General features: G+C 73.4%; 53 protein-coding genes (1 of these 53 only partly in view). 28 read left to right on the forward strand and 25 right to left on the reverse strand.

The window, feature by feature from the left end:
* Positions 1–118: 118 nt before the first annotated feature.
* Both ACGFMM_RS11700 and ACGFMM_RS11705 read right to left on the reverse strand, forming a co-directional pair.
* Positions 119–553 (reverse strand): hypothetical protein, encoded by a 435-nt coding sequence (locus tag ACGFMM_RS11700; RefSeq protein WP_393645541.1) that lies wholly within the window; start codon positions 551–553, stop codon positions 119–121.
* 205 nt (positions 554–758) lie between these two features.
* The gene (locus ACGFMM_RS11705) at positions 759–998 is read right to left on the reverse strand and encodes a chaplin (RefSeq protein ID WP_393646275.1); all 240 of its coding nucleotides are present in this window, start codon (positions 996–998) and stop codon (positions 759–761) included.
* Between the two features lie 314 nt (positions 999–1,312).
* Between ACGFMM_RS11705 and ACGFMM_RS11710 the strand changes: the two genes are divergently transcribed.
* The 8 genes from ACGFMM_RS11710 to ACGFMM_RS11745 are packed head-to-tail and all read left to right on the forward strand — an operon-like array spanning position 1,313 to position 10,648.
* A complete protein-coding gene (locus ACGFMM_RS11710) occupies positions 1,313–2,485 on the forward strand; it encodes a glycosyltransferase (RefSeq protein ID WP_393645543.1) in 1,173 nt (390 codons plus the stop codon).
* Complete coding sequence (locus ACGFMM_RS11715; protein WP_393645544.1) at positions 2,482–3,927, forward strand: exopolysaccharide biosynthesis polyprenyl glycosylphosphotransferase; 1,446 nt, start codon at positions 2,482–2,484, stop codon at positions 3,925–3,927. The genes ACGFMM_RS11710 and ACGFMM_RS11715 overlap by 4 nt, the downstream gene beginning before the upstream one ends.
* A gap of 2 nt (positions 3,928–3,929) precedes the next feature.
* On the forward strand, positions 3,930–5,219 hold the full coding sequence (locus ACGFMM_RS11720; RefSeq protein WP_393645546.1) for an O-antigen ligase family protein: 1,290 nt from the start codon (positions 3,930–3,932) through the stop codon (positions 5,217–5,219).
* Positions 5,212–6,993: a lipid II flippase MurJ gene (locus ACGFMM_RS11725; protein ID WP_393645548.1), complete on the forward strand. Its 1,782-nt coding sequence runs from the start codon at positions 5,212–5,214 to the stop codon at positions 6,991–6,993. Before ACGFMM_RS11720 ends, ACGFMM_RS11725 begins: the two co-directional genes overlap by 8 nt.
* Positions 6,884–7,687, forward strand: coding sequence for a polysaccharide deacetylase family protein (locus ACGFMM_RS11730; RefSeq protein WP_393645550.1), 804 nt, complete (start codon positions 6,884–6,886; stop codon positions 7,685–7,687). Before ACGFMM_RS11725 ends, ACGFMM_RS11730 begins: the two co-directional genes overlap by 110 nt.
* The gene (locus ACGFMM_RS11735) at positions 7,684–8,823 is read left to right on the forward strand and encodes a glycosyltransferase (RefSeq protein ID WP_393645552.1); all 1,140 of its coding nucleotides are present in this window, start codon (positions 7,684–7,686) and stop codon (positions 8,821–8,823) included. Before ACGFMM_RS11730 ends, ACGFMM_RS11735 begins: the two co-directional genes overlap by 4 nt.
* Positions 8,824–8,840: 17 nt before the next feature.
* Positions 8,841–9,503 (forward strand): lipopolysaccharide biosynthesis protein, encoded by a 663-nt coding sequence (locus ACGFMM_RS11740; RefSeq protein WP_393645553.1) that lies wholly within the window; start codon positions 8,841–8,843, stop codon positions 9,501–9,503.
* A complete protein-coding gene (locus ACGFMM_RS11745) occupies positions 9,500–10,648 on the forward strand; it encodes a GNAT family N-acetyltransferase (protein WP_393645555.1) in 1,149 nt (382 codons plus the stop codon). The genes ACGFMM_RS11740 and ACGFMM_RS11745 overlap by 4 nt, the downstream gene beginning before the upstream one ends.
* Before the next feature lie 15 nt (positions 10,649–10,663).
* Here the strand turns inward: ACGFMM_RS11745 and ACGFMM_RS11750 are convergent, their stop codons facing one another.
* The 6 genes from ACGFMM_RS11750 to ACGFMM_RS11775 all read right to left on the reverse strand — a co-directional run bounded on the left by ACGFMM_RS11750 (position 10,664) and on the right by ACGFMM_RS11775 (position 16,568).
* Positions 10,664–12,313: a glycoside hydrolase family 26 protein gene (locus tag ACGFMM_RS11750; RefSeq protein WP_393645557.1), complete on the reverse strand. Its 1,650-nt coding sequence runs from the start codon at positions 12,311–12,313 to the stop codon at positions 10,664–10,666.
* A gap of 200 nt (positions 12,314–12,513) precedes the next feature.
* Positions 12,514–12,747, reverse strand: coding sequence for a chaplin (locus ACGFMM_RS11755; protein WP_393645558.1), 234 nt, complete (start codon positions 12,745–12,747; stop codon positions 12,514–12,516).
* A gap of 214 nt (positions 12,748–12,961) precedes the next feature.
* On the reverse strand, positions 12,962–14,986 hold the full coding sequence (locus tag ACGFMM_RS11760) for a thioredoxin domain-containing protein (protein WP_393645560.1): 2,025 nt from the start codon (positions 14,984–14,986) through the stop codon (positions 12,962–12,964).
* Between the two features lie 130 nt (positions 14,987–15,116).
* Positions 15,117–15,620, reverse strand: coding sequence for a nucleoside deaminase (locus ACGFMM_RS11765; RefSeq protein WP_393645561.1), 504 nt, complete (start codon positions 15,618–15,620; stop codon positions 15,117–15,119).
* A gap of 80 nt (positions 15,621–15,700) precedes the next feature.
* Positions 15,701–15,889 carry a hypothetical protein gene (locus tag ACGFMM_RS11770; protein ID WP_393645563.1) on the reverse strand — a complete coding sequence of 63 codons (189 nt, stop codon included), beginning with the start codon at positions 15,887–15,889 and terminating at the stop codon, positions 15,701–15,703.
* Positions 15,890–16,175: 286 nt separating this feature from the next.
* The gene (locus ACGFMM_RS11775; protein WP_393645565.1) at positions 16,176–16,568 is read right to left on the reverse strand and encodes a rodlin; all 393 of its coding nucleotides are present in this window, start codon (positions 16,566–16,568) and stop codon (positions 16,176–16,178) included.
* A gap of 296 nt (positions 16,569–16,864) precedes the next feature.
* Between ACGFMM_RS11775 and ACGFMM_RS11780 the strand changes: the two genes are divergently transcribed.
* A complete protein-coding gene (locus ACGFMM_RS11780; RefSeq protein WP_393645566.1) occupies positions 16,865–20,083 on the forward strand; it encodes a tetratricopeptide repeat protein in 3,219 nt (1,072 codons plus the stop codon).
* Positions 20,084–20,124: 41 nt separating this feature from the next.
* Here the strand turns inward: ACGFMM_RS11780 and ACGFMM_RS11785 are convergent, their stop codons facing one another.
* Positions 20,125–20,346, reverse strand: a complete 222-nt coding sequence (locus ACGFMM_RS11785; protein WP_393645568.1) for a hypothetical protein — start codon at positions 20,344–20,346, stop codon at positions 20,125–20,127.
* 1 nt (position 20,347) lies between these two features.
* Positions 20,348–21,229 (reverse strand): mycothiol conjugate amidase Mca, encoded by an 882-nt coding sequence (gene mca / locus ACGFMM_RS11790; RefSeq protein WP_393645570.1) that lies wholly within the window; start codon positions 21,227–21,229, stop codon positions 20,348–20,350.
* Between the two features lie 98 nt (positions 21,230–21,327).
* Between mca and ACGFMM_RS11795 the strand changes: the two genes are divergently transcribed.
* The 4 genes from ACGFMM_RS11795 to ACGFMM_RS11810 all read left to right on the forward strand — a co-directional run bounded on the left by ACGFMM_RS11795 (position 21,328) and on the right by ACGFMM_RS11810 (position 27,249).
* On the forward strand, positions 21,328–21,729 hold the full coding sequence (locus ACGFMM_RS11795; protein ID WP_393645572.1) for a DUF4307 domain-containing protein: 402 nt from the start codon (positions 21,328–21,330) through the stop codon (positions 21,727–21,729).
* Between the two features lie 176 nt (positions 21,730–21,905).
* A complete protein-coding gene (gene greA, locus ACGFMM_RS11800) occupies positions 21,906–22,403 on the forward strand; it encodes a transcription elongation factor GreA (RefSeq protein WP_393645574.1) in 498 nt (165 codons plus the stop codon).
* A gap of 118 nt (positions 22,404–22,521) precedes the next feature.
* Positions 22,522–24,894, forward strand: coding sequence for a protein kinase (locus ACGFMM_RS11805; protein WP_393645576.1), 2,373 nt, complete (start codon positions 22,522–22,524; stop codon positions 24,892–24,894).
* A gap of 21 nt (positions 24,895–24,915) precedes the next feature.
* Entirely contained in the window at positions 24,916–27,249 is a 2,334-nt protein-coding gene (locus ACGFMM_RS11810) for a protein kinase (protein ID WP_393645577.1), read from the forward strand.
* Positions 27,250–27,262: 13 nt separating this feature from the next.
* Here the strand turns inward: ACGFMM_RS11810 and ACGFMM_RS11815 are convergent, their stop codons facing one another.
* The 3 genes from ACGFMM_RS11815 to ilvA all read right to left on the reverse strand — a co-directional run bounded on the left by ACGFMM_RS11815 (position 27,263) and on the right by ilvA (position 30,558).
* The gene (locus tag ACGFMM_RS11815; protein WP_393645579.1) at positions 27,263–28,114 is read right to left on the reverse strand and encodes an ABC transporter permease; all 852 of its coding nucleotides are present in this window, start codon (positions 28,112–28,114) and stop codon (positions 27,263–27,265) included.
* Positions 28,111–29,145 (reverse strand): ATP-binding cassette domain-containing protein, encoded by a 1,035-nt coding sequence (locus tag ACGFMM_RS11820; protein WP_393645581.1) that lies wholly within the window; start codon positions 29,143–29,145, stop codon positions 28,111–28,113. The genes ACGFMM_RS11815 and ACGFMM_RS11820 overlap by 4 nt, the downstream gene beginning before the upstream one ends.
* Before the next feature lie 180 nt (positions 29,146–29,325).
* Positions 29,326–30,558 (reverse strand): threonine ammonia-lyase, encoded by a 1,233-nt coding sequence (gene ilvA, locus ACGFMM_RS11825; RefSeq protein WP_393645583.1) that lies wholly within the window; start codon positions 30,556–30,558, stop codon positions 29,326–29,328.
* A 147-nt stretch (positions 30,559–30,705) separates the two neighbouring features.
* Here ilvA and ACGFMM_RS11830 point away from each other — a divergent pair, with 147 nt between their 5' ends.
* The 3 genes from ACGFMM_RS11830 to ACGFMM_RS11840 all read left to right on the forward strand — a co-directional run bounded on the left by ACGFMM_RS11830 (position 30,706) and on the right by ACGFMM_RS11840 (position 32,045).
* A complete protein-coding gene (locus ACGFMM_RS11830) occupies positions 30,706–31,230 on the forward strand; it encodes a MarR family winged helix-turn-helix transcriptional regulator (RefSeq protein ID WP_393645585.1) in 525 nt (174 codons plus the stop codon).
* Between the two features lie 67 nt (positions 31,231–31,297).
* On the forward strand, positions 31,298–31,765 hold the full coding sequence (locus ACGFMM_RS11835) for a sigma factor-like helix-turn-helix DNA-binding protein (protein ID WP_393645587.1): 468 nt from the start codon (positions 31,298–31,300) through the stop codon (positions 31,763–31,765).
* Between the two features lie 25 nt (positions 31,766–31,790).
* Entirely contained in the window at positions 31,791–32,045 is a 255-nt protein-coding gene (locus tag ACGFMM_RS11840) for a hypothetical protein (protein WP_393645589.1), read from the forward strand.
* Between the two features lie 61 nt (positions 32,046–32,106).
* Here ACGFMM_RS11840 and ACGFMM_RS11845 read toward each other — a convergent pair whose 3' ends face one another.
* Positions 32,107–33,261 (reverse strand): cystathionine gamma-synthase, encoded by a 1,155-nt coding sequence (locus tag ACGFMM_RS11845; protein ID WP_393645591.1) that lies wholly within the window; start codon positions 33,259–33,261, stop codon positions 32,107–32,109.
* 106 nt (positions 33,262–33,367) lie between these two features.
* On the opposite strand from ACGFMM_RS11845, the gene ACGFMM_RS11850 reads away from it, so the two are divergent.
* Positions 33,368–34,471: a hypothetical protein gene (locus ACGFMM_RS11850; RefSeq protein ID WP_393645593.1), complete on the forward strand. Its 1,104-nt coding sequence runs from the start codon at positions 33,368–33,370 to the stop codon at positions 34,469–34,471.
* Positions 34,472–34,542: 71 nt separating this feature from the next.
* Here the strand turns inward: ACGFMM_RS11850 and ACGFMM_RS11855 are convergent, their stop codons facing one another.
* Positions 34,543–35,751 carry an FG-GAP-like repeat-containing protein gene (locus ACGFMM_RS11855; protein WP_393645595.1) on the reverse strand — a complete coding sequence of 403 codons (1,209 nt, stop codon included), beginning with the start codon at positions 35,749–35,751 and terminating at the stop codon, positions 34,543–34,545.
* Positions 35,752–35,895: 144 nt separating this feature from the next.
* On the opposite strand from ACGFMM_RS11855, the gene msrA reads away from it, so the two are divergent.
* The 4 genes from msrA (at position 35,896) to ACGFMM_RS11875 (ending at position 39,362) form a co-directional block, all read left to right on the forward strand.
* Positions 35,896–36,558: a peptide-methionine (S)-S-oxide reductase MsrA gene (gene msrA, locus ACGFMM_RS11860; protein WP_393645597.1), complete on the forward strand. Its 663-nt coding sequence runs from the start codon at positions 35,896–35,898 to the stop codon at positions 36,556–36,558.
* Positions 36,555–37,154 (forward strand): hypothetical protein, encoded by a 600-nt coding sequence (locus tag ACGFMM_RS11865; RefSeq protein ID WP_393645599.1) that lies wholly within the window; start codon positions 36,555–36,557, stop codon positions 37,152–37,154. The genes msrA and ACGFMM_RS11865 overlap by 4 nt, the downstream gene beginning before the upstream one ends.
* Positions 37,155–37,245: 91 nt before the next feature.
* Positions 37,246–38,427: an NAD(P)/FAD-dependent oxidoreductase gene (locus ACGFMM_RS11870; RefSeq protein ID WP_393645600.1), complete on the forward strand. Its 1,182-nt coding sequence runs from the start codon at positions 37,246–37,248 to the stop codon at positions 38,425–38,427.
* Positions 38,424–39,362: an RNA polymerase sigma-70 factor gene (locus ACGFMM_RS11875; RefSeq protein ID WP_393645602.1), complete on the forward strand. Its 939-nt coding sequence runs from the start codon at positions 38,424–38,426 to the stop codon at positions 39,360–39,362. Before ACGFMM_RS11870 ends, ACGFMM_RS11875 begins: the two co-directional genes overlap by 4 nt.
* Before the next feature lie 25 nt (positions 39,363–39,387).
* Here ACGFMM_RS11875 and ACGFMM_RS11880 read toward each other — a convergent pair whose 3' ends face one another.
* The 3 genes from ACGFMM_RS11880 to ACGFMM_RS11890 form a co-directional block, all read right to left on the reverse strand.
* Positions 39,388–40,638: a hypothetical protein gene (locus ACGFMM_RS11880; protein WP_393645604.1), complete on the reverse strand. Its 1,251-nt coding sequence runs from the start codon at positions 40,636–40,638 to the stop codon at positions 39,388–39,390.
* A 1-nt stretch (position 40,639) separates the two neighbouring features.
* Complete coding sequence (locus ACGFMM_RS11885; protein WP_393645606.1) at positions 40,640–41,539, reverse strand: C39 family peptidase; 900 nt, start codon at positions 41,537–41,539, stop codon at positions 40,640–40,642.
* Between the two features lie 209 nt (positions 41,540–41,748).
* On the reverse strand, positions 41,749–43,095 hold the full coding sequence (locus ACGFMM_RS11890) for a BTAD domain-containing putative transcriptional regulator (RefSeq protein ID WP_393646277.1): 1,347 nt from the start codon (positions 43,093–43,095) through the stop codon (positions 41,749–41,751).
* Positions 43,096–43,265: 170 nt separating this feature from the next.
* On the opposite strand from ACGFMM_RS11890, the gene ACGFMM_RS11895 reads away from it, so the two are divergent.
* Positions 43,266–43,778 carry a hypothetical protein gene (locus ACGFMM_RS11895; protein WP_393645608.1) on the forward strand — a complete coding sequence of 171 codons (513 nt, stop codon included), beginning with the start codon at positions 43,266–43,268 and terminating at the stop codon, positions 43,776–43,778.
* A gap of 79 nt (positions 43,779–43,857) precedes the next feature.
* Here ACGFMM_RS11895 and ACGFMM_RS11900 read toward each other — a convergent pair whose 3' ends face one another.
* A complete protein-coding gene (locus tag ACGFMM_RS11900; protein ID WP_393645610.1) occupies positions 43,858–45,126 on the reverse strand; it encodes an Ig-like domain-containing protein in 1,269 nt (422 codons plus the stop codon).
* 188 nt (positions 45,127–45,314) lie between these two features.
* Positions 45,315–45,671, reverse strand: coding sequence for a hypothetical protein (locus ACGFMM_RS11905; RefSeq protein WP_393645612.1), 357 nt, complete (start codon positions 45,669–45,671; stop codon positions 45,315–45,317).
* 110 nt (positions 45,672–45,781) lie between these two features.
* Here ACGFMM_RS11905 and ACGFMM_RS11910 point away from each other — a divergent pair, with 110 nt between their 5' ends.
* Positions 45,782–46,057: a hypothetical protein gene (locus tag ACGFMM_RS11910; protein ID WP_393645614.1), complete on the forward strand. Its 276-nt coding sequence runs from the start codon at positions 45,782–45,784 to the stop codon at positions 46,055–46,057.
* Between the two features lie 63 nt (positions 46,058–46,120).
* Here the strand turns inward: ACGFMM_RS11910 and hutH are convergent, their stop codons facing one another.
* From hutH to ACGFMM_RS11935, 5 genes are all read right to left on the reverse strand, one after another.
* Positions 46,121–47,662 carry a histidine ammonia-lyase gene (gene hutH, locus ACGFMM_RS11915; RefSeq protein ID WP_393646279.1) on the reverse strand — a complete coding sequence of 514 codons (1,542 nt, stop codon included), beginning with the start codon at positions 47,660–47,662 and terminating at the stop codon, positions 46,121–46,123.
* A 177-nt stretch (positions 47,663–47,839) separates the two neighbouring features.
* Positions 47,840–48,958, reverse strand: coding sequence for a GGDEF domain-containing protein (locus ACGFMM_RS11920; RefSeq protein WP_393645616.1), 1,119 nt, complete (start codon positions 48,956–48,958; stop codon positions 47,840–47,842).
* A 104-nt stretch (positions 48,959–49,062) separates the two neighbouring features.
* The gene (locus ACGFMM_RS11925; RefSeq protein ID WP_393645618.1) at positions 49,063–49,890 is read right to left on the reverse strand and encodes an enoyl-CoA hydratase/isomerase family protein; all 828 of its coding nucleotides are present in this window, start codon (positions 49,888–49,890) and stop codon (positions 49,063–49,065) included.
* Between the two features lie 114 nt (positions 49,891–50,004).
* The gene (locus tag ACGFMM_RS11930) at positions 50,005–51,132 is read right to left on the reverse strand and encodes an adenylate/guanylate cyclase domain-containing protein (RefSeq protein ID WP_393645620.1); all 1,128 of its coding nucleotides are present in this window, start codon (positions 51,130–51,132) and stop codon (positions 50,005–50,007) included.
* Positions 51,133–51,305: 173 nt separating this feature from the next.
* Positions 51,306–52,181 carry a biotin--[acetyl-CoA-carboxylase] ligase gene (locus ACGFMM_RS11935; RefSeq protein WP_393645622.1) on the reverse strand — a complete coding sequence of 292 codons (876 nt, stop codon included), beginning with the start codon at positions 52,179–52,181 and terminating at the stop codon, positions 51,306–51,308.
* A 134-nt stretch (positions 52,182–52,315) separates the two neighbouring features.
* Here ACGFMM_RS11935 and ACGFMM_RS11940 point away from each other — a divergent pair, with 134 nt between their 5' ends.
* The 5 genes from ACGFMM_RS11940 to ACGFMM_RS11960 all read left to right on the forward strand — a co-directional run.
* The gene (locus ACGFMM_RS11940) at positions 52,316–53,920 is read left to right on the forward strand and encodes an acyl-CoA carboxylase subunit beta (protein WP_393645623.1); all 1,605 of its coding nucleotides are present in this window, start codon (positions 52,316–52,318) and stop codon (positions 53,918–53,920) included.
* Between the two features lie 19 nt (positions 53,921–53,939).
* The gene (locus ACGFMM_RS11945) at positions 53,940–54,149 is read left to right on the forward strand and encodes an acyl-CoA carboxylase epsilon subunit (RefSeq protein WP_393645625.1); all 210 of its coding nucleotides are present in this window, start codon (positions 53,940–53,942) and stop codon (positions 54,147–54,149) included.
* Positions 54,150–54,279: 130 nt separating this feature from the next.
* Positions 54,280–54,408, forward strand: coding sequence for a morphogenic membrane protein MmpB (gene mmpB / locus ACGFMM_RS11950; RefSeq protein ID WP_393645626.1), 129 nt, complete (start codon positions 54,280–54,282; stop codon positions 54,406–54,408).
* 58 nt (positions 54,409–54,466) lie between these two features.
* A complete protein-coding gene (locus ACGFMM_RS11955; protein ID WP_393645628.1) occupies positions 54,467–55,072 on the forward strand; it encodes a nucleoside triphosphate pyrophosphatase in 606 nt (201 codons plus the stop codon).
* Positions 55,073–55,130: 58 nt separating this feature from the next.
* Positions 55,131–55,956, forward strand: the 5' portion of a protein-coding gene (locus ACGFMM_RS11960) for an antibiotic ABC transporter ATP-binding protein (RefSeq protein ID WP_393645629.1). 38 nt of this gene lie beyond the right edge of the window; only the first 826 of its 864 coding nucleotides appear in the window; it begins with the start codon at positions 55,131–55,133; the stop codon falls past the right edge of the window.

Raw genomic sequence — 55,956 nt, forward strand, 5'->3', positions numbered from 1 at the left:
TTCCCCGGGCCGTCCCCCGCTCGGGGGCCCCCCGGGGGGTTTGGCGGCACCCCAAACCCACCGGCCCGGGGCGGCCCGGCCCGCCGGGCCCCCCACGGCGGAGACGCGAGAGGGCGGGCTAACCGACCGGCAGCGTCGTAACAGGATCGGCGGGAAGCTCCGCCGGCGGGTCGACCGGAAGGGTCGACACGTCGGGCAGTTCCAGCTCGGGCAGCTCGGGGACCGGCACCTCGACGCCGAGCACCGCGTCGAGCACCTCGCTGATCAGCGAGGTCACGGTCGTGGTGAGTTGCGGGACGAGGCTGAGCGGATCGCCGGTGAGGGAGTCGAGCAGGTCGGCGACGGTCTGCTGGACGGTCTCGAGGACGTCGTCCGTCAGATCCGCCGGGGCGGCCGGCGCGGATCCGGGGGCTGCGGGGGTGACGGGGGACACCGCGGCGGTCTCCGCGCGGAAGGCCGGGGCGGATTCGGCGAAGGCGGGTCCCGCCGCGCCGAGGGTGAGAGCGGCGCATATCGCGATGACGGAGGCGCGGCTGGATACCAGGGGACGCATGTGTGTTCCTTTTCCTATGCGTCGGACAACTTCCCTTCCAACCTGACCTGCATCGACTCCGCTCCGCAACCGCTCGGCCACGTTCCGCGCCCGAACGTGTTCCGGGGCGGCGAAAAGGCCGGTGCGCCGCGCCCCCTCGAAGGGAGCCGCGGCGCACCGGCCCGGGCGGCTGCACGGGCGCCGGGCCCGTGCGTTCGCGCTGGGGTCAGTAGTTGAGGCAGGTGTTGCCGAACGTCGGGTTCAGGGCGCCGATCACGGAGATGGTGTTGCCGCACAGGTTGATCGGGATGTGCAGCGGAACCTGGATCAGGTTGCCGGAGATGACGCCCGGGGAGTGCACCGCGGCACCCTGCGCGCCGGAGTTCGCGGAGGCGGCGCCGGCGGTGCCCGCGACGGAGGCGGCGGCGACGGCGGACAGGGCAACGGCCTTGGCGATACGGGACATGGAGTAGTGCTCCTCGATTGTGCTGACGGTGCGGACGGTTTCGCCCGGCTCCATCAACAACGCAGTCCTATTTCATCGGTTGCTCTCCCGAACGGGTGACGTTCAGCAGATCTTTGGGCCGATAGAGGGGCACGTTCTGCATTCGGCCGGGGAAAGGCGCAACCGGTTCAACGAGCAAACTGCCGAAAGGATACGGAAGTTAGCGTTTAAGGGCATCTAATGCTTACTATCGCCCGGCGTTGGGGTAATACCTGCCATCCTCCGGACCCTTCTCGACGGTTCCGGACCCTTACTCGCCAAAGCGGAGAACCAATATGAGTGGTGCAGCGGTTCTTCCCCCGACCGTCCTTCACCTGGCCCAGCCCGGTGACGGCGGCGTCGCCCGCGTCGTGGCGGACCTGGTCGCCGACCAGGCGGCCCGCGGGCTGCGGGTCGCCGTCGCCTGCCCGCCCGGCACCCCGCTGGCCGCCGCCGTACGGGACCGCGGCGCGGAACTCCACCCCTGGCGGGCCGGACGCCCGCTCGGCACCCAACTCGTCCGCGAGACGCGCGACTTGGCCCGGATCGTACACGCCGTGGCGCCCGGGCTCGTGCACGCGCACAGCGCCAAGGCCGGGATGTGCGGGCGGCTCGCCGTCCGCGGCCGGATCCCCACCGTGTACCAGCCGCACGCCTGGTCGTTCGAGGCGGTCGAGGGCATGACCGCCGCGCTCGCCCGGTGTTGGGAGCGGTACGGCGCCCGCTGGGCGCACCGCGTCGTCTGCGTCAGCGAGGCCGAGCGCCGTACCGGTGAGCAGGCCGGCGTACGGGCCGCCTGGGCCGTGGTCCGCAACGGCGTCGACATCGCGCGGTTCGCCGCGCCGGACGCGGACGACAGCCTCGCGCCGGACACGGACGACGCCCTCGCACCGGACCTCGGCGGCCGGGCGCCGACCGTCGTCTGCGTCGGCCGGCTCTGCCACCAGAAGGGGCAGGACGTGCTGCTGCGCGCCTGGCCCGCGATCCTCGACCGGACGCCCGGCGCCCGGCTCGTCCTCGTCGGCGACGGCCCCGACGAGCAGCGGCTGCGCGCCGCCGCGCCCGACTCCGTACGGTTCACCGGCGCGGTCGCCGACACCGCCCCCTGGTACCGGGCGGCCGACCTCGTCGTCCTGCCGTCCCGCTGGGAGGGCATGGCGCTGGCGCCGCTCGAGGCCATGGCGGCGGGCCGGCCGGTCGTCGTCACCGACGTGGACGGGGCACGCGAGAGCCTGCCGCCCGGCCACGCGACCCACTGCCTGGTCCCGCCCGAGGACCCGGCCGCGCTCGCCGCCGCCGTCGGCCGCCTGCTCGGCGGTCCGGAACCCCGGCGCACCCTGGGCCGCCAGGCCCGCGAGCACGTCCTCAGCACGTTCGATGTGCGGCGCACCGGTGCGGCCGTCGCGGAGCTCTACCGCGAACTGGCCCCCGTGCGGGGCACCCGGCACGAAGAGCGGATCTTCCAGTGAACACGGAAAGCACCAGCGTCCCTCCTCCGCCCGGCCCCCTGTCCACCGCGGGCCGCCCCTCCGTCGCGCCGCCGCGCGGCTCCTCGGACCGGCTCGCGCTGCCGCCGCGGCGGCGCGCCGCACCCGCCCGGGGCGCCGCCGCGCCGCTGATCGCCGTGGACTGCCTGGCCGTCCTCGGCGCGGTGGCCCTGCTGCCTGCCGTCCACCTCGGGCCGCTGCTGCTCGTGCCGCTCGTCGCCGGCGTGCTGCTGCTCGACGCGCGCGCCGGGCAGCACCGGCCGGGCGGCACGCTGGGCTCCGTCCTCGACGAACTGCCCGCGCTCGCCGGCCGGGCTGCCGTCGCCTGGTGCGCCACGGCCGCCGCCGTCGCCGCGGCCGACCCGGCGCGGGCGTTCGGGCCGGCCGCGCTGGCCGCCGCGTACGCCGTGCACCTGGCGGTCGCCGCGGTCGGCCGGGTCGTGGTGCACGCGCGGATCCGCCGGCTCGCCGCGGCCCGGCCGCGGTCCGCGCTGGTCGTCGGCCCGAGCGGCGAGGCGCAGCGGTTCGCGGCCTCGCTCGGCGGCCGTCCCGCGTACGGCATCCGGCCGGTCGGGGTGGTCGGGCTGCGGCAGGACGGCGTGCCGCCGGACGCGGGCCTGCCCGCGCTGCCGGTGCTCGGCACCGCCGAGGAGATCCACCGGGCGGTCATCCAGAACAGCGTCCGCGAGGCGGTGTTCCTCGCCGACGACCCGGCGCTGGTCACGCTGTTCCAGCACTATGGCTGCGCCACCTGGCGGGTCGACGACGCGGGGACCCTGGACACGCCGATGGGCGCGCATCTGTGGGGGCACGCCTGCCGCCGGATGACGCCGCTCGGCGAGCGGCGCGGGAGGATCGCGAAGCGGCTCCTCGACCTGGCGGTGACGGCGCCGGCGCTGCTGGCCGCCGCGCCGGTGCTGCTGGCCTGCGCGCTGGCGGTGCGGCTGTCGGACGGGCCCGGGGTGCTGTTCCGCCAGGAGCGGGTCGGGCAGCACAACCAGCCGTTCACACTGCTGAAGTTCCGTACGCTGCGGCCCGCCGACGAGACCGAGGCGGCGACCAAGTGGAGCGTCGCGAACGACTCACGGATGAGCGCGGTGGGCAACTTCCTGCGCCGTAGCTCGTTGGACGAGCTGCCGCAGCTGTGGAACGTGCTGCGCGGCGACATGAGCCTCGTCGGGCCGCGGCCCGAACGGCCGTACTTCGTCGCGCAGTTCAGCCGGATCCACGCGGGCTACGCGGCACGGCACCGGATGCCGGTCGGGCTGACCGGCCTCGCCCAGGTGCACGGGCTGCGCGGCGACACCTCGATCGAGGACCGCTGCCGGTTCGACAACCACTACATCGACCACTGGTCGCTCTGGCAGGACGTCTGCATTCTGCTGCGGACCGCCGCCGGCCTGGTCCGTCCGACGGGGAGCTGACGATGACGGGGGCGGGACGGCGGCTGCATCTGGCGCCGGTGATCGTGGTCGTCGCCCTGCTGACCGTGCCGGGCGGGGGCGGGGCCGAGGGCGGCACCGGCGGCACGGGGACGCTCGCGGACGCGGCGTCCGGGCTGCTGGTGCTGTACTGCCTGGCCCTGGTGGTCCGCAGCGGGGCACGCCCGCTGACCCGGACCGCGGCGGTCGTCCTCGGCCTTCCGGTGCTGGGCGTCTGCGCGGCCGCGATCACCTCCCACGACCCGGCCGCGAGCCTGCCCGGAGTGGCGCGGTACGTGCAGATCTTCGTCCTCGTCCCGGCGGCGGTGCTGCTGCTGGTGCGGGACCGGGGCGACTTCGCGGTGCTGGCGTGGGCGCTGGTCGCGCTGGCGCTGTTCCAGGGCGGGGTCGGGGTCGTGCAGTACCTGACCGGCACCGGCGCCTCGTACATGGGCGCGGACGTGCGCGCGGTGGGCACCTTCGGGCCGACGGACGTGATGGGCATGGCGACGGTGGTGGCCTTCGGGCTGGTCGTGGCCGTGGGCCTGGTGCTCGGCGGGCCGGCCGGCCGGGCCCGTACGGCCGCCCTGGTGTGCGCGGCGCTGCTGGTCGTCCCGCTGGTGCTGTCGTTCAGCCGGGGCGCGTGGATCGCGACGGTCCTCGCCTGCGCGGCGCAGCTGGTGCTGTCGGGGGTGCGGCGGGCGGTGCGGACCGGGCTCGCGGTGGCGGCGCTGGCGGTGGTGCTGGTGGGCGGGCTCGGGGTCGGCTCTGCGATGGTGAAGGAACGGGTCGAGAGCATCACGCAGGTGACGGCCGCGCCGGACTCATCGGTCACCGACCGGTACACCATGTGGGCGGCGGCGGCCGGGATGTGGCGCACCGACCCGCTGACCGGCGTCGGACTGAAGGGCTTCCCGCAGTACCGCGACAGCCACGCGTCGCTGGCGCTGTCGTCCGGCAGCGACACGGCGGGCGCGGGCCGCGGCTTCCTGCGCCAGCCGCTGCTGTCCCCGCACAACATGTACCTGCTGGTGCTCAGCGAGCAGGGCCTGCTCGGCGCCCTCGCCCTGACCGGCAGCTGGCTGGCCCTGCTGGCGGCGGCCGCCGGGCGGCTGGGCCGGGGCGCGGAGTGCGCCCTGATCGCGTTCGGCCTCCTGGCCTGGCAGCTGATCGACTTCGCCTACGCCGACATCGGCGGCCCGTCCACGGTCCTGACCGCGGTGGTCCTGGGCCTGGCGGCCTGGGCGGCCCTGTCGCCGTACGCGCCGGGGGTGCGGGAGGTCCGGTATGCCTGAGCCGGTCCGGGTCGACGCGCTGGTGGCGGCGGCCACCGCCGACACGCCGCCGCGGGCGGTCGTGCGGCAGGCACGGGGGCGGCACCGGTCGGAGCGCCCGGGGGCGTCCGGGTTCCTCGCGCGGGCCGCGTTCGTCACCGCCGGACTGACCGCCGCCGGCTCGCTGTTCGGGCTGGTCCGGGACCAGATCCTGGCGGACTCCTTCGGCGCCGGCGCGGACAGCGACGCGTTCCTCGTCGCCTGGACGGTGCCCGAGTTCGCGTCCACGCTGCTGATCGAGGACGCCATGGCGCTGATCCTGGTGCCCGCGTTCAGCCGGGCGCTGCTGCGCCGCCACGGGGCGCCCGCGCTCGTCCGGGCCACCCTGCCCCGGCTGGTGCTGACCGTCGCCGCGGTGGCGCTGCTGCTGGTGGTGCTCGCGCCGCGGCTCGTCGCCGTCCTCGCGCCCGGCCTGCCCGATCCGCAACTGGCCGTCGACTGCACCCGGTTGACCGCGACCTGTGTGCTGAGCTTCGCGCTCACCGGGTACTGCAGCGCCGCGCTGCGCGCGCACGGCCGGTTCCTGCCGCCGGCCGCGATCTACGTCGCGTACAACATCGGGATCGTCTCGACCGTGCTGGTGCTGCGCGAGCCGCTGGGCGTGCGGTCCGCGGCGGTCGGCGTCGCCGTCGGCGGCACCCTGATGGTGCTGGTCCAGGCCCCGTCCCTGGTACGGGCCCTGAGGAGGCCTCAGGCGCCGGCCGCACCCGACGACGTGCCCGCGGACACCGCCGCGCCGCTCGTCGTGCTCGCACTCGTCGCACCGGTCGTCGTGTTCGCCGTCGCCCGCCAGTCGCAGGTGCTGATCGAGCGATTCCTCGCCGCCCCGCTGCCGTCCGGGGCGATCTCGCACCTCAACTACGCGCAGAAGATCGCCCAGATGCCGATGATCCTGTCGCTGATGCTGTGCACGGTGACCTTCCCGGTCGTCGCCCGCGCCATCGCGGCCGGCGAACGGGACACGGCCCGCCGCCGCGTCGAACGGGACCTGCTGCTCGCCGTGCTCGTCGTGCTCGTCGGCGCGTCCGTCGTGATCGCCGCCGCCCCGCAGATCGTCGACGTGCTCTTCCAGCGCGGCGCGTTCGACCGCGCCGACACCGAGGCCACCGCCGCCGTCATGCGGGTGTACGCGCTCGGGCTGCTCGGCCAGACCCTCGTCGGCGTCCTCGTCCGCTGCTACTTCTCCGCCGCCCGCCCGCTGTGGTTCCCGGCCGCGACGATGCTCGCCGGGCTCGCCGCGACCGCGCTCGCCGGGGCCGTCGGCGTACGCCTCTGGGGGGTGCTGGGCATCGCCGCCGCCAACGCGCTCGGGATCACCCTGACCGCCGTCCTGCTGCTCACCGGCTCGGGCCGGCAGAGCGTGCCGCTCGGGGCCGGGCGGGTCGCCGCCGGAGTGGCGCGGCTCGCCGCGACGGCCGCCGCCGCGACCGCGGCCGCCTGGCTGTGCGCGGCCGCCGTCGCCGCCGCCGCGCCACAGGGCCTCGCCCCCGCCGCCGGGACGGCCGCCGCCTGCGCGGTGGTCGCCCTCGTCTTCCTGCCGTCCGCCGCGCGCGCCGTCCGGGCGCCCGGGGCCCCGCCCCTGTTCCTCCCACCCCTGTTCCGTCCCGCCTCACGGAGGCTCGCCCATGCCCGCTGTCTCGGCCCCCGACCGCGCCCGCGCGGCACTGCGCCGGCTGCTGCCGACGCCGCCCCCGTGGGTGGCGATGTACCACTCGATCGCGGACACCCCCGATGACCCGTACCAGGTGACCGTCTCCCCCGTGCGCTTCGCCCGCCAGCTGCACTGGCTCGGCGACCGCGGGCTGCGCGGCGTGTCGGTGCGCGAGCTGCTCGCCGCGACCGCCGCCGGGCGGGCCCGCGGCCTGGTCGGGCTGACCTTCGACGACGGCTACGCGGACTTCCTCGACTCGGCGCTGCCGCTGCTGCGCCGGCACGGCTTCACCGCGACCGTGTTCGTGCTGGCCGGCCGGCTCGGCGGGGAGAACGCCTGGGACGCGGACGGCCCGCGCAGGCCGCTCCTCGACGAGGACCAGGTCGCCCGGATCGCCGCCGCCGGCATGGAGATCGGCTCCCACGGCATGCTGCACAGCTCCCTGCTCACCGCCGACGACGACACCCTCGCCGAGGACACCCGGCGCAGCCGCGAGATCCTCACCGAGCTCACCGGCACACCGGCGGACGGCTACTGCTACCCGTACGGGCATGTCGACGCACGCGCGATCCGGGCCGTGCGGGCGGCCGGGTACCGGTACGCCTGCGGCATCGACCCGGGCGCGTTGACCAGCACGTACGCGCTGCCGCGGGTCCACATCGGGGAGCAGGACACCTCCTGGCGGCTGGCGGCGAAGCGCGCCGTGCACCCGCTGCGGCGCCGCCGGCCCGCCGAGGCCCCGGAGCCGTTCCGCCCGGCCGGGGCGGCCCTGTCATGAAGGTCCTGCATGTCATCACCGGCCTCGACATCGGCGGCGCCGAGCAGCAACTACGGCTCATGCTGCGGCACTTGCCGGTGCGCAGCGAAGTCGTCACGCTCACCGCGCCCGGCCCGGTGGCCCGCGGCATCGAGGCCGACGGCACCCCGGTCACCCATCTCGGCATGGCCGGCAACCGCGATCTGAAGGCGCTGCCCCGGCTCGTCCGGGTGGTCCGGCAGGGCCGGTACGACGTCGTGCACACCCATCTGTACCGGGCGTGCGTGTACGGGCGGATCGCCGCCCGCGCGGCCGGGGTGCGCCACGTCGTGGCGACCGAGCACTCGCTGGGCGACCGGCAGATCGAGGGCCGCCCGCTCAGCGCGGGCACGCGGGGCCTGTACCTGGCCACGGAGCGGCTCGGCTCGGCCACGGTCGCCGTGTCGGACAGCGTGGCGCGCCGGCTGGAGGCGTGGGGGGTGCGGCCGGCCCGCATCCGGGTCGTGCCCAACGGGATCGAGCGCAGCCGCTTCGGCTACGACGAGGCCGCGCGGCGGGCGGCCCGGGCCCGACTGGGGCTGCCGGAGGACGCGTTCGTGGTCGGCGGGGTGGGCCGGCTCGCCCCCGGCAAGCGCTTCGACCGCCTGGTCCGCGCGGTCGCCTCGCTGCCGGACGCTTGGCTGCTCCTGGTCGGCGACGGGGAGCAGCGCGCCCGCCTGGAGGCGGTGGCCCGCGCCTGCGGGGCCGCGGACCGGGTGCTGCTGCCCGGTGCCTGCGAGGACCCGCCGCGCGAACCCGCGGCCGGACTCCCGTCGCTGCCCGCGCTGTTGTCGGCGATGGACGTGTTCGTCTCCGCCTCCCCCGACGAGGCGTTCGGGCTCGCGGTCGTCGAGGCGCTGGCCGCCGGGCTGCCCGTCCTGTACGTCGCCTGCCCGGCCGTCGACGACCTGCCGCCGGACGCCGCGCCGGGCGCCCGCCGCATCGGCGAGACCGTGCCCGAGCTGGTCTCCGCGCTGATCGGGATCCGCGAGGCACGGCTCGGCCGGCTGCCTCAGCCCGCCGCCGCCCACCGGTACGACATCGCCCGCAGCGCCGGGCAGTTGCTGTCCCTGTACGAGTCTCTCCCCTCCCTCCCCGCGAAGCGAGTGGCCCCATGAGCAAACACGACGCTCCGATGACCGAACGCCCTTCCTTGCCCGCGCTGTTGCGGGCCCGGGCGCGCCTGTGGGCGCTGCCGGCGGCCGTGTTGCTCGGCACGGCCGCGGGCGCGGCGTACGGACTGGTCACCACGCCCGAGTACGCGGCGACCAGCTACGTCGTGGTGGTCCCCGGCGAGAAGTCCGACCCGGCGGCCGCGCTCGGCTTCGCCCAGGCGTACGGGCGGGTCGCCACCGACCTCGCGGTCACCGGCGACGCGCAGGTGTGGGCCGGGGTCTCGGTCGCGACGCTGCGCAGGAGCGTGCAGGCGGCCACCTCGCCGGACGCGCCGATGATCTCCGTGACGGCCCGCTCGCCGAAGCCCGCCACCGCCGTGGCCATGGCGGACGGCGTCGCACGGGCGCTGGTGACCAGCGGGACGCACGCCGCCGCCGGGACGGGGGTGAAGGTCGTCCAGTTCGCCCGCGCGACCGAGCCGACCAGCCCCGTCTCACCGTCCACGCCGCTGTCCGCGCTGGTCGGCGGCAGCGCGGGCGGGCTGCTCGGCGGGCTCGCGCTGCTCGTCCGGCCGCGGCGCGGGACGCAGACCGGCGCGGAGGAGCGCGCGCGGACCGCCGCCGTACCGGCGCCGGCCGCCGCGCCGCAGCCGGAACCGGAGAGGGCGAGGGAGACGGTATGACGACCGCCTCGCTGACCTCCGAAGTCTGCCGGGACGGCGAGGAGTTCGGGCGGCTGGCCGAGGAGTGGACCGACCTGTGCGCGCGGTGCCGCACCGCCACCCCGTTCCAGAGCCACGCCTGGCTGCACTCCTGGTGGACCTCGTACGGCGTCCCCGGCGCGCTGCGCGTGTTCCTGATCCGCGACCCGGCCGACGGCCGCCTGGTCGGCGCGGCCCCGCTGATGCTGCGCCGCGGCCCGCTGCCCGCGCTCACCCCGCTCGGCGGCGCGATCACCGACTACTGCGACGTCCTGCTCGACGACTCCCGGCCCGAGACCGCCGGCGCGCTCGCCGCGGCCCTGGCCGACGCGGCCCGCACCGCCCTGATCGACCTGCGCGAGGTACGGCCCGGGGCGGCGGCCGAACAGGTCTACGCGTCCTGGCGCGGACCGCGCCGCCGGCTCGACGACTCCCTGTGCCTGGAACTCCCCGCCGTACCCATGGACGCGCTCATCGCCCGGATGCCCAGCTCCGGAGCCCAGCGCACCCGCGCCAAACTGCGGAAGCTGGACGCGCTCGGCATCGAGGAGCGGATCGTGGCGGGAGACGAGGTGCCGACCGCGCTGGAACGGCTCCTCACACTGCACCGGCGGCAGTGGGAGGGCCGCGGGGTGACCCCGGAACACACCACCGAACGGTTCGCCCGGCATCTGACGCGGGCGGTCGCGACCATGGTGACGAGCGGGCAGGCGCGGGTCACCGAGTTCCTCCTCGGCGGCGAGGTGGTGGCCGCCGACCTGACCCTGCTGTCACCGAACCTCGCCGGCGGCTACCTGTACGGGGCCGATCCGGGGCTGCGGAAGCGGAAGGTCGATGTGTCGACGTTGCTGCTGCGGTACGGGGCGCGCGAGGCGGACGCCGAGGGACGGACCACGCTGAGCCTGCTGCGGGGCTCGGAGACATACAAGAACCACTGGCGGCCCGAGATCGTCGGCAACCGGCGGCTGCTGCTCGCCCGGCGGCGTACCGGGCTGCTCCTGCTGCTCCGCGCGACGGCGGCCGGCGCGCGGGGATGGGCCGCCGGGCAGGTGCGGCAGCGGGAGTGGGCGAGGCGGCTGGTGGAAGCGGCACGGCGGCGGAGGGTGGCCTCCGCCGCCGCGGGGTGACGCGCCGGGTACGGGTCAGAAGGGCCAGAGGTCCTTCAGGTCGTCCTTCCACCCGTCGGTCGGCACGCAGACGGACCCGCCGACCCACTCCTCCACCCACGACCCGAGGTTGACGCCCGCACAGGAGTCATCGGAGGGCGCGGGGACGGGCGCGGGCTTGGGTTCCGGCTTCGGCTCGGGCTTGGGCTTGGGCTCAGGCTTGGGTTCCGGCTTCGGCTCGGGCTTGGGCTCAGGCTTGGGCTCAGGCTTCGGCTCGGGCTTGGGCTCAGGCTTGGGTTCCGGCTTCGGCTCGGGCTTGGGCTCAGGCTTCGGTTCCGGCTTCGGTTCCGGCTTCGGTTCCGGCTTCGGCTCAGGCTTCGGCTCAGGCTTCGGCTCAGGCTTCGGCTGAGGCAAGGGGATCGAGGCCGTCGGGTCCACCTGGCCCCAGGGGTCGGTCGGGTCGATCGGCTCCCAGGGCTCCCACACGCCGTCCGGCGGGAAGTCCGGCTCGCCGGGCTCGGTGGGCTGAGTGGGCTCGGTCGGCTTCGTGGGCTCGCTCGGCTCCGTCGGATCCGTCGGGTCCACCGGCGGCACATCGGGCTCGGTCGGCTCCGTGGGCTCCGTGGGCTCCGTCGGCTCCAGGTCCGACAGCATCGTGCGGAAGACCTCCGCCGACTTCGGGTTCGCCTCGCACTGCCACACGCCGTGCGGGCAGTAGTCGGTGATCGTGTGGTACACCGGCTTGTGCTGCTGCATCCATTCGAGCATGCGGCGCATGTACGTGGGGTTGTCCCCGTTCCGGAAGAGCCCCCACTCCGGGTACGAGATCGGCTTGCCGTGCTCCTTGGCGAAGTCGACGTGCTTCTGCAGCCCGAACGGCTCGCTGATGTGCTGGTCGAAGTCCATGCCGGGCGGCTGGTCGTACGAGTCCATGCCGATGATGTCGACGACGTCGTCGCCCGGGTAGCACTCGGTCCACGGCACCGCGTCCCGGCCCCGGCTGGGCGTGAAGTCGAAGCGGAACCTCTGCCCGGGGACCGCCCGCATCGCGGTGACGATGCGGTTCCAGTACGCCTTCCAGGCCTCCGGGTCCGGCCCGCAGCGGTGCGTGTAGGTGATCCCGTTCATCTCCCAGCCGAGGACGAGGACGGTGTCGGGCACCCCGAGCCCGACCAGCCGCTCCGCCAAGGCCGTGAAGTGCTGGTCGAACGCCCCGTCCGCGCCGCGCCGCAGCTGGCGGCGGACCTCCGCGTCGGAGACGCCGGCCTCGTTGCGCTCCAGCATGGGGACGTTGAGCACGAACAGCCGGTCGGCCTTCTGCGTGCGCCACTGCGCCCAGGACTCCAGGAACCCCGGCCGGCCCTCGATGTTGGACCAGACGTCGCCGGGCAGGTAGGTGTGACCGACCCTCAGTTCCGTGCCGCCGCCCAGCCATTTCTCCAGTTCGGCGATGCGGGCGACGCCGCGCGGGCCGTAGTCGAGGTACGCGCCGAGGGCGGTGGTCAGCGGCGCGGCGGGCGCGGCCGGCCCGGGATCCTGCGGCCCCGCGGCCGGCCGGGGGTCCTGCGGCCGGGGGGACTCGGCGGCGTGACTCGGCGAGGAGAGCACGACGGAACCCGTGGCGAGGAGACCTGCGGTGAACACCCCCAGCCATCGACTCGTCGTCCGTCGGTTCCCAAGGGTCATGGCCGCGCTCCTTCGCACATCGCGTTCGGTATGACCCCAGGTGTTCTCAGAAAATATGCTTAATAAGCCGGACGGAAAGGCAGTCACCTGATCAGTCGTCAGAGTTCCTGGCTCGGACGGTGGAAAACGGAACGGAAAACCGAAAGGCCGGTCCCGGCCGGGCGGGAAGCCCGGACCGGAACCGGCCCCTTTCGCTCGCGTCAGGCGTTGACGCAGACGTTCCCGACAGTCGGGTTCACCAGGCCGATCACGTTCACGGAGTTGCCGCATGCGTTGATCTGCGCGTGGATCGGCACCTGGACGACGTTGCCGGACAGCACGCCCGGACTGCCCACCGCCGCGCCGATGGCACCGGCGTCGGCGATCGCGGGCGACGCCGCACCCAGGGCCATGACGAGTCCGGCGACGACGGTCGCAGCCTTCTTAACCAGCATTTCGCCTGATTCCTTTCTGCGGCGGAGGAGACTCGCGACTCTCGCGAAACCCGGGCCCGAAAGGACCTGGGCCTCCGCTGCACACATCAGAACGACCATGCGATGTCCGGTCGCGCAGCGCCCGGCGACAGGGCCGCTTTCACCCCATCGACCGGCCCGGATTCCCCCGTGCGCCGAGCCGTTCGGCGGAACTCCGGCGTGTCGCGTTCCCGTCTCAGCTCGGCGCGGAAAGGGCCCGCGCGAGGGCCTCCGGATCGGTCGTCGGCGCCTCGCAGGCGAAGTGCCGGCAGACGTACGCGGCGGGCGCCCCGCCCACCAGCGGCCGGTCCGCGAGCAGCGGGAACTCGTCCCCGCCGGGCGGGCCGAAGGCGACCACCGCGCCCGGGGCGGTGCCCAGCAGCGCCGTGCGGTGCAGGGCGCGGACCTCGGGCCCGTCGCCGACGACGGCGATCTCCCGCGGCCCGTCGAGGAGCGCCTCGGCGGCGGCGAGGCCCCAGCCGATGTGGCGCGGGGCGCGCGGGCCCAGGGCCCGTACGACGCCCAGACCCGCCTCGGCGGCCGAGCGGTGCGCCTCGGAGCCGGTGTGCGCGGCGTACGACAGGAGCGCGTTGGTCGCGGCGGTCCAGCCGGACGGGGTGGCGTTGTCGGTGGGGTCCTGGGGGCGGCGGATCAGGGTCTCGGCGTCGTGCGCGGTGTCGTAGAACGCCCCGCCCTCGGCCCGGAAACGGTCGAGCACCATGTCGAGAAGGAAGCCGGCGAACTCCAGCCAGACGCCCTCGCCGGTGACGGCGGCCAGCGCCAGATAGCCCTCGGCGACGTCGGCGTAGTCCTCCAGGACGCCCGCGTTGGCACCGGCCCGGCCGTCCTTGGAGGTGCGGACCAGGCGGGCGGAGTCGTCCATGTGAAGGCGGAGCAGCAGGTCCGCGGCCTCCGTGGCGCGGGCGACCAGGTCGGGCCGGTCGAAGTACGCGCCGGTCTCGGCGAGCGCGGCGATCGCCAGGCCGTTCCAGGCGGCGACGATCTTGTCGTCGCGCCCGGGCCGCTCGCGCCGCTCCCGCGCGTCGAGCAGCCGCTGCCGGATCGAGGCGAGCCTCTCGGCGTCGGCGACTCCCGCGTCCTGCGGGAGCTGGAGTACGGACGCCCCCTGCTCGAAGGTCCCCTCCTCGGTCACCCCGAAGTACCGCGCCGCGTATTCGGCGTCCTCCTCGCCGAGCACGTCGACGAGCTGCGCCGGCGTCCACACGTAGTACGCGCCCTCGACGTGCCGGCCGGTGCCGTCGTCGCTGTCCGCGTCGAGCGCGGAGGCGAACCCGCCCTCGGCGGTGCGCAGCTCGCGCACCATGAAGTCCGCGGTCTCCAACGCCACCCGCCGGGCCAGATCGCTTCCGGTCGCCCGCCACAGATGGGCGTACACCCGGCAGAGCAGGGCGTTGTCGTAGAGCATCTTCTCGAAGTGCGGGACGACCCACTCCCGGTCCACGGCGTAGCGGGCGAAGCCGCCGCCGAGCTGGTCGTAGATCCCGCCGCGGGCCATGGCCTCGCAGGTGTCGGCGGCCATCTGCAGCGCGCCCTCGGCGCCGGTGCGGGCGTGGTGGCGGAGCAGGAACTCGAGCGCCATCGACGGCGGGAACTTGGGCGCCCCGCCGAAGCCTCCGGCCCGCTCGTCGTAGTCCCGGACGAGCCCGAGCAGCGCCTGAGCCGTCTCCTCCTCGCCGGGAACGCCCTCGCCGCCGAACGCGAGGGAGCGCTCCGACAGGTCGCGGGCGATCTTCCCGGCGACCTCGCCGACCTCCTCGCGCCGCTCGCTCCAGGCGCGGTGCACGCCGTCGAGGACCTCGGGGAACGACGGCATGCCGTGCCGGGCCTCGGGCGGGAAGTAGGTGCCGAAGTAGAAGGGCTCGCCGTCCGGGGTCATCCACACGGACATCGGCCAGCCGCCCTGCCCGGTCGCCGCCTGCACGGCCTCCATGTAGACGGCGTCGACGTCGGGCCGCTCCTCGCGGTCGACCTTGATGTTGACGAAGTGCTCGTTCATGTAGGCCGCCGTACCGGCGTCCTCGAACGACTCGTGCGCCATGACGTGACACCAGTGGCACGAGCTGTAGCCCACGCTCAGGAAGACGGGCACGTCCCGGCGTCTCGCCTCCGCCAGCGCCTCCTCCCCCCACGGCCACCAGTCCACGGGGTTGGCGGCGTGCTGAAGCAGATAGGGCGACTGGGAATCGGCCAGACGGTTCATACCGGCATCGTCGCACGCCGCCGGCGCGACGGTGCGCGTCCCCTCGGCGACACCTCGTGTCCGGGTGAGCACGGGGACGACGACGTGGCCCGTCCCGGGTCCGGGCGGGCCTCGTCGTCAGGCGCGGGGGTCAGTAGTCGATGCGGTCGGCCTTGGCCAGCCAGGCGTCGAAGGGCTCCGTGCGGTTGGGGAGGTCGAGGCGCTCGACGTCCGTCGGCCAGTCCGACTCGGGGCGCTTCTCGAAGAGGTCGTAGAACTTGCGGTCGTCGAAGCCGGCCACCGCGGCGTCGTCGCGGTCGGCGGCGAAGACGATCCGGTCGACGCGCGCCCACAGCGACGAGGACAGGCACATCGGACACGGCTCGCACGAGGTGACGAGGACGCAGCCCTCCAGCGAGAAGGTGTTCAGCTGCTTGCAGGCGGCGCGGATCGCGCTCACCTCGGCGTGCGCCGTCGGGTCCAGGTTGGAGGTCACCTGGTTGTTGCCGATGGCGACGACCTCGCCGTTCTTGGCGATCAGGGCGCCGAACGGCCCGCCGCCGTTCGCGACGCTCTGGGTGGCGAGTCTGATCGCCTCTTCCAGCCAGGCGCGCTCGAGCTCCTGAGTGCTGGCTTCGTGGGTGTGCGCGGTCATGCTCGCTCCTTGTTCGGCGGGGTGGGGGCCGGGGGCACCGCCAGGCGACCGGCTCGGGTCGACGGCGTCCCCGGGGGAAATCAGCGCGGCTCCACGCCGCGGTCGTGTTCCGGGGAGGCGGGGGTGCGGGTGAGGTGCGGCCCCGTCGCTTGTACCGCCCACAGGTCCGAGGAGTACGCGTACTCGCCGCTCGCCGCTTGTGCGGCGTCCGGGCGCCGGGTCCCGGCGTCCGGTGCTGCCGCCCAGGTGGCGGGTCGGAAGTAGTCCACTGCACTCATCCCTTGCTTCGTCACGCTCGTGCTTGGAGTACACAGCCCGGCGTGGGGGGTGAGCCAGAGGCGGAAGGCATGAAGACGTCAGCGGGGCGATCTTCCCGCTTCGTGGTTTTCTACAAGTGGCGCGCTCTGCGACGCCGTCACTCTCGGTTCATTCGGAGTGTCACCAGGTGATCCCGGCCGGGATCGCGGGTACATCGCGGGTACGGAGACATGGAACGGCCCCGTTCCTCGCACTGGCTCTGCGAGGAACGGGGCCGGCCCACGGAAGGGGGAGGCGTCAGCCGCCGACGTTCCCGTTCTGGGAGAGGACCTCGCCCAGGATGTGCGACAGGGCGTCGTCGCCCTTCTGCTGCACCGAGTTCTGGTTGCAGGTCTGGTTCGACATCGGGTTGCCGAGCACGTCCTGGACGGCGACCGGGACGGCGATGACGCCGACCGGCACCTGGGCCTGGACCTTCTGGATGTCGAAGCAGTGCAGGACGCCGCCGTTGACGAGACCGAAGTTCGGGCTCATGTAGCCACCGGTCTCGTTGGAGCCGATGGACTGCTTCGACGTGTTGCCGATGATGTTGGCGGAGCCGCCGTCGTTGCCGGCCGCCATCGCCGTGGTCGCGGACATGCCGGCGACGGAGGCTGCAACTGCCGCGGTGGCGAGAACCTTCTTGATCACGAGATCGTCCTTCTTGAGCCGAGGGGCCTGGAGTGCTCCGTAGCCGAAGCACGCTGATCAACTGCCCGGCCGCTGTTTGGTTCCGGGCAGTCACCCGGAAGCCTCAATCAGCAGATCAACGCCATCGAACAGGGAAGATTCGGTCAGACGCCCACCCCTGTCCCCGGGGTCCTCGACCGCGCACCCGCGGCCCTCGACCGCTCGACTTCCGGGCCTTCACCGGACGTCCCTCGCGCCGACGCGCGTCACGCAGGACACTTGGGGCCGGAAGCGGAAGCTCTCGGAGGGGGACGCACATGCGGGACGGCCACCGGACCGAAGCCGAGCGGCTGTTGGCGCGCGCCGTGGAGGAGGAGGTGCGCCGCTCCGGCGGCGCACTCGACGCCACCGCGCTGCTGGCGCGCGGACGGGCCGCGCTGGACTCCATGGCGGCGAGCGCGGGCGAGGAGTACACGGCGTACCGGCTGGCCCTGGAGGAGGCCGAGGCGGGCAGTACGTCGCTGGCCGAACGGTTCACCGGGCCGGCGGTCGGAACTCCCGTGCTGGTCACCGCCGTTGCCGCCGCGGCGGCCGTCGTGGCGGACCTGGCGCTGGGCACCGCCACGGGCACGGCGCTGACGGCCGGGGCCGTCGTGGCGGTCGCGGGCGCCGCGGCGACCGTGCTGAAGGTGACCGCCCAGCACTGGCCGGCCGCCCACCGCCGGGCCGGGGCGCTCGGCCAGCCCGGCGGAGCCGAGCAGCTGCGACTGCAGTGGCTGACGGCCCTGGAGGTACGCGGGATACGGCCGTTCCTGGACCAGCAGCGGATGCTGCACACGGCGACCGCGGCGACCGCCACCCCGGCGGCACGGCCGGTGCCGCGCCAGCGGGGCGGCGACCGCAGCGCGGCGGCCCGCCGGCGGCACGCCCTCGAGCAGTCCTTCGGCCATCTGCCCGACCGGGACGGGCCGTTCGCCGGCCGGCGCGAGGAGCTGGGGCGGATCACCCAGTGGGTGCAGGCCGCCCGCGCGGCGACCACGACCCGGCCGACGGTGGTGGTGCTGCACGGCGCGCCCGGCTCCGGCCGGACGACGCTCGCGGTCCGGGCGGCGCACACGCTGCGGGACCAGTTCCGCGGGGCCTGCGTGGTGGACCTGCGCGGCGCGAGCCGCGGCGAGAAGCCGCTGGCCACCCGCGACGCGCTGCTGCACCTGCTGAACCGGCTCGGCGCGCCGCGCGACCAGCTGCTGTTCCGCGACCGCAGCTCCACGGAGCAACAGGTGCGCCGGCTCACCGAGTTGTACCACCAGCACCTCACCGGACTGCCGGTGGCGATCGTCCTGGACGACGCGGTGGACGCGGCGCAGGTGCGCGCCCTGCTGCCGGAGCGCTCCGACAGCCTCGTCCTCGTGACCGCGCGGCAGCCCCTGGACCTGGGCGCGGACGTGGCCGCGTCCGTGCACCGCCTGGAGGTCGCGGCGCTCGACGCGGCGGGCGCGGAGGAGCTGCTGCGGGAGACGGCCGGAGACTCCGACCCGGCCCCGTACGACGCGGAGGCCTCGATGCGGATCCGGGAGCTGTGCGGCGGGCTGCCGCTGGCGCTGCGGGTGGCGGGCGCCTCGCCGGCGACACGGCCCCTGGGGCAGCAGGCGCGGCTCCTGGAGCGGTACGGGCAGGACGGCGGTCCGGTCGAACGGGCCCTGGCCGCACGGTACTTCACCGACCTCGACGAGGAGGGGCGGCTGCTGCTGCGCCGCCTCGCGCTGGCCGGGCGGGCCTCGCTCGGCGCGGCGGCGGCCGCGGCGCTGCTGGACGGCGGCGAGGCGGAGGGCGCGCGGCTGCTGCGCGAGCTGGCCGGGGCCGGGCTGATCGACCACGTCCGCGGGGAGCGGTACCGGCTGCACGAGGCGGTGCGCGCCTTCGCCTCGGCCCGGCTGCTCGACGAGGAGGACGGCACGGCGATCGCGGCCGCGCAGGAGCGGCTGATCCGGAACCACGCGGAGCTGGCCGACGCGGTGATCCGGATGGTCGACGGCAAGATGTCCACCCGGGCGGACAGGTTCGGCGGGCACGGCTTCGGCTCGCTGGAGGCCGCGCTGCGCTGGCTGGACGACGAGTCCAGCTTCATCACCGCCGCGCTGCGGCACGCGGAGGGCGTCGACCAGGAAGCGGTACTGCATCTGCTCGGCGCGCTGTGCGACTACTGCCTGCTCCGCGGCGACCTGTACCGGCTCGGCGAGATCGAGGAGCTGGCGGATGCGCTCGGGCACGGCGGGCGGCTGTCCCGCTCGGTGCAGTGGCGGACCGGTATCGCGGCCCGTCAGCTGGGCGAGCTGGACAAGGCGCGCACGACGCTGACCTCGGTGGTCTCGCTGTACCAGGAGGCCCACCAGGACGCGGGCGCGGCGCTCGCGCTGTGCTCCCTCGGGATCACCCTGCACCACCAGGGCAATCTGCCGGAGGCCTCGGCCCGGCTGCGGGAGGCCCTGGAGCTCCAGACCCCGGACTCGCTGGCCGCGGACCGGGCGTGGACGCTGCACGCGCTCGCGGGCGTGGAGCGGGACCGGGCGAACCTCGCGGAGGCGGTGGAGCTGCTGGACCGGGCGCTCGCGCTGCACCGCGCCTCGGAGTCCGTGCACGGCGAGGCCTGGTCGCACTTCCAGCTCGGCCAGGTGTGGCTGCGCCGGGGCGACGTGCCGCGCGCCGAGGAGGAGCTGCGGGCCGCCCTCGACGGGTACGGCCGTACCCAGGACGGCCGCGGCGAGGCGTGGGCGCTGACCCAGCTGGCGCGGGCCCGCCTGGTGGGCGGCGACGCGCCGTCGGCCGTGGACGGGCTGCGGCAGGCGCTGTCCCGGCACCGGGAGCAGGAGGACGCCCGCGGCGAGGCGTGGACGCTGTACTACCTGGGGCAGGCCCTGGAGGAGCGCGGCGACCTCGACCAGGCGGTGCGGGAGCTGGAGCGGGCGCGGACGATGTTCTCGCGGATGCGGGACGTGTACGGGCTGGCCTGCGCCCGGCACCACTCGGGCCGGGTGACGCGGGACCTGCGCGCCGCGCAGACCGGCAACCTGCGCAACTCCGGCTTCGCCCGGCAGCTCCTGAGCGACGCCCGGCAGGACTTCCGGCGGATCGGGGTGGCGCACGGCGAGGCGTGGACCTGCCTGGAACTGGCGGTCGTCGACGCCGGCAACAACAAGACGGCGCAGGCGCTGGAGCTGTGCGAGGAGGCGGCGGCCCTGTTCGCCTCGTACGGGGACCGGCGGGGCGCGGACTGGGCCGGCTTCCTGCGGGTCACGCTGCTGCCGTACGCCTCGCCGGGCGGGGTGGAGATCGGCACGGTGGTCGCGGAGGAGGAACTCGTCCGGTTGACCGAGGACCGTCACGAGCTGCGGGATGCGCGGCTGACGGAGTGCGCCGGGACGTACGGGCTCGCCCTGGCGCGCGGCGTCCGCCTGGACGCGGGCTGGCAGGCCTGGCCCCTCGGCCTCACACCGAACCGCCACGCCCGGGAGGTCATGGGCGTGGCGGTGCCGTAGCCACGCCGCCGCCCCGTGTGGGCGACGGCGGGCGCGGGCCGCTACTCCTGCGGGGGCTGCTGCTTCTGCCGGGTGCCGGCTGCCGCCGGGGTCTCCTCGAAGGAGACCTTGCCCATGTGGCGGTTCATGGACTTCATCAGCATCCAGACCGCGCCCGCCATCACGGCGAAGACGATGAACCCGAGGACGCCGGGCGTCACCTTGTTCTCGTCGAGTTCCTTCGCGAGCGGGACGAGCTGGGTCAGTGCGAGGTGTGCGCTCATGCTAGGCATTGTCGCGGATGCCCGCGAAGAGGTCGCTCTCGGGGAGGGAGGTGTCCACCAGAGACTTCGCCAGCTCGTACTCCTCCGTGGGCCAGACCTCCTTCTGGATGTCCATCGGCACGCGGAACCAGCCGCCGTCCGGGTCGATCTGCGTGGCGTGCGCGATCAGCGCCTTGTCGCGGATCTCGAAGAACTCGGCGCAGGGCACGTGCGTGGTCAGCGTCCGCTCCTTGCGCTCGAACTCCTTCCAACGGTCCAGCCACTCCCCGTACGGCGACTCCATGCCCCGGTCGAGCAGCGCGTGGTGCAGCGCCAGGGTGCGCGGCTTGTTGAAGCCCTGGTTGTAGTAGACCTTCAGCGGCTGCCAGACCGGGCCGAACTCGGCCTCGGGGTACTTCTCCGCGTCCGTCGCCCCGTCGAACGCCACCATCGTGATCTTGTGGGTCATGATGTGGTCGGGGTGCGGGTAGCCGCCGTTCTCGTCGTACGTGGTGACGACCTGCGGGCGGAACGCGCGGATCTTGCGCACCAGCTCGCCGGCCGCGTGGTCGACGTCCTCCAGGGCGAAACAGCCCTCCGGCAGCGGGGGCAGCGGGTCGCCCTCGGGCAGGCCGGAGTCGACGAAGCCGAGCCACTCCTGGCTGACGCCGAGGATCTCCCGGGCCTCGTCCATCTCCTTCTTGCGGACCTCGTGGATGTGCTCCTCGATGTACGCGTCGCCCTGGAGCTTGGGGTTGAGGATGGAGCCGCGCTCGCCGCCCGTGCAGGTGACCACCAGCACGTCCACCCCCTCGGACACATACTTGGCCATCGTCGCCGCACCCTTGCTCGACTCGTCGTCGGGGTGGGCGTGCACGGCCATCAGACGCAGCTGCTCAGTCAAGACTCGATCCCTGTCCATTGGTCGCATCGGGCAACTTCTATAGTGACGGAATCGGGGGGCCGAAAATTCCGCCGTCCGGCGCCACGAAGGGATCCGCCATGAGCTCGGTACGCGAGTCGCTGCCCGAGGGCCGTTACGGCCGCTCCGCGGACGAGCGCGCCGACGGCCGGCTCAAGATCGCGGGCCTGGTGCTCGGTGTGCTCTTCACCGGTCTGCTCGGCTGGTTCGGCTGGCACTACGTGGTCGACGCGAAGCTCAGCGCCGAGGTGATCAAGTTCGAGGTGGTGGGCGACCGCGAGGTGCAGATGCACCTGGAGGTCCGCAAGGACGCCGGCGCCGCCGGCACCTGCACGCTGCGCTCCCGCTCGGAGGACGGCGCCGAGGTCGGCCGGAAGGACGTCCGCTTCGAGGGTCCGCGGACCCGGATCGACGAGGTGGTCTCCATCCGCACCACCGCGCGCGCCACCAGCGCCGAGCTGGTCGGCTGCACGGAGCGCTAGAAACGCCGCGCGCCCGTCGCGTCAACCTGCCTGACCAGCGTTGACGTCATTCTGATGACTTTCGTCCCTTCCTTTTTCGCCACCAATTGTTAGGCTCGTGGTTTCGCCCATCCAGGAAGGCACATCCTTCTGGGTAGGGCGATGCTTTGTATTCCCAGTACCTACGAGGAGCACCTGTGACCCAGACCAGCGACAACGTCACCTGGCTCACCCAGGAGGCGTACGACAAGCTCAAGGAAGAGCTTGAGTACCTGTCTGGTCCCGCGCGTACCGAGATCGCCACCAAGATCGCCGCGGCGCGCGAGGAGGGCGACCTGCGCGAGAACGGCGGGTACCACGCGGCCAAGGAGGAGCAGGGCAAGCAGGAACTCCGCGTCCGACAGCTCACCCAGCTCCTGGAGAACGCCAAGGTCGGCGAGGCGCCGGCGGACGACGGCGTGGTCGAGCCGGGCATGGTGGTCACCGTCGCCTTCGACGGCGACGAGGACGACACCATGACCTTCCTGCTGGCCTCGCGCGAGTACGCCAGCAGCAGCATCGACACGTACTCCCCGCAGTCCCCGCTCGGCGTGGGCGTCCACGGCAAGAAGGCCGGCGAAGACGCGGAGTACGAGCTGCCGAACGGCAAGATGGCGATGGTCAGGATCCTCAGCGCCAAGCCGTACACGGGCTGACGGCCACGACGACGACGTACAGGGCCGGACCGCAGCGGCGGTCCGGCCTTCTGCATGTGCATGCAGAGGCACGTGCGATGATGCGGGCGGCCGTCACGTCCTGAGGGGGAAGACACACGTGCTGTTACCGCTGCGCGAAGGCGCGCCCGCGCGGATCGGGCCGTACGAACTCCTGGCGCGGCTCGGCGCCGGCGGCATGGGCGAGGTCTTCCTCGGCCGCACGCCGAGCGTGGCGGGCGCGCACGACGGCACGTACGTGGCGGTGAAGACCGTCCGCCGGGACGTCGTCGCCGAACCCGCCTTCCGCGACCGGTTCCGGCGCGAGATCAGGATCGCGAGCCTGGTCGCCAGCCCGTACGCGGCCGCCCCGCTCGGCGGCGACGCGGACGCGGAGACGCCCTGGCTGGCGACGGCGTACGTGCCCGGCCCCAGCCTCTCGCAGGCGGTGCGCCGCGGCGGCCCGCTGCCCGTCCCGACCGTGCGCGCCCTCGGCACGGCGCTCGCCCGCGCCCTCGCGGACCTGCACGGCGGCGGGGTGCTGCACCGCGACCTCAAGCCCGGCAACGTCATGCTCGCCGCCGACGGACCGCGGGTCATCGACTTCGGCATCGCCCGCAGCAGCGGCGCCACGACGATGACGGCGACCGGAATGATGGTCGGCACCCCGTCCTTCATGTCCCCCGAGCACGTCGCCGGCGCGCGGCACGTCACCGGGGCCTCGGACGTCTTCTGCCTGGGCTCCGTGCTCTGCTACGCGGCGACCGGCGAGGACCCCTTCGGCGACGGTCCGCTGGCGGCCGTGCTGTACCGCGTCTCGCAGGCCGAGGCGGACCTGAGCCGCGTCCCGGCCGAACTCCACGACGTCATCGCCTCCTGCCTGGCCGCCGACCCGGCCGCCCGCCCCACGCCCGAGCGCCTGGTGGAGATCCTCGGCGGCGGGGACCGGGCGAGCTGGCCGCAGGCGGTCCTGGACCACATCGGCGAGTACGGCCGCGAACTCGCCCAGCTCATCGCCACGGGCACGGCCCTGCGCGAGGTCGCGCCGGCGCCGATGGCCCCGGACCAGCTGCCGACCCTCCCACCGGACGCCCCGACGGTCCAGGCGAAACCGCGGATGCGCGGCCGCCGCGCCCTGCTCGCGGCGGCGGTCGCGCTCGCGCTGGTCGCGGGCGGGGTAGGGGCGTACGTGCTGTGGCCGGAGGGCGGGAAACCTCCGGCGGACGCGAAGAAGCCTCCGGCGAAGCCGGGGCCCCGGGTTCCCGGCGTGGACGATCGGGGCCTCGCGGACGCGTCCGGCCTGGTGCCGCAGAACACGGCGCAGCGCCCGGCCGGCTGGAAGCCCTGGCAGGCGAAGCTGACCGCGCCCGCCTTCGGCTGCTCGGCCGGCGAGTCGGTGCTGGTCTGCCGGACGACGGACGGGCGCTACGAGGCGCTGGACACGAGCAACGGCGCCAAGCTGTGGGACGCGAACCTCGTCGAGGACGCGCGGGACAACCGCAGCTTCGTGGGGCCCACCGGCGGCGTTTTCATCGCGGGTTCCACGGCCCGCCCCGTCGTCCACGACGGCGTGGCCGTCATCGCCACCCGCGACCGGCTCCAGGTGCGGGACGCGCGCTCCGGCGCGGTCCGCTGGGAGAAGAAGGCGTGGGTGCAGCAGGGCGAGGGCAGCCGTGCGCTCGTCGCCGAGGGCATCGTCTTCGCCGCGACGTCCGGGGAGGAGCTCGACCTCGAGCAGTACGGCCTGACCGCGTTCTCCCTCGCGGACGGCAAGCAGCTGTGGAGCAAGGCGCTCACCAACGCGGAGATCCCCCGTTCCGAGATCAAGGACTTCGAGCCCGTGGCCTACGCCAAGGGCGCCGTGTACGCCCTGAGCGACGCCGGGCTGATCGCGTTCGACGCGAAGACCGGCACGGTACGCGGACAGGTCGACGAGGAGGCGGAGGACTGCGAGGAGCTCAAGGTCCTCGACACCGCCGCGTACTGCGTCAGCACTCCGCACAACAACAGCGGGAACGAACGGCTGCATCTCCTCGACTCCGGCACGCTCGCCTCGAAGGGAAGTCTGCCCGCCCCGGTGAGAGGAGTACGGCCGGACGCCGTCGGCCCGACGGCGGTCGTCGAACTCGACGACGACGGGCTGAAGGTCCAGGACCCGAAGGACGGGTCCCTGCTCGGCTCGTACCCGGCGAAGGCCGCGCCCAAGGGCCTCGCGCAGGCATGGTCGGGGCCGCTGCTCGCGGGCGACCAGGTGGTCTACGCCGACTACTCCACGCTCTACACCGTGCGGCTCGGCGCGGACGGCAAGCCTGCCGGACTGAAGGCCACGACGGTTCCCGGAGCACCCGGGCCACGGGCGGAGAAGGAACCCGACCCGATGAACGGGATGAGCTACGACGACATGATCAGGCCCCCGGAGGTGCTGCCGGTCGGCGGGATCGCGTACATCGTGTACGACCAGGGGGCCGTCGCCTCCGTCGAGCTGCCCAAGTGACGTACTGAAAGGACGTGTTCGGTGCTGAAGGCACTGCCCGACGGGCAGCCTCCGCGTCTCGTCGGGCCCTACCGGCTGCTCGCCGCGCTCGGCGCGGGCGGCATGGGCGAGGTCCATCTGGCCTGCCGGGCGGACGCGCCGACGGCCGATCCGTACCGGATGGTCGCGGTGAAGACCGTCCGTGCCGACCTGGAGGTCGACAGCGACTTCCGCACCCGGTTCCGGCGCGAGATCACCGCGGCACGGGCGGTGAGCGGCCCGTACGCGGCGCTGCTCCTCGACGCGGACCCGGACGCGGCGGCCCCGTGGCTGGCGACCGAGTACGTGCCCGGCCCCTCCCTGGCCGAGGCGGTGAGCCGGGCGGGCACACTGCCGGTCGAGGCCGTACGCGCCCTGGGCGCCGCGCTGGCCCGCGCGCTCGAGTCGGTGCACGCGGCGAAGGTGCTGCACCGGGACCTGAAGCCGGCGAACGTGCTGCTCGGGGCCGCCGGGCCGAAGCTGATCGACTTCGGCATCGCGCAGGCTTTCGAGGCAACGGCCCTGACCTCGACGGGACTTGTCGTCGGTTCGCCCGGCTTCATGTCCCCGGAGCATCTGGTCGGCAGCCGGGCGGTCGTACCCGCATCGGACGTGTTCTGTCTGGGCGCGGTGCTCGCGTTCGCGGCGAGCGGGCGGGGTCCGTTCCACGACGAGGAGATGGCGTCGGTCGTCTTCCGGATCAGCCGGGCCCAGGCCGAACTCGACGGTGTACCGGACGAGTTGCGGCCGATCGTCGAGCGCTGCCTGAAGCTCGACCCGGCCGAACGGCCGACGCCGGCGGAGCTGGCGGCCCTGCTGGGCGGCGCGGCGCCCACGGCCTTCCCCTGGCCGGGCGGGGTGCTGTCGCTGCTCGCCGAGTACGGGGACACGGCCCGCCGCATAGGCGAGTCGGCGGCGTCCGGCGCGGGCGTGGCCGACCTGCCGACGATCGGCCCCCAGGTGCCGTACTCCCCCACGGCGGCGGGCTACCGGCCGGCCGGCCCGGCGACGCCGGAGCGCCGCCGGCCCCCGTGGGCGGCGATCGCCGCCGGCGTGGTGGCGGCCGCGGTCCTGGCGGCGACGGGCGTGGTGCTGCTCAACCGCCAGGACGGGCAGGAGAGTACGGCCGGCGGCGCCGCCGGACCCTCTGCCGGCACGAGCAGCGGGCCGAAGGCTCCGGCGACGCTCAGCCAGGTGTTGCTGCCTTACGGCGGCGAGGGCCACGGCGGCGACTTCGGGAAGACCGGCACGGACCGCTCGTACCGGCCGGCCGGCTGGTCGCCCTGGAAGGCGCAGGTCGAGGCCGGCACTGAGGCGTGTGCACTCGCCCCGAAGGTGCTGGTGTGCGCCGGGAGCGGCGGCGCGGCGGTGGGCCTGCGCGCCGCCGACGGCCGCAAGCTGTGGTCGGCGCCCGCACGCAAGACGCCGGGCGGGGAGGGGCTGTACTCGACGGCCGGGTACCCGGCCGTCGTCGGTGAGACCGCGTACATCTCCGGTCCCGACGGAGTGACGGCGTACGGGATCGAGGACGGCAAGCAGCAGGGGGTGGTCCCGGCGCCCGGAGGCGACTGGGCGGTGAAGGGCTCCGACCTGCACGACGGCGTCCTCTACTCCACGTACGTCAACCTGCGGAACGACGCCAAGGGACTCGTCACGGCCGTGAAACTCGACGGCAAGGGCGAGGAGCTGTGGCGGAGCGAACTCGACGGCATTCCGGAGCAGCCGGTCGCCGCCGGGGGCCGTGTGTACGTGCCGATCGGCGTCGCGACCCCCGTGGCACTCGACGCCGGTACGGGCAAGGAGACCGCGCGGGGCTCCGCCGATCTCACCTGCGGCGAGATCATCGTGCACAAGGAGTACGTGCTCTGCCCGGCCTCGTTGGACAGCGGGGTGCCCGTGCTGGACGCCCGAACCCTGCGCCTGAAGCGGACCCTCGGCAAGGGCTTGACGATCACGGGCGGCCCGGCGGTGAACAAGGACGGCACGGCGGCCGTGATCGGCGGCGACCGGGGCCTGACGATGGTCACGTACGACCTGGGCAGCGGCCGCGAGCGGTGGCGCGCGGACGTGCACTGGAGCTACGGGGTGGGCAACGCGCCGCTGAACCGGGTCTGGTTCGTGGGAGACCAGGTGGTCGCCGGCGGCCGGAACCACGTGCACACGATCGCCCTGTCCGGGCCGGAGGGGGACTCGGAGCACCAGTTCGAGACCTTCTCGGCGGTCCTCCCGGAGGGCGTCGACGAGTCGAGCCTGACGTCCACGGAGGCGCTGGCCGCCGGAGGGGCCGTGTTCCTGCCCTTCTCCGACGGCCTGGTCGTCTCGGGCTATCTGCCCTGACCGTACCGGTGACTCACCCCGCCGCCGACCGGTACTTCCGTACCGACAGCGTGCGGAAGACCACGATGATCAGGAACGACCAGATCAGCGAGGCCCACACCGGGTACTGCATCGGCCAGGCGTCCGACGGGGAGACGCCGGGGTTGCCGAAGAGTTCGCGGCAGGCCTGGACGGTGGCGCTGAAGGGGTTCCATTCGGCGATCGGCTGGAGCCAGGACGGCATCTGGCTGGAGTCCACGAACGCGTTCGAGATGAACGTGACCGGGAACAGCCAGATCAGGCCGCCGGACGTGGCCGCCTCGGGGGTGCGGACCGAGAGGCCGATGAGTGCGCCGATCCACGAGAAGGCGTACCCGAGCAGGAGCAGCAGCCCGAACGCGGCGAGCGCCTTGGGGATGCCCTCGTGGATGCGCCAGCCGACCAGAAGGGCGACGATCGCGAGGACGACGAGCGTCAGCATGGTCTGGACGAGGTCCGCGAGGGTGCGACCGGTGAGGACCGCGCCGCGGGCCATCGGCAGGGACCGGAAGCGGTCGATGAGGCCCTTGTGCATGTCGTCGGCGATGCCCGCGCCCGCTCCGGCCGTGGCGAAGGTGACGGTCTGCGCGAAGATGCCCGCCATCAGGAACTCGCGGTAGACCTCGGGGGAGGTCGAGCCGCCGATGTTCATGGAGCCGCCGAACACGTAGCTGAACAGCACCACGAACATGATCGGCTGGATGAGCCCGAAGATGACCATCTCGGGGATCCGGGTCATCCGGATCAGGTTGCGCTTGGCGACGACGAGCGAGTCGGCGATCGACTGGGCGATCCCGCCGCGCGGCTTCGGCGCCGCCGTCGGGACGGTGTCGGAGATCGTGGTCACTTCACCGCCTCCTTCCCGCTCCGGCCGCGGCCGCCCCGGGCGGCCGCGGCGGCGCCGCTCTCCTCCTCGTCCAGCTGCTCGGCCACGTGGCCGGTCAGCGAGATGAACACGTCGTCGAGGGTGGGGCGGCGCAGGCCGATGTCGTCGATCTCGACGCCGACGGTGTCGAGGTCGCGGATGACCTCGGCGAGCAGCTTCGCGCCGCCGGCGACCGGCACGGTCAGCTTGCGGGTGTGCGACTCGACGGAGACCTCGCTGTGGCCGATGCCGGCCAGTCCGTAGCGGGCGAGGACGTCCCGGGCCGGGTCGATCTGTTCGGGCTGGTGGACGACGACCTCGACGCGCTCGCCGCCGGTCTGGGCCTTGAGCTCGTCCGAGGTGCCGCGGGCGATGACCTTGCCGTGGTCGATGACGCAGATGTCGTCGGCCAGGTGGTCGGCCTCCTCCAGGTACTGGGTCGTCAGGAGCAGCGTGGTGCCGCCGGCGACGAGTTCCTGGATGATGCCCCACAGGGCCTGCCGGTTGCGCGGGTCGAGGCCGGTGGTCGGCTCGTCCATGAACATCACGGGCGGCGAGACGACCAGGGCGGCCGCGAGGTCGAGCCGGCGGCGCATGCCGCCGGAGTACGTCTTGGCGGGCCGGTCGGCGGCGTCCACGAGGCCGAAGCGGTCGAGGAGCTCGTCCGCGCGGACCTTCGCCTCCTTGGCCCTCATCTGGTACAGCTGGCCGACCATCTGCAGGTTCTCGCGGCCGGTCAGGTACTCGTCGACGGCGGCGAACTGGCCGGACAGGCCGATCGAGCGCCGTACTTCGTTGGGGTGCTTGAGCACGTCGATCCCGGCGACGACGGCGCGGCCGCTGTCGGGCTGGAGGAGCGTCGTGAGCACCCGCACCGCGGTGGTCTTGCCCGCGCCGTTCGGGCCGAGCAGGCCCAGGACCGTGCCTTCGGGCACATCGAGGTCGACGCCGTCCAGAGCTCGTACGTCGCCGAAGGTCTTCACCAGACCCTCGGCGTATATCGCGCCTGGCATGTGGGTTCTCCCAGGGATTTCGGGCGTTTTCCGCCCAAGTCTAGGTACGCCGGACGCCCTGCGCCCAGCGAATGAGTGACCTGGAGCACACCGTAACGCGATACATCGCGAGCGACAACGGGCGTGCGGGGCCCATCCCGCCGTCGCCCCGGCCCGCCGTCACTTCAACCCACCGCCGCCTCAGCCCGCCGTCACCACGTACCCCGCCTCCCGCAGCGCCGACTCCACCTCCGCGCAGTGCTCCGGGCCCTTGGTCTCCAGGTGCAGCTCCACCTCGACCTCCGTGAGCCCCAGCCGCGGGTCGGTGCGGACGTGGCCGACGTCGAGGACGTTCGCGTCGGCCTCCGACAGCACGCCCAGCAGGTTCGCCAGCACGCCCGGCCGGTCCGCGACGCGCAGGCGCAGGCTCAGATAGCGGCCGCCCGCCGCCATGCCGTGCCGCAGGATCCGCTGCAGCACCAGCGGGTCCACGTTGCCGCCCGACAGCACCGCCACCACCGGGCCCTGGAACGACTCCGGCTCGCTCAGCAGCGCCGCCACCGGGCTCACCCCGGCCGGTTCGACGACCAGCTTCGCCCGCTCCAGGCAGAGCAGCAGCGCGGACGACAGCGCGTCCTCGGAGACCGTGCGGACCTCGTCCACGTACTCCCGGACGATCCCGAACGGCACGTCGCCGGGCCGGCCCACCTTGATCCCGTCCGCCATCGTCGCCGGCGACTCGATCGACACCGGGTGTCCTGCCGCCAGCGACGGCGGGTACGCGGCCGCGCCGTCCGCCTGCACGCCGATCACCTTCACGTCCGGCCGCAGCGACTTCACCGCGAGCCCGATCCCCGCCGCGAGCCCGCCGCCGCCGATGCCCACGACGATCGTGCGGACCTCCGGGCACTGCTCCAGGATCTCCAGGCCCACCGTGCCCTGACCGGCGATGATGTCCGGGTGGTCGAAGGGGTGGATGAACACCGCCCCGGTCTCGTGCGCGTACTCCTCCGCCGCCGCCAGCGTCTCGTCCACGACATGGCCGTGCAGCCGGACCTCCGCCCCGTACTCGCGGGTCGCGGCCACCTTCGGCAGCGGGGCGCCGAGCGGCATGAAGACCGTCGCGTGCACGCCGAGCAGCGAGGACGCCAGCGCGACACCCTGCGCGTGGTTGCCCGCCGACGCCGCGACCACCCCGGCCGCCCGCTGCTCCGGACGCAGCCCGGCGATCCGCACGTACGCGCCGCGCAGCTTGAACGAACCGGTCCGCTGCAGGTTCTCGCACTTGAGGTGCACCGGGGCCCCGACCAGCGACGACAGATACCGGCTGCCCTCCATCGCGGTCATCCGCGCGACGCCGGAGAGCATCTTCTGCGCGCCCCGCACGTCGTCGAGGATCAGGGGGTGCAAGGGGCCAGGCGCACGGTAGCTCATGACCGCAAGTCTCCCAGCTCACCGCCCCTCCGGCCGCCGCGCGGCCACGCGTCCGAGCGGGTTTGCGCAGCCCCGGTACGGACCTGCTTCCGCACGCGTACTCTGTCCCCCACCAAACCGACCACGCACGAGAGAGCCACCACAGCCATGCCCACGTCTCAGGACATGACGACTGAGCTCGACCCCGGTCTCCTCGATGCCCTCCAGCACCAGGTGGCCGTCTTCGCGCGCCGCGCCGAGCAGACCCGGCTCGGCGGCACCGGCCAGCTCCGCAACTCCATGGACCGCGCCGCCTACCTGCTGCTCAACCGCCTCGACCAGGAAGGGCCGATGGGCGTGAAGGCGCTCGCGGCGGGGATGGGGATCGACTCCTCCACCGTCACCCGCCAGGTCGCCCCGCTCGTCGACACCGGCCTGGTCAAGCGGACCTCGCACCCCGAGGACGGACGCGCGGTCGTGCTGCAGCTGTCGCCGCGCGGCCAGGCCCGTCTGGAGGAGGTCCGCTCCTCGCGGCGCGCGCTGATGGCCCAGGTCACGGAGGGCTGGACGCCGGACGAGCGCGCCTCGTTCTGCACCCTGCTCACCCGCTTCAACTCGGCCCTGTCCGCCCGGCAGTCGGGGCTGCCCTCGCAGGCGGAGGCGAGCCCGGCGGCACCGGCGCAGCAGTCCTGACCGCGGCCCGGCCCTCGCCCGCGCGCGAGTATTGACCTGAACCGCACCCCTGTCCTCATATGAGGACGTGGCAGACCGACGCGGCGATCAACGATCCCGCCGCACGCGCGAGTTCGAGGCCTTCGTCGCAGGAGCCGGCGGCCGGCTGCTGCATGCCGCTGCGCTGCTCACCGCCGAGCCCCCGGCCCGCAGCCCGCGCGCCCGCGCCCTGCTGACCGCCTCGCTCGCGCACACCTACGCCCACTGGGACCGGCTGCGCGGCGAGGACCCGTACGACCGGACCCGTACCGAACTCGCCACCCGCTTCGCCCGCGCCGCCTGGCGGCACCACGGCGGACACGGAGGCGTCCTGTCCGCGCTCACCCCGCAGGAACGGCTGATCGTCGTGCTGAGGCTGTACGAGAACGTGGCCGAGGAGCAGACCGCCGCGATCCTGGGCCTGCCGACGGACCGGGTCCGCGCGGTGTGCGCCCGCGCGGTCGCGGTCCTGCGGCGCCCGGCACCGGGGGCGGCACCGGGGAGGGCGGCGTCGTGAGCGCGCGTAAGAAGGGCGACGCGTCGTGAGCCGGTCCGCCGACCGGCGCGACGACGAGATCCGGCGGCTGCTCGGCGGCGCCGGCCACCCCGCCGTGCCGGCCGACCTCGCCGAACGGGCCGTGGCGCGCGGCTCGCGCATGCTGCGCCGCGAGCGGCTGCTGCGCCGGGCCGGCTGGACGCTGTTCGCCCTGGCCGTCCTCGCCTTCGTCGTCTGGGCCGCGGTGGCCCGCCCCTGGGAGCCGCCGCCCGCGACGACGCCCCCGCTCGAAGGCTGGTGAGGACGGGCGGGCACGGGTACAGGTGTCACACCCGTACCCGCACCCGTACTACAAGGGCCGACTAGCCCAGCGCCTGCCGCAGGTCCGCCAGCAGGTCCTCGACGTTCTCGATGCCGACGGAGAGCCGGACCAGGTCCGCCGGGACCTCCAGGGCCGAGCCGGCGACGCTGGCGTGCGTCATCCGTCCCGGGTGCTCGATCAGGGACTCGACACCGCCGAGCGACTCGCCGAGCGTGAACAGCTTCGCGCGGTTGCAGACCTCGACGGCCGCCTGCTCGCCGCCCTCGACCTGGAAGGACACCATGCCGCCGAAGTCCTTCATCTGCTTCACGGCGATCTCGTGGCCCGGGTGGTCCGGCAGACCCGGGTAGAGGACCTTCGTGACCTTCGGGTGCTGGGTCAGCATCTCGACGATCCGGGCGGCGTTCTCGCTGTGCCGGTCCATGCGCACGGCGAGGGTCTTGATGCCGCGCAGCACGATCCAGGAGTCGAACGGCCCGGCCACCGCGCCCATCGCGTTCTGGTGGTACGCGAGCTCCTCGCCGAGCGCCTCGTCGGCGGTGACCAGGGCGCCGCCGACGACGTCGGAGTGCCCGCCCATGTACTTGGTGAGCGAGTGCACGACGACGTCCGCGCCCAGCGACAGCGGCTGCTGGAGGTAGGGCGAGGCGAAGGTGTTGTCGACGATCAGCTTCGCGCCGGCCTGGCGGGCCACGCCCGCGACCGCGGCGATGTCGGTGATGCCGAGCAGCGGGTTGGACGGCGTCTCCACCCAGATGAGCTTGGTCCGCTCGTTGACCGCGGCCCGCACCGACTCGATGTCGGAGGTGTCCGCGACGGAGAAGTCGACGCCCCAGCGCTCGACGACCTTGGCGAAGAGCCGGAAGGTGCCGCCGTACGCGTCGTTGGGGATCACCACGTGGTCGCCGGGGACGAGCAGGGTGCGCAGCAGGCAGTCCTCGGCGGCGAGGCCGGAGGCGAAGGCGAGACCGCGCCGGCCGCCTTCGAGGGCGGCGAGGTTCTCCTCCAGCGCGGTACGGGTGGGGTTGGCGCTGCGGCTGTACTCGTAGCCGCCGCGCAGCCCGCCCACGCCGTCCTGCTTGTAGGTGGACACCTGGTAGATGGGCGGGACGACCGCGCCGGTCAGCGGGTCGGCGGTGTTGCCCGCGTGGATGGCGCGGGTCTCGAAGCTCTGATGGCTGTGCTGGTCGCTCATGGTCAGGAGCGTAGTCCCGCACGGGGTGCACCGCCGCCCGTGCCCGCAGCCGGAGTCCTGGACAGCGTCCTGGCAGTGTCCTGGCAGTGTCCTGGACAATGGACGCATGGAGATTCTGTGGGTCCTGCTCGCGTTGGCGATGCTGTTCGCGGTCCTCGGTCCGGTCATGATGCGGCGGCGCGGCGGCATCCGGCTGGCGTTGCCCGGATCGCCCGACGCCGCCGACCCCGAGGCGTACGGCTTCCTGCGGCAGGAACAGCAGGACGTACGGATGCCCGGGCCCGACCACGACCTGGTGGACGTGCTCGACGTCGTCCAGCACACGCAGGACTGGCGGGCGGCGTCGCAGCTGCTTGCCGGTACGGACAAGAGCGACGAGCTGCGGTGGCAGCGGGTGCAGGCGTTCGCCGGGGCGGCGTCGCTGGAACTGAAGGAGCGGCCGGGCGTCGGCGGCGGATGGCTGCGGGCCTGGCGGGCGGAGCAGCCGAAGGACGCGGGCGGGGCGGCGGTGCACGCGGAGTTCCTGGTGCAGCAGGCGTGGCGGACGTCGGCGGCCGGCACGGACGAGTTCCGGATCATCCTGGAGGAGGCCCGCAAGGCCGCCGGCGAGGCGGCGCTGCTCGCGCCGGGCGACCCGGTGCCGTACATCGTGGAGCTCGCGGTGGCCCGCGGGCTCGGCTACCCGCCGGAGCAGTTCGACCGGGTGTGGGCGCAGGTGATCGACCGCGCGCCGCAGCACATGGGCGCGCATCTCGCGGCGCTGCAGTACTGGTGCGAGAAGTGGCACGGCTCGCGGGAGGAGGCGGACCACTTCGCGACGACGGCCGCCGCCCGCGCCCCGCACGGCTCGCTGCTCGCGGCGCTGCCGCTGTTCGCGGTGTACGAGCACCTGCCCGAGGTGAACCTGGTGCAGGGCTTCTACCGGAGCGAGGTCGTGACCAAGGCGGTCGAGGGCGCGCTGTACGCGGTCCACTCGGCCCGCGCGGACGACCCGATGCTGGCCCATGTCCGCCACCTGCTGATCCTGTTCCTGATCCGCTCGGAGCGCTGGGCGGAGGCCATGCACCAACTGGTCCACGTCGACGGCCACGTGGGCGCGATCCCGTGGACGGCGGTCCACGACCCGGCGGCGGAGTACGTCGTCCACCGCAACCTGGCGGTCGCGGCCTACGAGGCCAACGGCGGCAGCCCGGCGACGCTCCCGCACTGAGCCGGGGGACGTCGGAGGACGGGAAGGGGGCGCGGCCACGACGGCCGCGCCCCCTCCTTCTTCCCGCCGACTCAGAAGGCGGTCTCGCGCGAGTCCCAGTCGTAGTCGAGGCCGTCCTGGGCCAGGGAGCCCCAGCCGTTGTTCCGGTACAGGGTCAGCAAGGGAGCGTCCTGGCCGTACAGGTCGCCGTTCCTGCCGTCGCCGTTGACGTCGCCCAGCCCGAGGATGCGCTCGAACCGCTTCCAGCCGCTGCCGATCTGCTTGCGCGCGCCCAGACCGCCGGTGCCCTTGCCCGGGTACAGCAACAGATTGCCGGAACCGTCGCGGGCGACGAGGTCGTTCTTGCCGTCGCTGTTCATGTCACCGGCCCCCACCAGGGCGGTCATGCCCGCCCAGCCGGAGGTGCCGATCTGCTTGCGCGGCTCCAGGGTGCCGTTGGCGCGTCCGGGGAAGAGCCAGAGCCGGCCGCTGGAGTCGTTGGCGACGATGTCGCCGCGGCGGCCGTCGCCGTTGAAGTCGCCCATGGCGGTGACGTTCCGCAGCGTCGACCAGCCGACGCCGATCTGCACGCGCGCCTTGAGCCCGCCCGTGCCGTTGCCGGGGTACATCCACAGCACGCCGTTGCCGTCCCGGGTCACGAGGTCCTCGGTGCCGTCGCCGTCGCGGTCGCCGTGCCGCTGGAGGACGTTCATGGAGTTCCAGCCGACGCCGATCCGGGTGGCGGTGCCGTCGCCACGCTGGAAGTAGAGCGCGCCGGTGACCGTGCGGAACAGCAGGTCCGTGGCGCCGTCACGGTTGAAGTCGCCCACGGGCTGGGCTCCTTGCCGTCCCCACGACGGCGAGTTCCAGACCATGTACGGCGCGCCGCTCATGCACTCGTGGGACGTGCGGGCCAGCCGGAAGGAGCTGACGTTGTCGGCGAGCCGGCTGTTCGCGTCCTGGTAGGGCGTGAGGTCGTGGCCGTCACTGGCCGTACCCGCCTGCAGGACGACGTGGTGCACGCTGTCGGTGTAGGCATGCTTCGGCTGGCTGTAGACGCAGGCGTGCAGGCCGGTGCGGTTGCGCATGCCCGCCGCCCAGTTGTCGTACGCGCCGAGCGCGGCCATGCTGCCGCTGTACGTCGCCATCGTGCCGGTGCCGTCGGCCTTGTCGAACAGACAGAACCGGCCGGCCGGACACCGGTCGTATCCGGTCGCCGCCTGGGCCGCCGGCACCCCCGTCGCCAGCAGCCCCAGCGTGGTGAGACCGGCGACGACCGCCGCTCTCATCGAAAACTTCATGCTCAAGTACTCCCTCGGGCCCCATGCCCCCCACGGGCATCGAATGGCTGAACCGTACACGTCACGTCTCGCGAGGGCCCGAGGGAATCCCCGCGCAGGCCCCCGCGTTGTCATGGGGGCGTCGAGCAGTCGAGGAGAGCCCGCATGTACCTGTCCCGCACCCCCGTCCTCCCCACGCCCGAGCAGGCCCTGAAGGGCCGCTCGGAACCCGAGTTCCCCGTCCCCGAGCGCCACACGGTCCTGGGCAACCCGCTGGTGGGCCCGTACCCGGAGGGCCTGGAGGTGGCCGACTTCGCCCTGGGCTGCTTCTGGGGCGCCGAGCGGAAGTTCTGGCAGACCGCGGGCGTCTGGACGACGCTGGTCGGCTACCAGGGCGGCTACACCGTGAACCCCGCCTACGAGGAGGTCTGCTCGGGCCTGACCGGCCACACGGAGGTCGTCCGGGTCGTCTTCGACCCGCAGAAGGTCTCGTACGAGCAGCTCCTGAAGGTCTTCTGGGAGGCCCACAACCCCACCCAGGGCTACCGCCAGGGCAATGACGTCGGCACCCAGTACCGCTCCGCGATCTACACCCACTCCCCCGCCCAGGCCGCGGCCGCGGAAGCCTCCCGCGAGGCGTACCAGCAGGTCCTGACCCGCGCGAACCACGGCGCCATCACCACCGAACTCCGCCCCGCCGCCGACCGCCCCTTCTACCCGGCGGAGCCGTATCACCAGCAGTACTTGGACAAGAACCCCGCGGGCTACTGCGGCATCGGCGGCACGGGCGTGAGCTGCCCGATCGGCGTCGCGAAGGCCGACGGGTGACCGCCGCCGACGCGGCTTCGTCGCTGACCGCCGCGCTGTGGCGGGAGCGGCGGGCGGCGGGGCCGCCCGTCGGTCATACGTTCAAGGGTGCATACGCGGACCGGTGGGTGCGGTTCCACAGTCTTCCCGGGTCGAAGCGGTATCCGGAGTCCGAGGACGAGTACGCCGTCGTGCTGGACCGGTACAACACGGTCCTTGATGAGCTGTTCGCCGGCGGGGACGTCTTCGTCGTGACCATGGACTGGTCGTACACGCCGGACGGGCCCGCCGGGTTCCCGAGCCCGCGCGAGGAGCTCCATCCCGGCGGCGTCCGCTGGTGGACCGAGTCGGATACGGACGACCCCGACCCGGAGTCCCACACTCATACGCGTCTCTACGCCGACCGGCGTCCGTGGCGACGCGGGTGCATCGACGACCTGTTGTGCGCCGTCGCCGACGAGGCGGTCGTCGAGGTGTTCGTCACCGACACGGAACTGCGCCGCATCCACCATCCCTACGACGGCGGCGCGGACGTCGTCCTCGCCACGCCCGCCGAACGCGACCGGCTCCGGGAACGTCACTCCGCCTGGCTTTCCGGACATCGCTCCGGCCTGTGACCACAGTGACCCGCGTCACATCCGTCCCATGTCACAGTCGGGACGTCTGCCTCCATCTGCTGGTTGTCGGCGATTCGAGGAGGACGGAACGATGGACGTACAGCACCGTGTGGTGATTCTGGGCGCGGGGTACGCGGGCATGGCCGCCGCCGTACAGCTCGCGGCCCGGGCGGGGCGGCGTGACGGCGTGCAGGTGACCGTGGTGAACGCGCAGGAGCGGTTCACCGAGCGCATGCGGCTGCACATGACGGCGACCGGCCGGCAGCTCGCCGAGCTGAGCGTTCCGGAGCTGCTGGAGGGTACGGGGGCGCGATTCGTCCGCGGCTGGGTGACGGCGGTGGACGCGGACGCGAGGACCGTGCTGGTCGACGACGGCCGGGTCCTGCCCTACGACACGCTGGTCTACGGGCTGGGCGGTGTGGCCGACACGTCGGCGGTGCCGGGCGCCGAGGACCACGCGTACACCCTGAACAGCGCCCAGGACGCCGAGTTGCTGGCCGACCGGCTGGGGCGGCTGCGCGGCGGCACCGTCGTGGTCGGCGGCAGCGGGCTGACCGGCGTCGAGTCGGCCGCGGAGATCGCCGAGCGGTATCCGGAGCTGGACGTGGTGCTGCTGGGCCGGACCGAGCCGGGCGCATCCATGAACGCCAGGGCACGGGCGTACGTGCGCGCCGCCCTCGACCGGCTGGGCGTCAAGGTGCGCACCGGGGTCGAGGTGGTGAAGGTGCGGCCCGGGGGTGTCGAACTGGCCGGCGGGGAGAGCATCGCCGCCGACGCGGTCCTGTGGACGAGCGGTACGCGGGTGTCGCCGCTGGCGGCCGTCGCGGGGCTGACCGTCGACCCGCGCGGACGCGTCGTCACGGACGCCGCGCTGCGCTCGGTGTCCCACCCGGAGGTGTACGCGATCGGCGACGCGGCCGCGATCCGCCAGGGCTACGGCGTCATGCACGGCACCTGCCAGGGCGGCATGCCGACCGGGGTGCACGCGGCGCTGTCGATCGACCGGGTGCTCAGGGGCAAGCGGCCCAAGCCGTTCCGCTTCGGGTACTACCACACGCCGGTGAGCCTGGGGCGGGGCGACGCGGTCGTGCAGTTCACCCGCCCCGACGACGGCCCGCGCCGGTTCTGCCTGACCGGTCGCGCCGCGGTCCGGTACAAGGAGACGGTGACCGCCTCGCCCTGGCCGACGTACGGCCGTATGAAGAAGCTCCCCGCCTCCGGCGCGTTCTGGCCCCGCGGGGGCCGCTTCACCCGTGTCCGGGACGCCGGATGACCGGCCCGTCCGGTCACCAGGGCCGTCCGGGCCACCGGGACCACCAGGTGTTCCTCGAGCACCGCCGGCTGCTGTTCTCCGTGGCGTACCGCCTCCTCGGCAGCGCGGCCGACGCCGAGGACGCCGTCCAGGACGCCTGGCTCAAGTGGTCGGCCGCGGACCGCTCACAGGTGGCCGACCCCAAGGCGTACCTGACGCGGATCGTGTCGAACCTGGCGCTGGAGCGGCTGCGTTCCACCCGGCACCAGCGGGAGACGTATGTGGGGCCGTGGCTTCCGGAGCCCATCCTCACCGGCGGGGACGCCTCCGAGACCGTCACGGAAGCGGAGTCGGTGTCGACGGCCATGCTCGTGGTGCTGGAGACGCTCAGCCCGCTGGAACGCGCGGTGTTCGTGCTGAAGGAGGTCTTCGCCTTCAGCTACCCGGAGATCGCCGAGACGGTGGAGCGCTCCGAGGCCGCGGTGCGTCAGGCCGGGCACCGGGCCCGCGAGCACGTACGGGCCCGGCGGCCGCGCTTCGCCGCCGACCGCGTACGGCAGCGTGAGGTCACCGAGCGGTTCTTCGCCGCCGCGACCGGCGGCGACGTCAACGCGCTCATGGAACTGCTGTCCCCGGACGTCACCCTGTGGACCGACGGCGGCGGCAAGGTCCGTCAGGCCCTGCGTCCGGTCGTGGGCGCGACCACGGTGGCGGCCTGGTTCGCGGCCGTCGGCACCGTCACCTACCAGGGCGTCGCGCCCGCCGACATGCGCGCCGAACTCGTCGAGCTCAACGGCGGGCCCGGTCTGGTGTTCAGCGGGCCCGACCGGGTGATCGCCACCGTCACGTTCGACTTCGACGCCGACGGCCGTATCACCGCGCTCCACAACGTGGCCAACCCGGACAAGCTCCGGGCCGTCGCCGGCGGCACCGCGTACGACATGGGCACGCGGTGAGCGCCGCCGCGGGGATCGGCCCGGATCAGCCCGACCATTTCGCCGTCTCGAAGGACGCGCTGCCCGCCTCCTCCGTCGGCGCGGTCGGGAGTTTCGACCAGGCCAGGTAGGAGCCCTTCGCGTACACCACGCTGAAGCCGTCCTCCGTGCCCAGCCGCCACAGGCGGCCGTGCGCGAAGTCGTAGACGTACTGGCCCGCGTCGCCCGCCGCGCTGCCGTTGCCCCAGGCGAGGAACTGCGGGGTGGAGCGCAGGAACATCGTGGCCGGGGCGGCGTGGCCGAGGGCGAAGGTGACGGCCTTCTTCGTCCTCGTGTCCAGGGCGTACAGCGTCGCCGTCTGCTGCTCCGGCGCCGCGACCACCCAGCTGACGTGGTCTCCCGCCACCGTGAGGGCCGTGATCTCGCGGCCCGTCGGCAGCGGGCCGCCGGTGACGAGGGCGTCCTCGCCGTCGGGTGTCACGCGGCGGATCTCGTAACGGTCCTTCGGGAAGTCCGGCGACACGTCGGCGGAGCGGACGTAGTACAGGTCCTTGCCGGCGGCGCGCGGCAGCTTGGCGCCGTCCGCCACGGTCGCCGGCTCGCCGCCGCCGTTCAGCGCCTGCGCGACGACGCGGACCCCGAACTCCCGCTTCCCGGTGGTCGGGTACGCGGTCGCCCAGTACGCCTTCCCGTCGCCGATCGACGGGGCGGAGGAGCCCGGCGCCTCCGGCATGTCCTTGCCGTGGGAGACGGCGGCGGAGTCGCCGAGCAGGGTCGTCGTGCCGGTCTTCGGCGTGTACGCGAAGACGCACCAGTCGAAGACGTACAGGTTCGTGCTGGCGGACTCGGTCCAGACGACCACGCCGTCCCGCTCGTCGGCGTAGACGGCCTGGCGCGGCCGGTCCGAGCAGGTCCGCCGGGCCTTGGGGAACGGGGCGAAGCCCGCGCCGCGCTGGAGGCCCATCTCGCTCTGTCCGATGGTCACCGTGCCGTCCCCGGTCTTCGGGGCCGGGTTGGCGGCCGCGACCAGCCCGCCGCCGGACGTGACGTCCAGGACGGTGAGGGTGCGGCCGCCGGATGCGTGCGCCGGGGATACGGAGCCCGGCCGGTACTGCCGGCCGGCAGTCGCCGTTCCGGCCTTCTGCGTGTCCAGCGCGGAGGAGACGCCGAACGGCGTGGTCGGTGCCGTGGTGGGAGGACGGGTGGCGCCCGCGTCGTCGCGGGAGCCACCCTCACCCGTGCACGCGACCAGGCCGACGAGGAGAGCCACAAGGGTTACTGCCGACCGTGCGCGCATGCTAGTAGGCGATCCCGTTCGACTGGAGGAAGTAGCGGGCGAAGTTGCCGGTGTTGTAGCTGAAGGTCTTGTTGACCGACGACCACACGGTGGTGGACGGGTCCGCCCACTTGCTGGTGCCGCCGCTGTTGCTGTAGCCGTACGCGGTGATCCAGTGGCCGATGGTCTTGTTGACCGGATGGCCGTTGTAGTGGCGGCCGTTGGCGAACTCGACCGTGTCGGCGGCGACCGGCATGCCGTTGGTGCCGATGGCGTGCCGGATGGCCTTCGTGGTGAGGGTGGCGCTGGGCCGGTCGACCTGCACGTAGTAGGGCTCACCGCGCCAGCGGTTGATGCCGGTGACGAACCGCTTGCTGCTCCAGTCCGTGCGGCCGGCGTTCTGGGTGTTCATGTGGGCGCTGTTGGCCAGGTTGGCCTGGCTGAAGGCGTTGCGGTTGTACTTGCTGCGGATCGCGCCGTCCTTCATCTTGATCATCATCGCGGCGGTGGCGGGACCGCAGTAGAAGTTCTTCGCCTGGCCGTAGTGGGTCAGGCGAAGGGTCCGCGAGGTCGGGGCGGCCATGGCGGCGAAGCCGCCGCTGCGGGCCTGGACGGTGCGGTTGTCGGTGAGCTTGTACTTCTTCAGGTACGCGGTCTCCCGCCGCTGGACGGAAGCGAGGTCGCCGTGGCCCTCCACGGCCGCGTACCACGCCTCGGTCAGCGCGATCTTCTCCTTGGCCTGGGCCGTGAGCGGTTCGGCGGACGGGCCGGTGACGTCGGCGCCGGTGTAGTTGCCGGTCACCCCGCCCCGGGGGCCGTCGGCGGCGTGCGCGGCGGGTGCGCCGAGCACGGCGACGGATGCGAGGGCGAGGCCGCAGACCCCGGCGGTGACGCCGGTACGGCCGCGTCGAGATGCATGCATGATGGTTTTCCACTCCTTGAGCGCCCGAGGCGCGAGTACACGGATGTGTGCACGACAAAGGAGGGCGCGGGCGTGGTCGACGCCCGCCGGCATCCCGCCGCCCGGTGACGAGCGGCGGGATCCCCCCGTGAAGCACCGCCCATACAACTCGCGGCCCAACAGCACCACAACGGCCCCCAGGGCCCAACTGCCGTAACCCCAGGGCCCATTCAGCCCCTGGGCCCACCGCCGCACGTGGACAGCGAGCACCAGCGGCGGCGGCCCGTGGAGTCCAGGAACAGCCAGCCGCAGTCGTCGCTCGGGCAGCTGCGGACGGTGAAGCGGCGCGGGTCGGTGAGCAGGTCCGCGGCCGCCCGCGCGGTGGCGTACAGCGGCAGCCGCAGGCCGGCCGCCGGAGTCGGCCGCCAGTGGGCCAGGCCGTCCGGGCCGAGGGTGAGCACCGCGGCGCGCGCCGCCTCGCGGGCCGTCGCCGCGACGGCGGCGAAGGCACGGGTGTCCGCGGGGCCGGTCAGGCAGGCGTACAGCTGCGTGCGGAACGCGCGCGCCTCGGCCAGCGCCGCCTCCGCCTCCTCCGGGGTCCGCTCGGCCCGCTCGACGAGCTGGGCGACCACTCCCTGGTCCGCGAGGTCCAGATGGCCGGCCCACACGGCGAGCGTGCGGTACGTGCGCAGCCAGTCCGAGCCGGGGATGCGCGGGGCGTGGTGCCAGCCCGCGAAGGTGTTGCAGAACTCCAGCGCCGGATGCCCGCTGGTGGACCAAGGCAGCCACTCCTCGTCGACCCGCACCGCGTACAGCGGGGCCGGCGGCCGGTCGAGGCGCGGGTCGGCGGTCAGAACCCGCTGGTGCAGGGTGCTCAGCGCGGGACCGGGGTCGATGCCGAGCTCGGCGGCCAGATGGGCCCGGGTCCGCTCGTACAGCTCCAGCGCCTCGGCGCGGCGGCCCGCCCGGTACAGGGCGGTCATCCGCGCCGCCACCAGGCCCTCGCGTTCGGGGAGTTCGCCGGCGAGCGGGGTCAGGTCGGCGAGGACCCGCTCGTGCAGGCCCATGGCGAGCTGGGCCTGCGCGCGCTGCTCCAGGGCGGACAGCCGCAGCTCGGCGAGCCGCCCGGCGAGCCGGTCCCGCAGCTCGTCGTCGATCACGTCGGCGAGCAGCGGGCCCCGCCACAGCGCCAGCGCCCGGTCGTAGCGGCGCACCTTCTCCGCGGGGTCGCCGGCCACCGCCGCCTGCCCGATCTCGTCGCGGAACTCCCGTACGTCCACGGTGTGTCCGTCCGCCTCGGCGAGGTCGAGCGCATAGCCGTCGTGCCGGGTGTCGACGCGCAGCCCGTACGGCCGCAGCGCGGCCCGCAGCCGGCCGACGTACGTGTGGACGGTCGCCCGCGCGGCGGAGGGCGGGGCGTCGTTCCACAGCAGGCCGATGAGCCGGTCCGTGGTCACCGCCGCGCCCGGCTCCAGGAGCAGCACCGCGAGCAGACAGCGCTCCTGGCGGCGCAGTCCGCGGAGCACCCGCTCACCGTCCTGCCACGCCCCGAACGGGCCCAACAGCCGGAATTCCAGGGGGGACAGGACCGTCGTCACGCGGTCACCCTAACGACCCCGGCCGGCGGTCGGCCGCGTGGTCAGGATCCGGTCAGGCGTCGGGGTGAGGCTCGGACCGTTCGAGGGGACGCGGCCCGCGCACGCGAGGCCGCCGCCCCTTTTCCGTCTCGTCCGTTCAGGAGTCCTTCATGCGCGCGTTCACCGTCTCTCTCGCCACCGCCACCGCCCTGCTCGTGCTGACGGCCCCCGCCCGGGCCGCCGAGACCACCGCGGAGGGCTGGGTCCCCTCGCCCACCCCGTCGTACTCCTTCCCCGCCGGGACGCGCTGCGACTTCCCCGTCCGCACCGAGCCGGTCGTCGACGAGGTCGTCCGCAACACGATCCGGTCGTACGAGGACGACAGCCCGAGGCTCGTCGCGTACCGGGGCGACCTCGTCGTCCGCGTCACGAACACGGAGACCGGCGCGTACGTCGACGCCGACGCGGGCGGCCGCGCGCTCGTGGAGATCCGCCCGGACCGGTCCCAGTTCTGGCAGGTGTCCGGTCCGATCCTCGCGGGCTTCGGCGAGAACGCCGGCACGCTGCCGCGCGGCCTGTACACGATCGACGGCACGTACACCCTGGAGGTCTCCGCCGCCGGCCGGAAGACCCTGACCATGGCCCAGGGCACGACCGAGGACCTGTGCGAGCGGATCGGGTAACGCCCGCCCGGAGAACGCCGCAGGCGGCGGCGCCCCCTCTCGGGGCGCCGCCGCCTGCAGGGCGGAAACCGGGGACGCGTCAGACCGCGGAGCCGGCCTTCCACTGGGCCCAGCTCAGGTTCCAGCCGTTGAGGCCGTTGTCCGGGGCGATGGTCTTGTCCTTGGAGTTCTTCACGACCACGACGTCGCCGACGATCGAGTTGTCGTAGAACCACGCGGCCATCTGGTTCGGGTCGCCCGCGCCCTTGACGTCGTTCAGGCCCACGCAGCCGTGGCTGGTGTTGGCGGAGCCGAAGATCGAGTCCGGGCCCCAGTAGTTGCCGTGGATGAACGTGCCCGAGGTGGACAGGCGCATGGCGTGCGGCACGTCCTTGATGTCGTACTCGCCCTTGCCGTCGTCGTCGGTGAAGCCGACCGTCGCGCCGTTCATCCGGGTCTCCCTGAACTTCTCGGAGATCACCATGCGGCCGTTGTAGGTCGGGTTCTCCGGGGAGCCGGCGGAGATCGGGATGGTCCGCACGACCTTGCCGTCCTGCGTCACCTTCATCGTCTTGGTGGCGACGTCGACGGTGGAGACCTGGTTTCGGCCGATCTTGAAGGTGACGGTCTTCTGCTGCACGCCGAAGACGCCCTTCGCGCCCTCGACGCCGTCGAGGTCCAGCTTCAGCGTGACGGTCGAGCCCTCGGTCCAGTAGTCGTCCGGGCGGAAGTCCAGACGCTGGGAGTTGAACCAGTGGCCGACGACCTCCTGGCCCGTGCTGGAGGAGACGGTGACGCCGGTCTGGACGGCCTTGCGGTCCGTGATCGGCTTGTTGAAGTTGATCGAGACGGGCATGCCGACGCCGACCGTGGAACCGTCCTCCGGCGTGAAGCTGCCGATGAAGCTGTTCGCCTTGGAGACCGTGGTGAACGAGGTGTTCTCGTGCGCCTCCAGGCCCGCGGCGTCCACCGCCGTCGCGGCGATCTTGTAGACGGTGGCGCGCTCCAGCTGCTCCGTAGGCGCCCAGCTGCTGCCGTCCGCGGCCAGCTCGCCCTTGACGGTCTCGCCCTCGACGCTGGTCATGGTGACCACGGTGAGCTTGCCGCCGGTGACGGTCACCTTCGCGTCCTTGTTGATCGACGCGTTCACGGCGCCGTTCTTGGGCGTGATGGTTATCTGCGCCTTGGACGTCTTCGAGGCGGCCGCCTCGTCGACCTGCTCCTGCGAGCCCGGAGTCTTCGTGCCCGTCGCCCCGCCCTCGTCGCCCCCACTGCACGCCGAGAGCACCAGCACGCCGCCGAGCAGCGCCGAAGCCGCCGCGAGGCCCTTCCTGCGCCGCCTGCCGTCCGTGATCACACGCTTCTCCATGCTCGCCGAATTCCCCTGCCGACAATCGTTAAGAACATCCATGAGAACCCGATCGGTTCCGGGTCCGTAGGGTTTGTGGGGAACACCACTGATCGACGCACTCGCGGAGCGATTGGTTCCAGGTGTACGGAAAAAGCCCCGGAGCGCCGTCTGGGGACGGTGCTCCGGGGCCTTCCGGACCCGTACGTTCAGGCCCGGACGACCGGATCCTCGTCCTCGTCGTCTTCCTCCGCCACATCATCCTCGTCGAGGTCCCACTCCAGGGAGTCGGGGTCGTACTCGACGGGCTCGGTGCTCCACGAGGCGTGCGCCAGCTCGACGCCGGGCACGCCGCCGAGCAGCTCGACGGGGTCGACGAGGTAGGCCAGCGCCTCCGACTCGTCCTCGCGGACCGCGTCCTCGGCGAAGCTCCGCTCGGTGGGCGGCATGAGCTCGTCGACCGCGATCCGCTCCAGGGCGGCGGCGGTCAGGGCCTCGGCGTCGCCCACCTCGAGCACCAGATCCACCCGAAGGCGTACGAAACGTGATGTCCCAGAAGTCGTCATACGACGGAGCGTAAGCTCCCCGGGGTCTCGGCTTTCCCCCGACCCGCTGAGTTCATTAGCATCGGCGCACGTCGCCAATTCGCGGTTTCCGCAAGGGGGATCGAATTTCCGTGTCCGTCGCTCGCCGACCGCTGCTGACCGCCGCCGCCGCGGGTTCGCTGCTGTGCGCGCTGTGGTTCGTCCCGTCCGCGAACGCCACCGGCGGGCAACAGGCCCCCGCGCAGCGCCATGCCACCGTCACGGAGAGCGACCGCGAGGAGCTACGGCTCGCCGACACCGGCAGCGGCGTGGACACGACGCCGTACCTGCTGGGCGGCACGGGCTTCCTCGTCGTCGGCGCGGGCTTCGTGACGCTGGCCATGCGGCAGGGTGGCCGCGCGTACTGAGACTCACAGAGCGAGGGCCGCACCCGGCGACCGGGTGCGGCCCTCGCTTCCGTCAGCCTGCCGTCAGGCCAGCGGGCCGGTCACCGTCTCGACGGCGGTGACGAGCCTGCCGCTGCGGACGAAGACGTCGGCGGCCTCCAGGTCGGGGGCGAGGAACCGGTCCGGGCCCGGGCCCTGGACGCCGGCGCCGCGCAGGGCCTCGATGGCCGCCTGGGAGGCGGGCGCCGGGGCCAGGCCGTGGCGGAGCTCGATGCCGCGGGTGGCGGCGTACAGCTCGACGGCGAGGATCCGGTTGAGGTTGCCGATCGCGGTGCGCAGCTTGCGGGCGGCGGACCAGCCCATGGAGACGTGGTCCTCCTGCATGGCGGAGGACGGGATGGAGTCGGCGGAGGCCGGGACGGCCAGCCGCTTCATCTCGCTGACCAGGGCGGCCTGGGTGTACTGGGCGATCATCAGGCCCGAGTCCACGCCGGCGTCGTCGGCGAGGAACGGCGGCAGGCCGTGGCTGCGGTTCTTGTCGAGCAGCCGGTCGGTGCGGCGCTCGGCGATGGAGCCGAGGTCGGCGGCGGCGATCGCGAGGAAGTCGAGGACGTAGGCGACCGGGGCGCCGTGGAAGTTGCCGTTGGACTCGACGCGGCCGTCGCGGAGCACGACCGGGTTGTCGACGGCGGAGGCCAGCTCGCGCTCGGCGACCAGGCGGGCGTGCGCCAGGGTGTCGCGGCCGGCGCCGGCGACCTGGGGGGCGCAGCGGATCGAGTACGCGTCCTGGACGCGCGGGGCCTCGTCGGCCTGGAAGTGGCCGGTGAGCTCGGAGCCGTCGAGGACGGCGAGCATGTTGGCGGCGGAGGCGCCCTGGCCCGGGTGGGGGCGGATGGCGTGCAGCTCGGGGCGGAGGACCTTGTCCGTGCCGAGCAGGGCCTCCAGGGAAAGCGCCGCGGTGATGTCGGCGGTCTTGTAGAGGGTGTCGAGGTCGGCGAGGGCCATGCACAGCATGCCGAGCATGCCGTCGGTGCCGTTGAGGAGGGCCAGGCCCTCCTTCTCGCGCAGCTCGACGGGCGCGATGCCGTGCTCGGCGAGCAGCTCGCCGGCGGGCTTCAGGGTGCCGTCGGGGCCCTCCGCGTCACCCTCGCCCATGAGCGCGAGGGCGCAGTGGGAGAGCGGTGCGAGGTCGCCGGAGCAGCCGAGGGAGCCGTACTCGTGGACGACCGGGGTGATGCCGGCGTTGAGCAGGTCGGCCATGGTCTGCGCGACCTCGGGGCGGACGCCCGTGTGGCCGGAGGCCACGGTCTTGAGCCGCAGGAACATCAGCGCGCGCACCACCTCGCGCTCGACGCGCGGGCCCATGCCGGCGGCGTGCGAGCGGACGATGTTGCGCTGCAGCTGGGCGCGGAGCTCCTGGCTGATGTGCCGGGTGGCCAGCGCGCCGAAGCCCGTGGAGACGCCGTAGACCGGCTCGGGCTTGGCGGCGAGCGCGTCGACGACCGCCCGCGCGTCGGCGAGGGCCTGCAGGGCCTCCTGCGAGAGCTCGACACGGGCGCCGTGACGGGCGACGGCGATGACGTCCTGCGCGGTGGTGCCGGACGTCCCCAGCACGACTGTTTGCATATCCATATTCAGCAGCCTACGGACTGAATCCCAACATGTCACCACCCCTCTTGCCCCTGACCCCTTACACCGGATGTTTCCGCAGGTCAGTCAGGTGAATTTCGGCGAGGGGAGGGTGAACGAGGGAGGGGCGGACGGTGGGGGCGGACGGTCGGGGCGGACGGTCGGGGGCGGATGTCAGACCGGTGGGGCGTCGCGGAAGCGGCGGCGGTCCCGGGGGTGCGGGGGCGGGGCGTCGGCGAGGCGGACCACGGCGCCGTCACGGCCGGCGACCACCGGCTTGGACGAGCGGGCGGCCTTCGCCTGGTACTGGGCGGCGTCCGCGAGCCGGAACAGCCGGCGGGCCGAGCGCAGGGGGCCGATCGGGTCGCCGGTGGACGCGACGCCGCAGGCCACGCCCTCGCCGAGCTCCAGCTCCTCGGCCCGGACGCAGAGCTCGTCGGCGACCCGGACGACCTCGTCCGCGGAGGGGCCGACCGACAGCAGGCAGAACTCGTCGCCGCCGAGCCGCGCCGCCAGCGCGCCGCGCAACCTCGCCCCACACCGTGACAGTACGGAGCCGAAACGTTCCAGCAGCCGGTCGCCGACGGCGTGACCGTGGGTGTCGTTGACCCGTTTCAGCCCGTTGAGGTCGCAGACGACCAGGCTCACGACGGTGCCGTCGGCGCGGTACCGCTCGATGGCCTCGTCGAGCCGCGCGTCGACGGCGCGGCGGTTGGCGAGGCCGGTCAGGGGGTCGGTGAAGGCCAGCGTACGGACCTCCTCCAGCCGCTCCGCCTGGACGATCCCCGCCGCGACCACCGCGGCGAGGACGGTCGCGAAGCCCGCGTCGTCCCGGTCGAAGACCCGCGCCCCGGCCGGGCGCGCCACGTACAGCTCACCCCAGGCCCGCCCGTGCAGCACGATCGGGGCCACCACGCAGCAGCCCCGCCCGCGCCGCCGAAGCCCGAGCACCCGGCCGGTCGCCGGCTCGTCGCGGGCGGTCTCCACCCAGGCGTCGGGCCCCCCGCCACCCGCCCAGCGCTCGTGCAGGAACTCGGTGATCTCGGGGAACTCGTGCACCGGGTACGTCTCGGAGTCCGGGAACTCCTCCTCGCCCCGCGCCCGCTCCCCCGCGTTGACCAGCACCTTCAGCCGGCCGTGGTCCCGCTCCCACACCGACACCGCGGCGAAGCCGCCGCCGAGCCCGGCCATGGCGCCCAGCGCCGCCGCCCGCCACGACTCCCGCGGGGTGTGCGCCGCCGCCATCGCCTGAGCCAGGGCCACTACGGCCCGCAGCCGCACATCCTCTCCCATTCCTCCAGCTTAGGGAGGTTTCGCCCGTTTTCTCTCGCGAGCGTCACAAGAGATCACGAAGCGTCACGCACGTCACCCGCGCGCGGGAGCGGATCCGCCCGGGATCACACCCCGGGCCACTGGGGCCTGCGCTTCTCGTTGAAGGCGGCCACGCCCTCCGCACGGTCGCCGGAGAAGGCCACGGACCGCCAGGCCGCGTCCTCGACGTCCAGGCCGGCCCGCAGGTCCAGACCGTGCCCCAGCCGCATCGCGCGCTTCGCGGCGCGCAGCCCCACCGGGGAGTTCGCGGCGATCCGGGACGCCAGGTCGAGCGCCGCCGTCCGGGCGTCCTCCTCAAGCAGGTCCACAAGGCCCAGCTCGCGCGCCTCGGCGGCCTCCACGCGGCGGGCCGTGAAGACCAGCTCCGCCGCCCGCGCCGCGCCCACCCGGCGCGGCAGCAGCTGCGTACCGCCGCCGCCGGGGATCACGCCCACCGAGACCTCCGGCAGACCGACCACCGCGGTCGCGTCGGCCACGATCACGTCGCAGGAGAGCGCCAGCTCGAAGCCGCCGCCCAGCGCGAAGCCGTGCACGGCGGCGACGGTCGGCATCGGCAGCTCCAGGACGCCGGTGTACGCGGCGCGGGCGGTCGGGCGCTGGCGCACCAGGTCGGCGTCCGTGAAGGAGTTCCGCTCCTTCAGGTCGGCGCCCACGCAGAACGCCTTCTCGTTCGACGAGGTCAGCACCGTCACCCGCACCGAGGCGTCCGCGGCGAGCGCCTCGCAGGCCGCGCCGATGGAGCGGGCCATCTCGCTGGAGACCGCGTTCATCGCCTTGGGCCGGTCGAGCACGAGCTCGGCGACGTGGCCGCCCTCGTGCCGCCGTACGGCGACGAACTCGCCGAAACGCTGCTCGTCGGAAGCCTGCACGGACTGCTCGGACTGCTCGGACATGGTGGCGCCCTCCCGGTCGACGTCGTCGGTTAACGACGGTTCACGTTTTCACCGGGGATCCTAGGGCCTGTCTGACGCATCGCGTCGGGCCCGACGGGAAGCGTCAGACAGGCCCTAGGTCGGGCGGCGCCCCAGCTGCCAGGGCTCCACGACGCCGAGGCCGCGGACCGGCCGCTGCCACATCGGCTGCAGCGCGAAGCGGTACGCCGGAGGCGTCTCGCCCTCCTTCTCCGCGCGGGCCGCCTCCTCCGCCGCCTGCGTCTCCGACACCGGCGCCTCGCCGGTGCGGGTCAGCTCCTCGGCGAACGCGCCGTCCACGAGCACGGTGTCCTTCGGCGCTATCGAGGTCAGCCGGCTCGCCAGATTGACGGTCGTGCCGAACACGTCGCCCATCCGGGTCGTCACCGTGCCGAACGCGATCCCGACCCGCAGCGCGGGCATGGTCTCGTCGTCGGACAGGGTCTCGATCAGCCGAAGCGCGATCTCCGCGGCGGTGCCGGAGTCGTCGGCGCAGTACAGCACCTCGTCGCCGAGGGTCTTGATGAGCCGGCCGCCGTGCGCGGCCACCAGGTCGGCACACGTGGTCTCGAAGGACTCGACGAGCTCGCCGAGCTCCTCCTCCTCCAGGCGGCGGGTCAGCCGGGTGAAGCCCACCAGGTCGGCGAAGCCGACGGCGAGGCGCCGGTCGACCATCTCCTCGTCGTCCGCCGCCTGCACCACGCGGCCGGTCGCGGCGGCGAGCTGCCGCCGCCACACGTACACCAGGAACTCCTCCAGCTCGGGCAGGAGCAGCTCGACGAGGGGGTACGTCACCTCGGTGCGGGTCATGCCCGGCTCGGGCGGCTCGGTCAGGCCCTCCAGGAAGGAGTCGATCTGCCATTCGGCCAGCCGGGCGGTGGTCTGCCCGGTGGACCGGGCGACCTGCACCGCCATCGGCTCGCTCAGCAGCCCCGCCTCGACGAGACCGGCGAGCCGCCGCAGGGCCAGCACGTCCGCCTCGGTGAGCGCCTTGGCCTGCCCGATGTCGGCGAAGCCCATGGCCCGCCAGAAGCGCGAGGCCAGCTCCATGGAGACGCCGGCCGTGCGGGCCGCCTGGAAGGGCGTGTAGCGCCGGTCCGCGCCCAGGATGAGCTGTTCGAGGCGGATCGCCAGCGGGTCGTCGGTCGGCTCGGCCGTGTGATCGACGACATGGTGCGGGGTGTGAGCGGCCCCGCCGCCTGCGTTCGCGTCGTCGACGGTCACCGGCCGCCTCCTGCCCGTTCCCTGCCCACTTGCCCTGCCGATCTGTCGCCTGGATCGCGCTCCACGATACGACAGGTGTGTGCTGGCTCACGCCGCATCCCGTCGTGGAAACCCGCACGGGCGGGTACGCACAGGCCCCGCCCGTGCGCCCGCGCCCCGCAGGACCGGCCTCGCTACCCCTGCGCCCGTACGTGGACGATGTCGCCCGCGCCGACCGCCTCCGTGCCGCCGCCCTCCGTCTCCACGACGAGCCGACCGTCCGTGTCCAGGCGGACCGCGTCGCCCTCCAGGACCCGGTCGCCGGGCAGCTCGGCGCGTACCCGGTGGCCGAGGGTCGCGCAGTCCGCCTCGTACGCGGCGCGCAGCCCGGACGCCTCCGGGTCGCCGTCCGCGGCGCGCCAGTCGCCGTACCACTGCTCCAGGGAGCGCAGCACGGAGCGCAGCAGGGTGTCCCGGTCGGTGGAGACGGCGTTCGCGAGGAGCAGCGAACCGGCCGCCGGCACCGGCAGCTCGTCCTCGCGCAGGGTCACGTTGACGCCGAGGCCGACGACGAGCGCGTCCCGGCCGGCCCGCTCGGCGAGGATGCCGCCGGTCTTGCGCTCCTCGCCGCCGACCTTCACCAGCAGGTCGTTGGGCCACTTGAGGGCCAGGTCGGCGCCGGCGGCCTTGGCCAGGCCCTTCGCGGCCGCCACGCCGGTCAGCAGCGGCAGCCAGCCCCAGCGCTCCACCGGCGCCTGCGGCCGGAGCAGGACGGACACGAACAGTCCGGAGCGCGCGGGCGCGACCCAGGAGCGGTCGAGCCGGCCGCGGCCCGAGGTCTGCTCCTCGGCGACGAGCACCGCGCCCTCGGGCAGCTCGCCGGCCCGCGCCGCGAGATCGGAGTTGGTCGAGCCGGTCGTCTCGACCACGTCGAGCGAGCTCCACAGCCCGCCGTCGAGCACCAGGGCCCGCCGCAGCGCGGCCTCGTCGAGCGGCGGCCGCTCGAGATCCGACCAACGACCACCGGCCGCACCGGCGGCCGCGTCACCTGAACCAATGGGAGGCGTCATGCAAGTCAGCCTAGGTGTGGCAAACGCCGCACTGCCGAACCGTATCGCCGCCACTACGCTACGGGTCAGTAGGCCACCAGTAGCCCATTCGCAGTCAACGAACCCCCCGTGACCAGGCAGGGAGCCGCATCCCGATGTCCGAGCCGGCAGCGCACCACGAGATCGACATTCACACGACCGCAGGAAAGATCGCGGATCTGCAGCGCCGTATTCACGAGGCCACGCATGCCGGGTCGGAGCGGGCGGTCGAGAAGCAGCACGCGAAGGGCAAGTTGACCGCGCGCGAGCGGATCGACCTGCTTCTGGACGAGGGGTCCTTCGTCGAGCTGGACGAGCTCGCCCGGCATCGGTCGACCAACTTCGGCCTGGAGAAGAACAAGCCGTACGGCGACGGCGTGGTGACCGGCTACGGCACCGTCGACGGCCGCCCGGTCGCGGTCTTCTCGCAGGACTTCACCGTCTTCGGCGGCGCCCTCGGCGAGGTCTTCGGCCAGAAGATCATCAAGGTGATGGACTTCGCCCTGAAGACCGGCTGCCCGGTCGTCGGCATCAACGACTCCGGCGGCGCCCGCATCCAGGAGGGCGTGAGCGCGCTCGGCATGTACGGCGAGATCTTCCGCCGCAACACGCACGCCTCCGGCGTCATCCCGCAGATCTCGCTGGTCGTCGGCCCCTGCGCGGGCGGCGCGGTGTACTCCCCCGCGATCACCGACTTCACGGTGATGGTCGACCAGACCTCGCACATGTTCATCACCGGCCCGGACGTCATCAAGACGGTCACCGGCGAGGACGTCGGCTTCGAGGAGCTCGGCGGCGCGCGCACGCACAACACCACCTCCGGTGTCGCGCACCACATGTCGGGCGACGAGAAGGACGCGATCGAGTACGTCAAGTCCCTGCTGTCGTACCTGCCTTCGAACAACCTCTCCGAGCCGCCCGCCTTCCCCGAGGTCGCCGAGACCGAGGCGAACGACGAGGACCGCGAGCTCGACACGCTCATCCCGGACTCGGCGAACCAGCCGTACGACATGCACGCGGTCATCGAGCACATCCTCGACGACGGTGAGTTCCTGGAGACCCAGGCGCTGTTCGCGCCGAACATCCTGACCGGCTTCGGCCGCGTCGAGGGCTTCCCGGTCGGCATCGTCGCCAACCAGCCGATGCAGTTCGCCGGCTGCCTCGACATCAACGCGAGCGAGAAGGCCGCGCGCTTCGTCCGCACCTGCGACGCCTTCAACGTCCCGGTCATCACCTTCGTCGACGTGCCGGGCTTCCTGCCGGGCGTCGACCAGGAGTACGGCGGCATCATCCGCCGCGGCGCGAAGCTGATCTACGCGTACGCCGAGGCCACCGTCCCGCTGATCACCGTCATCACCCGCAAGGCGTTCGGCGGCGCGTACGACGTCATGGGCTCCAAGCACCTCGGCGCGGACCTCAACCTGGCCTGGCCGACCGCGCAGATCGCCGTCATGGGCGCGCAGGGCGCGGTCAACATCCTGCACCGCCGCACGCTGGCGGAGGCCGAGGCGAACGGCGAGGACGTCGAGGCGGTCCGCACCCGCCTGATCCAGGAGTACGAGGACACCCTGCTCAACCCGTACGTGGCCGCGGAGCGCGGTTACATCGACGGGGTGATCCTGCCCTCCGACACCCGTCCGCAGATCGTCAAGGGGCTGCGTCAGCTGCGCACGAAGCGGGAATCCCTGCCTCCGAAGAAGCACGGGAACATCCCGCTCTAGGCCCCGGGAGGGAGACACGATGATCAAGGTCGTACGAGGCAACCCGACCCCCGAGGAGCTGGCCGCCGCACTGGCGGTGGTCCAGGCCCGGGCCGCGGCGTCCGCCTCCGCGGCGGAGAGCGGCGGCCCGGTCACGCCCGAGGGCTGGTCGGACCCGTCACGCATCGCCCGCGGCGTGCGCCGCGCACCGGGCCCGCGCTCCTGGGCGCGGTCCTACTGGCCGGCGTGAGCCGCGCCGCCGCCTGATGCACCCGGAAGGCCGGGCCCCTCGCACGGGGCCCGGCCTTCGGCGTACCGGGGGCCCTTTTTGAGTACCCGTACTCAGGCGCGACGCGAGCCCTGCCCGCAGGATCTGAGGCATGCTCTGGTCCGACCCGAAGAACGAGCCCCCGAAGGAAATGCGCGACATGCAGGTCATGCTGCGCCGCGCGGGCGTACTGCTGGCCCTGGCGATGCTGGTGGCGATGTTCGCGGCAGGCATGCGCTGAGGGTGACGGATCACGTCATCGCCGTGGCGGTCCGTGCCGGGGTGGCTAGGCTTCTGCCATGACTGCAGACCGCCGCCGGCTCGTGCTCGCCTCCGCCTCCCCCGCCCGTCTCGGGCTGCTCAAGCAGGCCGGGCTCTCCCCCGAAGTCATCGTCAGCGGCGTCGACGAGGACAAGGTCACCGCGCCGACGCCCGCCGAACTCGCCCTCGCCCTGGCCGAGGCGAAGGCCGCGCACGTCGCCGCCCGGCCGGAGGCGTTCGGGGCACTGGTGATCGGCTGCGACTCCGTCCTGGAGCTCGACAAGCAGGCCCTGGGCAAGCCGCGCGACGCCGAGGAGGCCACCGCGCGCTGGAAGGACATGCGGGGCCGGGTCGGCATCCTGCAGACCGGCCACTGCGTGTACGACACCGCCGCCAAGCGCTACGAGTCGGCCACCGCCTCCACCCTGGTCCGCTTCGGCGAGCCGACCGACGCCGAGATCGCCGCGTACGTCGCCTCCGGCGAACCCCTGCACGTGGCGGGCGCGTTCACCCTCGACGGCCGCTCCGCCCCCTTCATCGAGGGCATCGACGGCGACCCCGGCAACGTGATCGGCCTGTCCCTGCCGCTGCTGCGCACCCTGCTGGGCAAGCTGGGCGTCTCGATCACCGACCTGTGGACGTGACGACGGAGCACAATGGGAGCTCCTCATCGGGCAGTCGGACCTCCAGGAGGTGGGGCGCGTGGCGCGCGTCGTGGTGGTGCACGGCATCGGGCAGGAGTTCCTGGGCCCTGAGCAGTTGCGGAGCGCGGCCGTTCCCGCGCTGAGGGACGGAGTGCTCCTGGCCCGCCACGAGCCCCCGCCGCCGGAGGACGTCGACTGCGCCTTCTACGGCGACCTGTACACGGAGCCGGGCAGCCGGTCCGCCGACGTGCCCCCGTGGGACGAGTTCGACGTCGAGGAGGGCCTGGAGGCCGAGCTGCTGGACGCCTGGTGGGCGGCGGCGGACCCGGAGCGGGGCGAGGAGGAGGGCACGCGCGGGATCGCGGGCTACGCGGGCTCCCGGGCCCTGCTGTCCGAGCGGGTCCGGTCCGCCCTCGACGCCCTGGCCGGCACGCGCTACTTCGGCAAGGTCTCCGACCGGCTGCTGATCCTCGCGCTGAAGCAGGTCCGCCGCTATCTCACCGAGCCGGACCTGCGGGCGGCCGCGCAGGAGCGGGTCGCCGCCCGCATCGGCCCGGACACCCGGGTCGTGGTGGCGCACTCGCTGGGCTCGGTCGTCGCGTACGAGACGCTGTGCGCCCGCCCGGACCTGCCGGTCACCGACCTGGTCACCATCGGCTCGCCGCTGGGCCTGCGCCGCATCGTCTTCGACCGCCTCGCGCCGGCGCCGGCGGACGGACGGGCCGCCTGGCCCGGTCCGGTCGTCCGCTGGACCAACCTGGCCGACCACGGCGACATCGTGGCCCTGCCGGCGCAGCTGGCCCCGCGCTTCGGTGACGCGGTGGCCGACGACCGCATCGACAACGGCGCCCGCATGCACGACCTGTCCCGCTACCTGAGCGCCC

The sequence above is a fragment of the Streptomyces sp. NPDC048604 genome (genome assembly GCF_043199435.1).
Taxonomy (GTDB): Bacteria; Actinomycetota; Actinomycetes; order Streptomycetales; family Streptomycetaceae; genus Streptomyces.

Coding starts and splice junctions, on each gene's coding strand:
- ACGFMM_RS11700 (WP_393645541.1), bottom strand. CDS start 553: ATGCGTCCCCTGGTATCCAGCCGCGCCTCCGTCATCGCGATATGCGCC.
- ACGFMM_RS11705 (WP_393646275.1), bottom strand. CDS start 998: ATGTCCCGTATCGCCAAGGCCGTTGCCCTGTCCGCCGTCGCCGCCGCC.
- ACGFMM_RS11710 (WP_393645543.1), top strand. CDS start 1,313: ATGAGTGGTGCAGCGGTTCTTCCCCCGACCGTCCTTCACCTGGCCCAG.
- ACGFMM_RS11720 (WP_393645546.1), top strand. CDS start 3,930: ATGACGGGGGCGGGACGGCGGCTGCATCTGGCGCCGGTGATCGTGGTC.
- ACGFMM_RS11725 (WP_393645548.1), top strand. CDS start 5,212: ATGCCTGAGCCGGTCCGGGTCGACGCGCTGGTGGCGGCGGCCACCGCC.
- ACGFMM_RS11730 (WP_393645550.1), top strand. CDS start 6,884: ATGCCCGCTGTCTCGGCCCCCGACCGCGCCCGCGCGGCACTGCGCCGG.
- ACGFMM_RS11735 (WP_393645552.1), top strand. CDS start 7,684: ATGAAGGTCCTGCATGTCATCACCGGCCTCGACATCGGCGGCGCCGAG.
- ACGFMM_RS11740 (WP_393645553.1), top strand. CDS start 8,841: ATGACCGAACGCCCTTCCTTGCCCGCGCTGTTGCGGGCCCGGGCGCGC.
- ACGFMM_RS11745 (WP_393645555.1), top strand. CDS start 9,500: ATGACGACCGCCTCGCTGACCTCCGAAGTCTGCCGGGACGGCGAGGAG.
- ACGFMM_RS11750 (WP_393645557.1), bottom strand. CDS start 12,313: ATGACCCTTGGGAACCGACGGACGACGAGTCGATGGCTGGGGGTGTTC.
- ACGFMM_RS11755 (WP_393645558.1), bottom strand. CDS start 12,747: ATGCTGGTTAAGAAGGCTGCGACCGTCGTCGCCGGACTCGTCATGGCC.
- ACGFMM_RS11760 (WP_393645560.1), bottom strand. CDS start 14,986: ATGAACCGTCTGGCCGATTCCCAGTCGCCCTATCTGCTTCAGCACGCC.
- ACGFMM_RS11765 (WP_393645561.1), bottom strand. CDS start 15,620: ATGACCGCGCACACCCACGAAGCCAGCACTCAGGAGCTCGAGCGCGCC.
- ACGFMM_RS11780 (WP_393645566.1), top strand. CDS start 16,865: ATGCGGGACGGCCACCGGACCGAAGCCGAGCGGCTGTTGGCGCGCGCC.
- ACGFMM_RS11785 (WP_393645568.1), bottom strand. CDS start 20,346: ATGAGCGCACACCTCGCACTGACCCAGCTCGTCCCGCTCGCGAAGGAA.
- ACGFMM_RS11795 (WP_393645572.1), top strand. CDS start 21,328: ATGAGCTCGGTACGCGAGTCGCTGCCCGAGGGCCGTTACGGCCGCTCC.
- ACGFMM_RS11820 (WP_393645581.1), bottom strand. CDS start 29,145: ATGCCAGGCGCGATATACGCCGAGGGTCTGGTGAAGACCTTCGGCGAC.
- ilvA (WP_393645583.1), bottom strand. CDS start 30,558: ATGAGCTACCGTGCGCCTGGCCCCTTGCACCCCCTGATCCTCGACGAC.
- ACGFMM_RS11830 (WP_393645585.1), top strand. CDS start 30,706: ATGCCCACGTCTCAGGACATGACGACTGAGCTCGACCCCGGTCTCCTC.
- ACGFMM_RS11845 (WP_393645591.1), bottom strand. CDS start 33,261: ATGAGCGACCAGCACAGCCATCAGAGCTTCGAGACCCGCGCCATCCAC.
- ACGFMM_RS11850 (WP_393645593.1), top strand. CDS start 33,368: ATGGAGATTCTGTGGGTCCTGCTCGCGTTGGCGATGCTGTTCGCGGTC.
- ACGFMM_RS11855 (WP_393645595.1), bottom strand. CDS start 35,751: ATGAAGTTTTCGATGAGAGCGGCGGTCGTCGCCGGTCTCACCACGCTG.
- msrA (WP_393645597.1), top strand. CDS start 35,896: ATGTACCTGTCCCGCACCCCCGTCCTCCCCACGCCCGAGCAGGCCCTG.
- ACGFMM_RS11870 (WP_393645600.1), top strand. CDS start 37,246: ATGGACGTACAGCACCGTGTGGTGATTCTGGGCGCGGGGTACGCGGGC.
- ACGFMM_RS11875 (WP_393645602.1), top strand. CDS start 38,424: ATGACCGGCCCGTCCGGTCACCAGGGCCGTCCGGGCCACCGGGACCAC.
- ACGFMM_RS11880 (WP_393645604.1), bottom strand. CDS start 40,638: ATGCGCGCACGGTCGGCAGTAACCCTTGTGGCTCTCCTCGTCGGCCTG.
- ACGFMM_RS11885 (WP_393645606.1), bottom strand. CDS start 41,539: ATGCATGCATCTCGACGCGGCCGTACCGGCGTCACCGCCGGGGTCTGC.
- ACGFMM_RS11895 (WP_393645608.1), top strand. CDS start 43,266: ATGCGCGCGTTCACCGTCTCTCTCGCCACCGCCACCGCCCTGCTCGTG.
- ACGFMM_RS11900 (WP_393645610.1), bottom strand. CDS start 45,126: ATGGAGAAGCGTGTGATCACGGACGGCAGGCGGCGCAGGAAGGGCCTC.
- ACGFMM_RS11905 (WP_393645612.1), bottom strand. CDS start 45,671: ATGACGACTTCTGGGACATCACGTTTCGTACGCCTTCGGGTGGATCTG.
- hutH (WP_393646279.1), bottom strand. CDS start 47,662: ATGCAAACAGTCGTGCTGGGGACGTCCGGCACCACCGCGCAGGACGTC.
- ACGFMM_RS11920 (WP_393645616.1), bottom strand. CDS start 48,958: ATGGGAGAGGATGTGCGGCTGCGGGCCGTAGTGGCCCTGGCTCAGGCG.
- ACGFMM_RS11925 (WP_393645618.1), bottom strand. CDS start 49,890: ATGTCCGAGCAGTCCGAGCAGTCCGTGCAGGCTTCCGACGAGCAGCGT.
- ACGFMM_RS11935 (WP_393645622.1), bottom strand. CDS start 52,181: ATGACGCCTCCCATTGGTTCAGGTGACGCGGCCGCCGGTGCGGCCGGT.
- ACGFMM_RS11940 (WP_393645623.1), top strand. CDS start 52,316: ATGTCCGAGCCGGCAGCGCACCACGAGATCGACATTCACACGACCGCA.
- ACGFMM_RS11945 (WP_393645625.1), top strand. CDS start 53,940: ATGATCAAGGTCGTACGAGGCAACCCGACCCCCGAGGAGCTGGCCGCC.
- mmpB (WP_393645626.1), top strand. CDS start 54,280: ATGCTCTGGTCCGACCCGAAGAACGAGCCCCCGAAGGAAATGCGCGAC.
- ACGFMM_RS11955 (WP_393645628.1), top strand. CDS start 54,467: ATGACTGCAGACCGCCGCCGGCTCGTGCTCGCCTCCGCCTCCCCCGCC.